This is a genomic window from Paenibacillus sp. sgz302190 (assembly GCF_059820445.1).
In genome coordinates, this window is record NZ_JBZYAO010000031.1 from 1 (window position 1) to 57,671 (window position 57,671).

General features: G+C 53.2%; 54 protein-coding genes (1 of these 54 running past the window's edge). 39 read left to right on the forward strand and 15 right to left on the reverse strand.

Annotation, left to right across the window (positions count from 1 at the left end; all coding sequences use genetic code 11):
• The first annotated feature begins 416 nt into the window (after positions 1–416).
• From sufC to sufB, 5 genes are read left to right on the forward strand one after another with little or no spacing between them, the layout of a single operon-like run.
• On the forward strand, positions 417–1,247 hold the full coding sequence (sufC, locus tag AC6RNO_RS26480) for a Fe-S cluster assembly ATPase SufC (RefSeq protein WP_474679779.1): 831 nt from the start codon (positions 417–419) through the stop codon (positions 1,245–1,247).
• A gap of 15 nt (positions 1,248–1,262) precedes the next feature.
• Positions 1,263–2,558 carry a Fe-S cluster assembly protein SufD gene (gene sufD / locus AC6RNO_RS26485; protein WP_497107325.1) on the forward strand — a complete coding sequence of 432 codons (1,296 nt, stop codon included), beginning with the start codon at positions 1,263–1,265 and terminating at the stop codon, positions 2,556–2,558.
• The gene (locus tag AC6RNO_RS26490) at positions 2,555–3,781 is read left to right on the forward strand and encodes a cysteine desulfurase (protein ID WP_488437656.1); all 1,227 of its coding nucleotides are present in this window, start codon (positions 2,555–2,557) and stop codon (positions 3,779–3,781) included. The genes sufD and AC6RNO_RS26490 overlap by 4 nt, the downstream gene beginning before the upstream one ends.
• Positions 3,768–4,199 carry a Fe-S cluster assembly sulfur transfer protein SufU gene (gene sufU / locus AC6RNO_RS26495; RefSeq protein WP_474679776.1) on the forward strand — a complete coding sequence of 144 codons (432 nt, stop codon included), beginning with the start codon at positions 3,768–3,770 and terminating at the stop codon, positions 4,197–4,199. The genes AC6RNO_RS26490 and sufU overlap by 14 nt, the downstream gene beginning before the upstream one ends.
• A 19-nt stretch (positions 4,200–4,218) precedes the next feature.
• Positions 4,219–5,616 (forward strand): Fe-S cluster assembly protein SufB, encoded by a 1,398-nt coding sequence (gene sufB / locus AC6RNO_RS26500; RefSeq protein WP_474679775.1) that lies wholly within the window; start codon positions 4,219–4,221, stop codon positions 5,614–5,616.
• Between the two features lie 380 nt (positions 5,617–5,996).
• Here the strand turns inward: sufB and AC6RNO_RS26505 are convergent, their stop codons facing one another.
• The 3 genes from AC6RNO_RS26505 to AC6RNO_RS26515 all read right to left on the reverse strand — a co-directional run bounded on the left by AC6RNO_RS26505 (position 5,997) and on the right by AC6RNO_RS26515 (position 8,034).
• Complete coding sequence (locus AC6RNO_RS26505; RefSeq protein ID WP_488437654.1) at positions 5,997–7,193, reverse strand: RCC1 domain-containing protein; 1,197 nt, start codon at positions 7,191–7,193, stop codon at positions 5,997–5,999.
• 120 nt (positions 7,194–7,313) lie between these two features.
• Positions 7,314–7,673: a NucA/NucB deoxyribonuclease domain-containing protein gene (locus AC6RNO_RS26510; RefSeq protein WP_474679856.1), complete on the reverse strand. Its 360-nt coding sequence runs from the start codon at positions 7,671–7,673 to the stop codon at positions 7,314–7,316.
• Between the two features lie 82 nt (positions 7,674–7,755).
• Entirely contained in the window at positions 7,756–8,034 is a 279-nt protein-coding gene (locus tag AC6RNO_RS26515; protein ID WP_474679773.1) for a hypothetical protein, read from the reverse strand.
• A gap of 189 nt (positions 8,035–8,223) precedes the next feature.
• On the opposite strand from AC6RNO_RS26515, the gene AC6RNO_RS26520 reads away from it, so the two are divergent.
• The 6 genes from AC6RNO_RS26520 (at position 8,224) to AC6RNO_RS26545 (ending at position 12,738) form a co-directional block, all read left to right on the forward strand.
• Positions 8,224–9,321, forward strand: coding sequence for an NlpC/P60 family protein (locus AC6RNO_RS26520; RefSeq protein WP_497107326.1), 1,098 nt, complete (start codon positions 8,224–8,226; stop codon positions 9,319–9,321).
• Positions 9,322–9,466: 145 nt separating this feature from the next.
• Entirely contained in the window at positions 9,467–9,697 is a 231-nt protein-coding gene (locus AC6RNO_RS26525; protein ID WP_474679771.1) for a hypothetical protein, read from the forward strand.
• Complete coding sequence (locus AC6RNO_RS26530; protein WP_497107327.1) at positions 9,694–10,524, forward strand: hypothetical protein; 831 nt, start codon at positions 9,694–9,696, stop codon at positions 10,522–10,524. Before AC6RNO_RS26525 ends, AC6RNO_RS26530 begins: the two co-directional genes overlap by 4 nt.
• Positions 10,525–10,529: 5 nt before the next feature.
• Positions 10,530–11,726: a glutathionylspermidine synthase family protein gene (locus AC6RNO_RS26535; protein WP_474679769.1), complete on the forward strand. Its 1,197-nt coding sequence runs from the start codon at positions 10,530–10,532 to the stop codon at positions 11,724–11,726.
• Entirely contained in the window at positions 11,723–12,352 is a 630-nt protein-coding gene (locus AC6RNO_RS26540; protein ID WP_474679768.1) for a signal peptide protein, read from the forward strand. The genes AC6RNO_RS26535 and AC6RNO_RS26540 overlap by 4 nt, the downstream gene beginning before the upstream one ends.
• Complete coding sequence (locus AC6RNO_RS26545) at positions 12,352–12,738, forward strand: DUF350 domain-containing protein (protein WP_474679855.1); 387 nt, start codon at positions 12,352–12,354, stop codon at positions 12,736–12,738. The genes AC6RNO_RS26540 and AC6RNO_RS26545 overlap by 1 nt, the downstream gene beginning before the upstream one ends.
• A gap of 5 nt (positions 12,739–12,743) precedes the next feature.
• On the opposite strand, the gene AC6RNO_RS26550 is transcribed toward AC6RNO_RS26545, so the two are convergent.
• The 3 genes from AC6RNO_RS26550 to AC6RNO_RS26560 form a co-directional block, all read right to left on the reverse strand.
• Positions 12,744–13,790, reverse strand: coding sequence for an HD-GYP domain-containing protein (locus AC6RNO_RS26550; protein ID WP_474679767.1), 1,047 nt, complete (start codon positions 13,788–13,790; stop codon positions 12,744–12,746).
• A gap of 103 nt (positions 13,791–13,893) precedes the next feature.
• Positions 13,894–14,952, reverse strand: coding sequence for a ThiF family adenylyltransferase (locus tag AC6RNO_RS26555; protein WP_474679766.1), 1,059 nt, complete (start codon positions 14,950–14,952; stop codon positions 13,894–13,896).
• A gap of 19 nt (positions 14,953–14,971) precedes the next feature.
• The gene (locus AC6RNO_RS26560) at positions 14,972–15,673 is read right to left on the reverse strand and encodes a molybdenum cofactor biosynthesis protein (protein ID WP_474679765.1); all 702 of its coding nucleotides are present in this window, start codon (positions 15,671–15,673) and stop codon (positions 14,972–14,974) included.
• A 132-nt stretch (positions 15,674–15,805) separates the two neighbouring features.
• Here AC6RNO_RS26560 and AC6RNO_RS26565 point away from each other — a divergent pair, with 132 nt between their 5' ends.
• From AC6RNO_RS26565 to AC6RNO_RS26605, 9 genes are all read left to right on the forward strand, one after another.
• Entirely contained in the window at positions 15,806–16,264 is a 459-nt protein-coding gene (locus tag AC6RNO_RS26565) for a molybdopterin-dependent oxidoreductase (protein WP_497107328.1), read from the forward strand.
• 37 nt (positions 16,265–16,301) lie between these two features.
• Positions 16,302–17,762, forward strand: coding sequence for a bifunctional metallophosphatase/5'-nucleotidase (locus tag AC6RNO_RS26570; RefSeq protein WP_474679763.1), 1,461 nt, complete (start codon positions 16,302–16,304; stop codon positions 17,760–17,762).
• 109 nt (positions 17,763–17,871) lie between these two features.
• Positions 17,872–18,684 (forward strand): undecaprenyl-diphosphate phosphatase, encoded by an 813-nt coding sequence (locus tag AC6RNO_RS26575; RefSeq protein ID WP_497107329.1) that lies wholly within the window; start codon positions 17,872–17,874, stop codon positions 18,682–18,684.
• 140 nt (positions 18,685–18,824) lie between these two features.
• Positions 18,825–19,958: an HD-GYP domain-containing protein gene (locus AC6RNO_RS26580; RefSeq protein WP_474679760.1), complete on the forward strand. Its 1,134-nt coding sequence runs from the start codon at positions 18,825–18,827 to the stop codon at positions 19,956–19,958.
• A gap of 77 nt (positions 19,959–20,035) precedes the next feature.
• Entirely contained in the window at positions 20,036–22,255 is a 2,220-nt protein-coding gene (locus AC6RNO_RS26585; protein ID WP_488437643.1) for an MMPL family transporter, read from the forward strand.
• A 119-nt stretch (positions 22,256–22,374) separates the two neighbouring features.
• The gene (gene yfkAB, locus AC6RNO_RS26590) at positions 22,375–23,508 is read left to right on the forward strand and encodes a radical SAM/CxCxxxxC motif protein YfkAB (RefSeq protein ID WP_497107330.1); all 1,134 of its coding nucleotides are present in this window, start codon (positions 22,375–22,377) and stop codon (positions 23,506–23,508) included.
• Between the two features lie 25 nt (positions 23,509–23,533).
• The gene (locus AC6RNO_RS26595; protein ID WP_497107331.1) at positions 23,534–24,859 is read left to right on the forward strand and encodes a CNNM domain-containing protein; all 1,326 of its coding nucleotides are present in this window, start codon (positions 23,534–23,536) and stop codon (positions 24,857–24,859) included.
• Positions 24,860–24,882: 23 nt separating this feature from the next.
• Positions 24,883–25,929: a sporulation integral membrane protein YtvI gene (ytvI, locus tag AC6RNO_RS26600; protein WP_497107332.1), complete on the forward strand. Its 1,047-nt coding sequence runs from the start codon at positions 24,883–24,885 to the stop codon at positions 25,927–25,929.
• 21 nt (positions 25,930–25,950) lie between these two features.
• The gene (locus AC6RNO_RS26605; RefSeq protein WP_497107333.1) at positions 25,951–26,649 is read left to right on the forward strand and encodes an HAD-IA family hydrolase; all 699 of its coding nucleotides are present in this window, start codon (positions 25,951–25,953) and stop codon (positions 26,647–26,649) included.
• 767 nt (positions 26,650–27,416) lie between these two features.
• On the opposite strand, the gene AC6RNO_RS26610 is transcribed toward AC6RNO_RS26605, so the two are convergent.
• Positions 27,417–28,103 (reverse strand): NlpC/P60 family protein, encoded by a 687-nt coding sequence (locus AC6RNO_RS26610; protein WP_497107334.1) that lies wholly within the window; start codon positions 28,101–28,103, stop codon positions 27,417–27,419.
• A 306-nt stretch (positions 28,104–28,409) separates the two neighbouring features.
• On the opposite strand from AC6RNO_RS26610, the gene AC6RNO_RS26615 reads away from it, so the two are divergent.
• Genes AC6RNO_RS26615 through AC6RNO_RS26625 form a run of 3 tightly spaced genes read left to right on the forward strand, consistent with a single transcriptional unit; the run spans position 28,410 to position 29,484 of the window.
• Entirely contained in the window at positions 28,410–28,634 is a 225-nt protein-coding gene (locus AC6RNO_RS26615) for a spore coat associated protein CotJA (RefSeq protein WP_474679753.1), read from the forward strand.
• Positions 28,631–28,894: a spore coat protein CotJB gene (locus AC6RNO_RS26620; RefSeq protein WP_497107335.1), complete on the forward strand. Its 264-nt coding sequence runs from the start codon at positions 28,631–28,633 to the stop codon at positions 28,892–28,894. The genes AC6RNO_RS26615 and AC6RNO_RS26620 overlap by 4 nt, the downstream gene beginning before the upstream one ends.
• Before the next feature lie 20 nt (positions 28,895–28,914).
• Entirely contained in the window at positions 28,915–29,484 is a 570-nt protein-coding gene (locus AC6RNO_RS26625) for a manganese catalase family protein (RefSeq protein WP_497107336.1), read from the forward strand.
• A gap of 176 nt (positions 29,485–29,660) precedes the next feature.
• Here AC6RNO_RS26625 and AC6RNO_RS26630 read toward each other — a convergent pair whose 3' ends face one another.
• The 3 genes from AC6RNO_RS26630 to nagB form a co-directional block, all read right to left on the reverse strand.
• Complete coding sequence (locus tag AC6RNO_RS26630) at positions 29,661–30,410, reverse strand: ElyC/SanA/YdcF family protein (RefSeq protein ID WP_497107337.1); 750 nt, start codon at positions 30,408–30,410, stop codon at positions 29,661–29,663.
• Between the two features lie 1,201 nt (positions 30,411–31,611).
• The gene (gene nagA / locus AC6RNO_RS26635) at positions 31,612–32,778 is read right to left on the reverse strand and encodes an N-acetylglucosamine-6-phosphate deacetylase (RefSeq protein ID WP_497107338.1); all 1,167 of its coding nucleotides are present in this window, start codon (positions 32,776–32,778) and stop codon (positions 31,612–31,614) included.
• Positions 32,775–33,503, reverse strand: coding sequence for a glucosamine-6-phosphate deaminase (nagB, locus tag AC6RNO_RS26640; RefSeq protein WP_488437691.1), 729 nt, complete (start codon positions 33,501–33,503; stop codon positions 32,775–32,777). The genes nagA and nagB overlap by 4 nt, the downstream gene beginning before the upstream one ends.
• A 236-nt stretch (positions 33,504–33,739) precedes the next feature.
• Between nagB and AC6RNO_RS26645 the strand changes: the two genes are divergently transcribed.
• From AC6RNO_RS26645 to AC6RNO_RS26680, 8 genes are all read left to right on the forward strand, one after another.
• Positions 33,740–34,405 carry an HAD family hydrolase gene (locus AC6RNO_RS26645; protein WP_488437692.1) on the forward strand — a complete coding sequence of 222 codons (666 nt, stop codon included), beginning with the start codon at positions 33,740–33,742 and terminating at the stop codon, positions 34,403–34,405.
• Positions 34,406–34,500: 95 nt separating this feature from the next.
• The gene (locus AC6RNO_RS26650) at positions 34,501–34,725 is read left to right on the forward strand and encodes a spore germination protein (protein ID WP_474679747.1); all 225 of its coding nucleotides are present in this window, start codon (positions 34,501–34,503) and stop codon (positions 34,723–34,725) included.
• 347 nt (positions 34,726–35,072) lie between these two features.
• Entirely contained in the window at positions 35,073–36,410 is a 1,338-nt protein-coding gene (locus tag AC6RNO_RS26655; RefSeq protein WP_488437693.1) for an ABC transporter substrate-binding protein, read from the forward strand.
• A 32-nt stretch (positions 36,411–36,442) separates the two neighbouring features.
• Positions 36,443–37,321: a carbohydrate ABC transporter permease gene (locus AC6RNO_RS26660; RefSeq protein WP_474679745.1), complete on the forward strand. Its 879-nt coding sequence runs from the start codon at positions 36,443–36,445 to the stop codon at positions 37,319–37,321.
• A gap of 3 nt (positions 37,322–37,324) precedes the next feature.
• Positions 37,325–38,137 carry a carbohydrate ABC transporter permease gene (locus tag AC6RNO_RS26665; RefSeq protein WP_488437694.1) on the forward strand — a complete coding sequence of 271 codons (813 nt, stop codon included), beginning with the start codon at positions 37,325–37,327 and terminating at the stop codon, positions 38,135–38,137.
• An 89-nt stretch (positions 38,138–38,226) separates the two neighbouring features.
• The gene (locus tag AC6RNO_RS26670; RefSeq protein WP_474679743.1) at positions 38,227–39,939 is read left to right on the forward strand and encodes a sensor histidine kinase; all 1,713 of its coding nucleotides are present in this window, start codon (positions 38,227–38,229) and stop codon (positions 39,937–39,939) included.
• Positions 39,940–39,957: 18 nt separating this feature from the next.
• Positions 39,958–41,610 carry a response regulator gene (locus tag AC6RNO_RS26675; RefSeq protein ID WP_497107339.1) on the forward strand — a complete coding sequence of 551 codons (1,653 nt, stop codon included), beginning with the start codon at positions 39,958–39,960 and terminating at the stop codon, positions 41,608–41,610.
• A gap of 35 nt (positions 41,611–41,645) precedes the next feature.
• Entirely contained in the window at positions 41,646–42,611 is a 966-nt protein-coding gene (locus tag AC6RNO_RS26680; RefSeq protein ID WP_497107340.1) for an NAD(P)-dependent oxidoreductase, read from the forward strand.
• A 55-nt stretch (positions 42,612–42,666) separates the two neighbouring features.
• Here the strand turns inward: AC6RNO_RS26680 and AC6RNO_RS26685 are convergent, their stop codons facing one another.
• The 5 genes from AC6RNO_RS26685 to AC6RNO_RS26705 are packed head-to-tail and all read right to left on the reverse strand — an operon-like array spanning position 42,667 to position 48,861.
• Positions 42,667–43,764 (reverse strand): YheC/YheD family endospore coat-associated protein, encoded by a 1,098-nt coding sequence (locus AC6RNO_RS26685; protein WP_474679740.1) that lies wholly within the window; start codon positions 43,762–43,764, stop codon positions 42,667–42,669.
• Between the two features lie 6 nt (positions 43,765–43,770).
• Positions 43,771–44,898 (reverse strand): YheC/YheD family endospore coat-associated protein, encoded by a 1,128-nt coding sequence (locus tag AC6RNO_RS26690; RefSeq protein ID WP_474679739.1) that lies wholly within the window; start codon positions 44,896–44,898, stop codon positions 43,771–43,773.
• Entirely contained in the window at positions 44,898–46,262 is a 1,365-nt protein-coding gene (locus AC6RNO_RS26695) for a YheC/YheD family endospore coat-associated protein (RefSeq protein ID WP_474679738.1), read from the reverse strand. Before AC6RNO_RS26695 ends, AC6RNO_RS26690 begins: the two co-directional genes overlap by 1 nt.
• Before the next feature lie 4 nt (positions 46,263–46,266).
• Positions 46,267–47,475, reverse strand: a complete 1,209-nt coding sequence (locus AC6RNO_RS26700; RefSeq protein WP_497107341.1) for a YheC/YheD family protein — start codon at positions 47,473–47,475, stop codon at positions 46,267–46,269.
• A gap of 9 nt (positions 47,476–47,484) precedes the next feature.
• The gene (locus tag AC6RNO_RS26705) at positions 47,485–48,861 is read right to left on the reverse strand and encodes a YheC/YheD family endospore coat-associated protein (protein WP_474679736.1); all 1,377 of its coding nucleotides are present in this window, start codon (positions 48,859–48,861) and stop codon (positions 47,485–47,487) included.
• A 160-nt stretch (positions 48,862–49,021) separates the two neighbouring features.
• On the opposite strand from AC6RNO_RS26705, the gene AC6RNO_RS26710 reads away from it, so the two are divergent.
• The 8 genes from AC6RNO_RS26710 to AC6RNO_RS26745 form a co-directional block, all read left to right on the forward strand.
• Positions 49,022–49,357, forward strand: coding sequence for a YlbF family regulator (locus tag AC6RNO_RS26710; RefSeq protein ID WP_497107342.1), 336 nt, complete (start codon positions 49,022–49,024; stop codon positions 49,355–49,357).
• Between the two features lie 876 nt (positions 49,358–50,233).
• Positions 50,234–50,995 (forward strand): DODA-type extradiol aromatic ring-opening family dioxygenase, encoded by a 762-nt coding sequence (locus AC6RNO_RS26715; RefSeq protein ID WP_474679734.1) that lies wholly within the window; start codon positions 50,234–50,236, stop codon positions 50,993–50,995.
• Between the two features lie 186 nt (positions 50,996–51,181).
• A complete protein-coding gene (locus AC6RNO_RS26720; RefSeq protein ID WP_497107343.1) occupies positions 51,182–51,547 on the forward strand; it encodes a hypothetical protein in 366 nt (121 codons plus the stop codon).
• 32 nt (positions 51,548–51,579) lie between these two features.
• Positions 51,580–52,554 carry an FAD:protein FMN transferase gene (locus tag AC6RNO_RS26725; protein WP_497107344.1) on the forward strand — a complete coding sequence of 325 codons (975 nt, stop codon included), beginning with the start codon at positions 51,580–51,582 and terminating at the stop codon, positions 52,552–52,554.
• Between the two features lie 17 nt (positions 52,555–52,571).
• Entirely contained in the window at positions 52,572–53,141 is a 570-nt protein-coding gene (locus tag AC6RNO_RS26730; RefSeq protein ID WP_488437703.1) for a ferric reductase-like transmembrane domain-containing protein, read from the forward strand.
• A gap of 30 nt (positions 53,142–53,171) precedes the next feature.
• On the forward strand, positions 53,172–54,380 hold the full coding sequence (locus AC6RNO_RS26735) for a chromate transporter (RefSeq protein WP_488437704.1): 1,209 nt from the start codon (positions 53,172–53,174) through the stop codon (positions 54,378–54,380).
• A gap of 111 nt (positions 54,381–54,491) precedes the next feature.
• On the forward strand, positions 54,492–55,550 hold the full coding sequence (locus AC6RNO_RS26740) for an acyltransferase (protein WP_488437705.1): 1,059 nt from the start codon (positions 54,492–54,494) through the stop codon (positions 55,548–55,550).
• Between the two features lie 278 nt (positions 55,551–55,828).
• Positions 55,829–57,671, forward strand: partial view of an S-layer homology domain-containing protein gene (locus AC6RNO_RS26745; RefSeq protein ID WP_497107345.1) — the 5' portion only. 1,151 nt of this gene lie beyond the right edge of the window; only the first 1,843 of its 2,994 coding nucleotides appear in the window; it begins with the start codon at positions 55,829–55,831; the stop codon falls past the right edge of the window.

Genomic DNA, 57,671 nt, shown 5'->3' on the forward strand with positions numbered 1-57,671 from the left:
TAAGAGTGCCCAGTGCGATCCTGATTCGTAAGTAATGCCGTTTCGTCTTGGTTCATGTCATTTTCTCCTGCCATTATGTCGTATAACTGATATTGTACGACATTATAGCTGTTATATGGCACTTTAGCGCAAATTTTGCATGCTGGAATTACAAAAAAATGCGTCCAAATCGGCTTGGAATTGTTGACCGCAAGGGGATCAACGATGCCGGCTTTTTTTGTTGTTTGACGTTTTCAAAGCCGGGTTCATGTGCATACTTGAATGATGAACAACATATTCGTCAGATTTTTAACGTCTTGCCCTTTATTGATTTCGCCGGGTAAGTTATAATAGAATTATTCTAATGAGAATCAGTGAGAATCATTTAATAATGATTTTCTTTTACAAGTTAATTCAAAATTATGGAGGCTCAAGAGATGGCAAACTCACCAACATTCACAATAGACGGCCTGAAGGCGAACGTCGAAGGAAAGGAAATTTTGAAAGGCTTGAACCTGGAGATCAAAGGCGGCGAAGTCCATGCGATTATGGGACCTAACGGAACCGGTAAAAGTACGCTGGCTTCCGCGCTGATGGGCCACCCCAAATACGAAGTGACCGAAGGCTCCGTAACGCTTGAAGGTGAAGACGTGCTGGAAATGGCGGTTGACGAAAGAGCGCGCGCCGGGCTGTTCCTCGCCATGCAGTATCCGAGTGAAATTACCGGGGTAACGAATGCCGACTTTTTGCGCAGTGCGCTCAATGCGCGCCGCGGCGAAGGCAATGAAATTTCCCTGATCAAGTTCATTCGCCAAATGGAAGCGAAAATGAAACAACTGGAAATGAACCCCGAGTTCATGCACCGCTATTTGAACGAAGGCTTTTCCGGCGGCGAGAAAAAGCGCAACGAAATTTTGCAAATGCTGCTGCTCGAGCCTAAAATCGTCATTCTCGACGAAATCGACTCCGGTCTTGACATCGACGCCCTGCGCATCGTTGCGGAAGGCGTTAACGCTATGCGCAGCGAAGACCGCGGCTTCCTGATCATCACTCACTATCAGCGCCTGCTGAACTACATCAATCCTGATTTTGTCCATGTCATGATGCAAGGCCGCATCGTCAAATCAGGCGGTCCTGAGCTCGCTCAGCGTCTGGAAGCGGAAGGCTACGACTGGATCAAAGAAGAGCTGGGCATCGTGGATGAAACCGTAGGCCAAGAGACGGAAGAATTCAAAGTTCCTATGAACACGACTGCGCCGAAGTACTAAATCAGGAGGAATACCATGAGCACACAAACTATTCTTTCCATTGATCCGGGCGCGGTTGCAGAGCTTTCCCGCAGCAAAAAAGAGCCTGAATGGATGACGGCTCTGCGCAGCGAAGCGCTGAAGTCGGCGGAATCTTTGGAATTGCCTAAACTTGAAAAAACGAGAATCGACCGTTGGAGCATCAGCTCACACGGTTCCTATAAAGCACAGGCGGCCCTGGCTTCTCTGGATGAGCTGCCTGAAGCGGCCAAAGGTCTGTCCAACCCGGACAACCTGATTGTGCAAAGAAACTCCGGCATCGTATACAAGCAAGTTGCGGATCAGCTTAAACAGCAAGGAGTTATTTTCACGGATCTTGAGACTGCGCTGCAGGAGCATGCCGATCTTGTGAAGCCTTATTTCATGAAAGCTGTTGAAGCGGGCGAAAATCAGTTGACTGCGCTGCACGCTGCTCTTTGGAATGGAGGCATCTTCCTTTACGTGCCCAAAGACGTGAGAGTGGACATCCCGCTGCAGGCGCTTTTTGTTACTGACGATGCGGAAGCGAGCTTTGCGCCTCACGTTCTGATTGTTGCGGAAGCGAACAGCTCGGTAGCTTATGTCGACAATTTTGTTTCCTCGCACAGCGGCGGCCACCTGGTTCAAAACGGAGCGGTTGAAATTTTCGTGAAACCGGGAGCGAAAGTAAATTACGCGACGATTCACAATATGGGCGAATCGGTAACGGATTTGACTTACCGCCGCGCGATTGTCGAAAATGACGGCGGCGTGCAGTGGGTAGTCGGAGAGCTGAACTACGGCAATTCGATGTCCGATACGACGTCCATTTTGAAAGGCAACGGCTCCGATTCGGACGCCAAAGTCATCTGCGTCGGAACTGACGAGCAAAAGCTGAACCTGACTACGCGCGCCGTACACTTCGGCAAAGCTTCGACTAGCGATATGATTACCCGTGCCGTTATGAGAGACGGAGCTACAGCGATCATCAACGGTATTACGAAAATCGAAAAAGGTGCTACAGGCTGCAACGGCCAGCAGACCGAGAAAGTGCTCATGCTGAGCCCCAAAGCGCGCGGCGACGCCAACCCGATCCTGCTTATCGACGAAGACGACGTTAAAGCGGGCCACGCGGCAAGTGTCGGTCAAGTGAACGCGGAGCAGGTCTACTACCTGATGTCCCGCGGGATTTCCAAAGAAGAGGCGCAGCGCCTGATCATCTACGGATTCCTTGCGCCGGTCGTTTCCGAAATTCCGATCAAGAGTATCGAAGAGCAGCTGCAAAGCTTTGTAGAAAGGAAGCTGGGACAATGAATACCGCGGAGATACGTGAGCTTTTTCCCATTCTCAAGCAGGAAGTGAACGGTCATCCTCTCGTATATCTGGACAGCGCAGCTACGTCCCAGAAGCCGGTGAGCGTGATTGAAGCGCTGAAGCGTTACTATGAGTGGGACAATTCCAACGTTCACCGCGGCGTTCATACGCTCGGCTCACGCGCGACTGACGCGTATGAAGGGGCACGGGAGAAAGTAGCCAAATTCATCAACGCGTCCAGCGAGCAGGAAATTATTTTTACGCGCGGCACGACGACCGCCATTAATGTGGTGGCGAACAGCTACGCGAGAGCGGTGCTGCGGGAGGGCGACGAGATCGTCATTACCCCGATGGAGCATCACAGCAATTTAATCCCATGGCAGCAAGTTGCGAAAGCGACGGGAGCCACTTTAAAGTACATTCCTTTGCAGGCTGACGGTTCCATATCTTTGGCCGATGCCGAGAGCGTCATTACGGAGCGGACGAAATTCGTTTCGATCGTTTATGTATCCAACGTGCTCGGGGTCATCAATCCGGTTAAAGAAATTGCCAAAATCGCGCACAAGCATGGCGCAAAAATCATGGTCGACGGCGCGCAAAGCACACCGCACATGAAAGTCGACGTGCAGGATTTGGATTGCGACTTTTACGGCTTTTCCGGACATAAGATGTGTGGACCTACCGGAATCGGGGCATTGTATGGGAAGAAGGCACTCCTGGAAAGTATGGAGCCCGTTGAATTCGGCGGAGAAATGATCGATCATGTGGATCTCTATGAATCTACCTGGAAAGAGCTCCCCTGGAAATTCGAAGGGGGGACGCCGATCATTGCCGGCGCCGTAGGATTGGGAGCGGCTATCGATTTTCTGCAGCAAGTTGGTATGGACAATATTTATAAGCATGATGTGCAGCTTACGAATTATGCGCTTGAGCGAATGCGGGAGATCGAAGACCTCACCGTTTACGGTCCTCTCCAAAACCGCGCCGGTCTCGTCACGTTTAATCTTGGGGATGTGCATCCTCACGATGTGGCGACGGTACTGGATGCGGAAGGAATAGCCGTTCGTGCCGGCCACCACTGCTGCCAGCCTTTGATGAGATGGCTGCAGGTCACGGCTACGGCTCGCGCCAGCTTTTATATGTACAATACCGAAGAAGATATTGACCGACTTGTGGCGGCCTTACTAAAAACAAAGGAGTACTTCGGTCATGCAATTGGATGATTTATACCGCAGAGTCATTATGGATCACTATAAAAACCCCCGCAACCGCGGCAAGTTCGACTCCAGCGAAGCGGTCACGATCGACCTGAACAACCCGACCTGCGGCGATAAAATATCGCTGCAGATGAAGGTGGAGGACGGGAAAGTCGCGGACGCCAAGTTTATCGGCGAAGGCTGTTCGATCAGCCTTTCTTCCGCTTCGATGATGACGGACGCGGTGAAAGGCAAGACGCTCGACGAAGCGCTCGAAATGGCTGAGAAATTTTCCGGATTGATGAAGGGCGAAGCCGTGGAATTCGAGTATGAAGATATTGAGGCGTTGTCGGGGGTCAACAAATTCCCGGCCAGAATCAAATGCGCGACATTAGCGTGGAACGCGCTGCGCAAAGGCATCGATCAAACGAAACAGAACGGATAACGAATAGGAGGTAACTACGATGGCCAAACAAATGCCCGAACTCGATGAGTACAAATATGGTTTTAGAGATGAGCACAAGGCTGTATTCCAAAGCGGTAAAGGTCTGACGCGCGAAATCGTGGCGGAAATTTCCAAAATGAAGGGCGAGCCGGATTGGATGCTGCAGTTCCGCTTGAAATCGCTGGAGCAATTTTTTGCAATGCCGATGCCTCGTTGGGGCGGCAATTTGGACGATCTGGATTTTAACGATATCCAGTACTACGTAAAACCTTCCGAGAAGCAAGGCAAAACGTGGGAAGAAGTTCCGACGGAAATTAAAGAAACTTTCGACAAGCTGGGGATCCCGGAAGCCGAGCAAAAGTTCCTGGCGGGCGTATCCGCGCAGTACGAATCCGAGGTCGTCTACCACAGCATGCAAAAAGAGCTTGAAGAGCAAGGCGTTATCTTCACCGATACTGATACGGCGCTTCGCGAATATCCGGAGCTGTTCAAGGAATATTTCGGCACGGTCATTCCGCCAAGCGATAACAAATTTGCCGCACTGAACAGTGCCGTATGGTCCGGCGGCTCCTTCATCTATGTGCCAAAAGGCGTGAAATGCGAAGTGCCTTTGCAGGCTTACTTCCGCATCAACTCCGAAAACATGGGACAATTCGAGCGCACGCTGATCATTACGGACGAGGACAGCTTCGTGCACTATGTAGAAGGCTGTACAGCTCCTATCTACAGCACGAACTCCCTGCACAGCGCCGTAGTTGAGATCGTCTGCAAGAAAAACTCTCGCGCCCGCTATACAACGATTCAAAACTGGGCGCCGAACATTTACAACCTCGTTACCAAACGTGCCGTTGCCGAAGAAAATGCGACGATGGAATGGGTCGATGGCAACATCGGTTCCAAACTGACCATGAAATATCCGGCCGTCGTTCTTAAAGGCCGCGGCGCCAAAGGGATGGTACTGTCCATCGCCGTAGCAGGCAAAGGACAGCATCAGGACGCCGGCGCCAAAATGACGCATCTGGCTCCGGAAACGACGTCGACGATCGTCTCGAAGTCGATTTCCAAGCACGGCGGCAAGGTGACGTACCGCGGACTTGCTTCCTTCGGACGCAATTCCCAAGGCTCAAAAGCGAACATCAAATGCGATACGCTCATTTTGGATAACGAATCCACATCGGATACGATTCCTTATAACGAAATTATGAACGACAACATTACGCTGGAGCATGAAGCGACGGTATCCAAAGTATCCGAGGATCAACTCTTCTACCTGATGAGCCGCGGCCTTACCGAAGCGGAAGCTACGCAAATGATCGTTATGGGTTTCATCGAACCGTTCACTAAAGAACTTCCGATGGAGTACGCCGTAGAGATGAATAGATTGATCAAATTCGAGATGGAAGGCTCCATCGGTTAATCAAAAAAACTCCCTGACGCTAACGCTAAAGGGAGTTTTTTGCTTTTGGCGCAGCCGCTTTTTCCTGCATGTGCCTCTCCCGGCACGGTTGGGTTGAGGCGCCTCACGGCGGTTGGTATCCTTGTTAAGGAGAAAACCTGCAAAAGTGCAGGTTTTCTCCATGTAAATGGTTCATTTTGGCGAAAAGCCTGCGATTGTGCAGGAATTTTTGACCCAATAGGTCTGTGTCTTAAGTTTGGGAGGAAAAAACTGTAGTTTTGCAGGAATGTTTTGAAGAAAGGGCATCCAGGGAGTAAAAGCTGCACTTTCGCAGGTTTTTACTCCCTGGATGCCGATGATGTGTCAGCTCTAGCGAGCGAGTTTTTCAATTAGCGTCTTGCTCATTTCCGGGACGTATTAGGATACGGTTTAAGCTGTACTTGTACAGGTTCAAGTTGGAGCGACCATTCTTGTCCGAACAAGCCGTACTCATCATATCCCCACATCCACAAAGTTCCGTCTTTTTTTATGACCGCATCGGTAATCTCGCCTGCAAAAACCGCAGCGACATCGGATAACCCTTCAACCTGGGCCAGGGGGCGATTAATTGAAGGTGATAGGGTGCTTACCGTTTCTACATATTTTTTTGGAATATATCCGAAAGTCCAGACGGTACCGTCCTTTTTCAAAGCGATTACATGGTTGCCTCCGATTGCCAGATCAACTACATCGTTTAAGCCTTTAACCGGGGCCGGCGGTTCATCTTTGCCTCCGTCAAATTTCGGGTCTGAAAGGTAGCCGGCTCCCCAGAGCCAAACCGTTCCATCCTTTTTCAGGACGATATGGTCATAGGAATTGCCCTGTCCGAGCTTTACAATATCCGTTAACCCTTGAACTTGCACGGGATTTTGCGTTTTAATTGATGCGAGCATGTTGTTTTCCCGATGATTATATTCCCAGGTCCAGACGGTTCCATCATCCTTCAGGATCAAGGAAGGAGAGATGTCTTTAATATGGTCGATGCTTTTGACGAGCGTCAGTCCTTCTAGCGGGCGAGATTGGTATTTCTGCAATTCGGTCGTTTTAGCAAAAGCGGGGATGTCTTCCCATACCCACATTTTTCCGTTTTTGTCGACTGCTGCAAAGACATTGTCATGGAAGGAGCAAATTTTTACAATGTGCTCCAGATTGGGGACTTGTGTCCCGAGCTTTGGCGTCGCTTCCCCCCACTTGTCCTTTTGCGAGTCCGATGATTCATCAGAATCGACGGTCCATACGGTACCGTCATCTTTTAATGCGATCCCGAAATTTCTGTTGGAAACGATGCTTACAATATGGTTCATGTTCTCCACCTGAAACAAATTACCCCGGTTAGGCAGCAGATTCATTCTGTAGGCCCGCGACGAGACGGACAATCCCCATCCGTTGCCTTTATCGTCCAATACAAAAGGACGCTTGCCCACATCCGTAATTTGAACCGCTTTTGTACTTTCCGTAACTTTTGCTTGGACGGAAGGCGCTGCTCCGCCTAATACGAACAGACTCATTACGGCGGCTATAGATGTCGTCATTCTTTTTCTTAGCACATTTAAAATCATCCAACAAACCTCCAACTTATAGTAATATTCATTTTACATCCAAACTATAAGTTAGACGCTGGAAGTACAAAAAAAGTTTCTCATCTATACCCTAAAATGGAAAATGAATCATTCCTACCCTTACTTCACTATAAACTCGACTCTCGTGCCGTTGGGATACTGATCCAGCTGGTTTTTGACCCAGCTTCCGGCGCCGCGGTTGTCAGATGGCGTTATGTATTCGATGTTGGCGCCTTTGCCGCCTTCGCGGCACATAGCCATGGGCCATTCATCACGGTCATATCCCTTTTTGACAGGTATGTCCTGGAGCGATGCTTTGCGGTTATCGTCCGCTCCTTCGCGGGCAATGGTGCATACGGCTGATTCGCCGGATTTGATCGCTTCTTTGATGTGTTTTGCCGTTTCCGGGTAACGATCTTTAGGGAACACCAGTTGCACGGTTGCCGGCTTTGTCGGCTCAATGGCTTTGTAAGTGAACAAGCCGCCGCTGAGCAGGACCGAGAGGGATACTAAAATGAAAGCAATTTTCTTACGCAATGATAGGAACTCCTTTACTAGTTAGTTATGAACGGCGAATCGCGAATGACAGTGTAGGGTCCGCCCACAACGGAACGGCGATACTGAACAGCCAATAGGCGAGCACCAAAAAAGAAAGCAGCGCAATAATGAAACCGCCGGAGCGGCCGTTGCGAGTTTTGGCGACGATCCCGCAAATCAAGGCAATGATCCCGAAAACAAGACCGATCGGCGTTGTAATGAGGAGAACGTTCAATGCGATGGCGATCAGGCCAAAGATGACGCTGTAAAGCGAAGAAGCGGAAGCGGGCTTTTCCGGATTCATGTCATTGACACCAGCCTTTCGTTCACGATTTTTATATACTCATTCTCTCCATCTTACCATACGTATTAGCATGAATCTAACGGTAAAAGAGATATGCTGGCCGTTATGGATGCTATTGATGTATATTTGCAAGCGGCTTGTTTCAACCTATGAAGGATCACAACGTTTCCTCAAAGGAGCAGAGATGCCATGTGGAAAAGGCTGAAATTAGCGGCAGCGGGAAGTATGATCGCGGCATTGGCCGTAACAACCGCTTGCAGCGGCTTTAACGCTGCGCCGTTCAGTTCCAAAGCAATTCGCGGAGAGGCCTCATCGCCGCCTGTCATCGGGAGCGTATCCCAGACCGGCCAAGGACAGAAGATGCCGGGCGCCCAGGATGCCGCAATTCCCTTAAAACAAATAGGCAATGTGAATTATGTGTCAGCGGGCGATTTGATAGGCATTCTGAATTTCCAGTCGGATTGGGTGGAAGGCAAAGACACTTTCCTTATCGGAGATCACGACTCCAACTTCGAACTGAGTATGAATTCGACAAAGGCGCGCAAAGACGGCTATGAGCTGAACGTTCATCAGCCTTTCGTCAAGCAGGGTGTTATCGCCTATATTCCGATTTCTGCGCTCGGCGATCTGTTTCAAGAAGATATGTCGTACAAAGTGAGCGAGGGACAGCTCCGCATTCATCCATCGCCAGCCGTTGAAGCCCGGAATGAGGATGATCCGGACCCCGGCGGAACGGAGGATGAGCTTGATTTTGCCGACGATCCGAACGATCCTTTTAAAGACGCCGATGAGGCGGCCAATCCGGTTTCGGGGACAGGCGGTTTCCCGATGGCCGAGATTGAAGCATGGTCGCCGGTCGGGCGCGGAGATATTGTTCCCGTCCTGAAAAATACGGATATCAACGCGCTGATTCGCAAAGGCAAGCAGTACATGGGCGTCAAGTATAAATTCGGAGCGGACTCTTACCCGTCTACGGGTCTTTTCGACTGTTCGGCTTTTACGCAATATATTTATGGCAAATTCGGCGTTAAGCTCCCCCGGTTGGCGAGGCAGCAGGCGGCGGAGGGCAATTTGGTCAGCCGCAAAAGCTTGCGAAAAGGCGACTTGCTGTTTTTTTACGTGCCCGGGCGGTTCAAAAGCAATAAAAATGTAGGGCATGTCGGCATGTATATCGGCAATCATCGGATGCTCCATGCGTCGCCTTTATCCGATAAGGGCGTTCAAATTACAAATATCGATACAGCCTATTGGAAGGAAACTTTTTTGCGGGCGAAACGTGTCATATAATGGATTTTATTGTAAAATTAAGGTCTGTCTCCGGGACAGGCTTTTTATTTTTGCTTTTTTTTGAAACAATTCGGGAGGTCCTGCGTTTTACTTAGTAGGCAGTCTGATGAATACAACACATTTTGTCGAAACGAGGAGGTTTGCAATGAACATCGTGCTTTACGAAAAAATGGCGGACGGCGGACTCAGCAAAATTCACGAACGCGCGTGGGACGAAAAGCTGGTCATGGCGCTGGAAGCGGCTAATTATTTGCTAATCGGGGGCAAGGAATATGAAATGATCGAGGGCAGATTGAATCTGGACCTCAACGTATTTGAATTGCTGCTTGCTGCAGGAGGGGAAGCGGACGACCGCGCAGGGGGAGATCAGCTTTGAAACAGCCGTTGAAAGTATTATCCACTTCTCTAGGCCTTTTGCTTGCGGGACATATCCTTTTGATTCCTGCCGGGTCTGCGGAAACGGCTGCTTCCGGCAGCACCCCTCAGCTTGTCGAATGGTCGACGGATCAGGTCAAGGCTTATTTTGACGCGAGTGCGGACTGGAATTTGCCGATTGCGGCCGTGCAGGGAGAGAAGCTTCCGGAATCAACGGAAGAGCCGCAAGCCGGCGGAGGGACATCGGGCGGCAGCGCGCCGGTCGTCGTCAACAATTACGGAGGCGGCCTCGGTTGGGACGATTTGCTTTTATATCATCTGATTTTGAACAGCGGCCGTTCCTATTCATCCAGCAGTTGGGCAAACAGCCATCCTTCCTATGATTACCGGACGAAACAAAAGTATGTCCCGAAAACATACACCGGCGATACTTTTGCCAACCGTTCCAAAACAAAGACACCTACGACTTCGAGCGGAACAGGATCTTTTACGACCAATAAATCCAAAACCGGCTCCAGCTCCAGTGCCAAAGCCACTCCATCAAGCGGCGGCTCGGGCGGAGGTGCAAGCAGCTCAAAAACGAGCACAGACGCCGGTTCAAAAGCGAATACGGATAGCGGTGCAAAAGCGAGTACGGGCAGCAGTACAAAAACGGGCGCGGACACCAGCTCAAAAGCAAGCACAAGCAGCAGCTCCAGTAAAAGCACAAGCTCAAGCACAAGTTCAATCACAAGCTCAAAATCGAGCTCGACATCGTCCGGCAGCATTGGCGGCAGGTCCAGCGGGTTCAGCTCAAGTTCCAGTTCCAGCTCCAGTTCCGGGGGTTGACGAAAATGGCGTATGAAGTTATGGGCACTCCTTCTCCCGATCGGAGCAGCCGGGTGAAGCAGCTTGCCGAGCTCGGCTTTACTTGGGCGGATCTGGAACAGGAAGCCTACTGGATTGACCAACTCGTCGCGATGGACCGCGGCACGTACGAGGAATTGCTGGCCGCCGCGGGAAAGCTTTGGATCGTTTTTGACAAAGCTGCGCGATTCGTCCTTGGACGGCGGGACCTGTATGCGGCGCTCTCCATCCCGGAAGTGCTGTGGGACGGCTTGGACTCCCTCGAACCGAACGGTCCGGGGCTTTTGAGCCGGTATGCGCGGTTCGATTTCGCCGTTGATCAAGAAGGCGGCATCAAGCTGTTGGAGCTTAATGCCGACACACCGACGGGCTATGTCGAAGCCTCGATGGCGACGCCGTGGATGTGCGCGCAGTATGGAATCGACTCGCCTAACAGCGGGATGAAAGAGCTCGTGCGCCAGGCCTGGGAAGCGGAAGCCCCCGATTATGCGGCATGTGTCGCTTACGGCCGTCATGCGGAGGACTCGGGGACGATAGATGCTCTTGTCGCCCATAGCGGACGGACAATAACGTGCGTCGATTGTCTCGATTTATGGATCGACGAAGGCGTCGTGAAAGTCGGGGAGGAGCACACGATTCAAACCATGTTCGCCCTGTATCCGAAAGAATGGATGGGCATCGACGACGGCGGCGAAGCGCTGGCCTATTCGCTGGAAGAGGGGCACCTCAGCTTGTTTAATTCGCTCCATGCGGTCATTTTGCAATCAAAAGGGCTGCAGGCCGTTATTTGGGGGCTTCATGAGCTTGGCGCCGACCTATTCACGGAAGAGGAACATTCGGTCATTCAAGCTTACATGCTGTCTACATATACGATGCCCGTGCTGGACGGCAGATACGTGTCCAAGTCGATGTTCGGCCGGGAGGGCGGTTCCGTGGAGCTTTACGATGCGGAAGGCGCGCTGGAGACAAAGGACGAGGCGGGATTCGACACGAGTGTGTTTTTTCAAAGAGTTTACCAGCAGCGTGCGGATTTGCCCAAGCTGGCTTTTCATCATGCGGAGCTGCATCTGCTCACCGGATTGTTCGTGCTGAACGGCGAGCCCTGCGGTCTGCTGGGCCGCGCAGGCGGCATCATCACCGGGAATTCGAGCCATTTTGTAGCGATAGGAGTGAAATCAACTTGAAGCAAAATCGATTTTGGCTCATGGCGGGAGTCTTTGCAGCCATCATTTTCATTATAGGGTTTATTGTTGCCGCTAACGGCAGCAAATCGACGGTTCAGGACAAAGCCGCTTCGGGAGCCGGCGGCAGTGAGATTCCGTGGGATTATCGGGTAACGGAAGGCAAAGTCGGCGACTTGCTGGACGGGGATATGCTGCTGCTGCCGAACAATGAACGGATTTCCAATGATCAAAATTTTGCGACCGGCGATCAGGTTTGGGTGCTTAATTATATGAATGCAAGCATGAAAACGAATGCTGAGGGCCGCAACGATGTGACGCTGTCGCAATGGAAGCCGATCAAAACGTTCAAGACCAAGGAAGATGCGGAAAAGGATTTGTCCGAGTTGAAAAAGGAAGTGAAGACCACGGTGGACCTGGTAGGTGTGTACAAAACGGAGTTGGACGGAAAATACCGCTATTTTGCGGTAGCGGATTTGCCGACGGGGCAAAAGGTCAAGCAGCCGATCGGAGAGGACCGCTATGCCAGCCTTAAGGATAAAAAGCAGGTGGACGTTATTTTGGAAGAAGTTCACGATTACGGCGATTACGATCAAGCAATGGCAAAATTCAGGGGGTGGGCAGATTGATGGTATGGAATCTTGTACTTAGCTTTTTCGTCATCGTATTGCTTCAATTCGCCGGGATGTATCTGTTCAGTCTAATGACTCCCTACCGCGATATGGAAGAAATCAATAACGGCAATCTGGCCGTAGGCATTACAATGGGAGGCAAGTTCGTTGCCTCGTCCATTGTGCTTGCGATTGCGGCGTATACGAACTCCTCGATCTGGCATATGAGCCTGTGGTTCGCGGTAGGGTATGTATGTCTGATTGCGGCTTACTGGGTGTTTGACTGGCTGACGCCGGGCGTCAAGCTGTCGGACCAGCTTCGTCAAGGCAATGTTGCCGTAGGGACGATGCTTGCGGCCGTCTATGTCGGGATCGCTTTGACGGTCAGCAGCCTGATCGTCTGATAAGGCTACATGGCGATTTGCGTGATTTCTACATCGCCAAGCTGAGACAAGTCGAGAAACTCGTCTTCGATTTTAACGAGCGGCCGGAAGAAGTCGGAAGGGTTGGTCATGATGATTTTTCCGGTTCTTCCGTCGCTTAGCAACACTTTTTTGCCGATAAAGTTAGGAATCATGTGCCGTATGAAAACTTGCGTAATTTGCGGGTCCAGCTCGCCGAAGCTCATGCGGTGCAGTTCCTTCAGGACGTACAGCAGATCGCGTTTTTCCTGGTACACACGGTTGTTGATCATCGCGCTGTAGACGTCTGCAACCGCGACGATACGGGCGTAGGAATGAATGTCCTTGTTGATTTTGCGCAGCGGATAACCGGTGCCGTTAATGCGTTCGTGATGCTGCAGGGCAGCCAGGGCGATAGCCTGTTCCTGCAAGGAATCGCGAATGATTTCAAAGCCGTAAATCGTATGTTTTTTGATTTCATCGTATTCGTCGTTGGTAAGTTTGCCGGGCTTTTGCAAAATGCTCGGGTCGATTTTGCTTTTTCCGATATCGTGGAGATAGCCGGCCTTACCTATGTATAGAGCTTCTTTTTCCGATTTTTCCATCCATTTGGCGATATAATAGGAAAGCATGCCTACTTGTACGCTGTGCTGATAGGTGTAGTCATCCGGGCTGTTTAAAGAAAGCAGCAGAGAGACGACATCTTTTTCGTCCCGACACGAGTCGATCAGCGGATTGAAAGAGGCCTCGATCGCTTCATTGTCAATGAGCTTACCGGAGCCGGCTTTGCCATACAGATCTTTGAATCCATCGATAGCACTTTGAAAACCAAGGGATTGTGCGGGGCTTGCTTCAATGTCAGCGGTTTCATCAGGTTCTGCTCCATCCGCGCTTCTCGGAAAAATGTCAACATAGTCGACATTGTGCATGTTCAGCAGATGGATATCGCTGCCGCTGAGCGAGGTTCCGGCCGACAGGAGATTCAATCCCGCGGCATTGTAGGTGTCGTTCATCAAAGTATCGCCAACTACTAGCTGTAAGACATGTGTGCGCATAAGTAAGTCCTTTCTACAGCCTATATATCTAAAGTAGGTATATAGTTATAGTATCAGCTACTCCTAGAAGTTGGCAATAAGCAAGGATGAGTTTTTGCGTTTTTTACATTCCAATGTAGCGGCTGTAAAGACTTTTGGCATGCGTCAGGTCGCTCGTACCCTGCACCAGAACGCGTCCGTCCGGGAAAATGACGAGCGTGACTTCGGGACCGGCCTGAAATTTGAGCAAAAAGCGGTTTCGCTCCGTAGGACCCAGCGGCGTAAGTCTTTCTTCCCATTGCTCGAGGGTCAGGGACGAAGGGACTACCGGATGGATTTGCACGGAGTCGCGTCCGCAAAGCGTCTGGATGACGTCGCTGTCGTGCACGGCATCCAAATAGTCGTAATGCCCTTTACCGCAGGCGGGACAATCCGGCTTGCGCGCGCCCGCAACGTTAATGGAGGAATTGTGATTGAACCACAAGTCCCACTGCTGCATGCGGTCATTCAAATGCTCCAGATCCCCTACGAGATATTTGATCGCTTCCGTAGCCTGAAAAGAAGCCACGACATGGATAATGCCGCCGATGACGCCGGCCGTATCGCACGTTTCCGCCGTTCCGGCAGCGGGGGCTTGCGGGAACAGGCATCGCAGGCAAGGGGTATGCCCGGGCCGAATCGTCAAAGCGACGCCTCTCGAAGCGACGGCTCCTCCGTAGATCCAGGGGATGCCGAGCTTGCTGCTGACGTCGTTGATGAGAAAGCGGACGGAGAAATTGTCGGAACCGTCCAGAATAATGTCCACGCCTCCGAGCAGCTGCTCCGCATTCAAAGGATTGAGGTCGACGACGTGCGGCTCGATCGCAACGAGAGAGTTGACGCTCTGCAGCCGCCTTGCCGCTGCAACCGCCTTGGGCATCGAGGAAGCGGCGTCTTCCTCATCGTACAGCATTTGGCGCTGCAAATTGCTGGCCTCGACGAAATCGCGGTCGATCAGCCGCACATACCCGACTCCGGCGCGCACCATATGATTGGCAAGCACCGTTCCGAGCGCGCCCATGCCGACGATGGCGACTCTGCTGACGTTCAATTTTTTTTGACCTGCCGTTCCGATCGGAGCAAACAGCGTCTGCCGGGAATAACGGGGATCCACGGCCTGTTCCAAATCGTTATCTATTTGCATGAATGTTCACCTCTTGCAGTCAGTCCGGTTGTTTCAGCGGATTCCAGGTGCCGGTCTGGCTGCCTTTCCACTCCGAACCGTCCTCCCAAATTTCTTTTTTCCAGATCGGAACCGTCTGTTTTAAACGCTCGATGGCATAGCGGCTCGCTTCGTAGCAGTCCGCCCGGTGGGGCGTTGACACGGCGATCACGACGCTTGCTTCGGCGATCGCGACTTTGCCCAGCCGATGCGTAATAGCGCACAGCGCCCCCGGCCATTTGGCGCCAATTTCCCCGCCGATCGCTTCCATCGTCTTGATGGCCATAGGCACATAAGCTTCGTATTCCAGAAGCACCGTCCGCTGTCCGGCGGTCATTTCCCGGGTTGTCCCGATAAAAACGAGAGAAGCGCCGTGATTCGGGTGGTTAACTTTGGCGGCCACCTCCGCCGCATCGATGGCGTCGTACGTAACCGCATATTTTGAAGGCTCCGGCTGTCCGCCCGACACGGGAGGGATCAGAGCCAGCTCGTCGCTCTCGGAGACGGTCTCCTCTTCGCCGGCGTAGGCCTGGTTCTTGGCGACAAAACAGGCGTGCAGCATGGCTGCAGCGGCCGGATGCCGTTCGGCGATGAGCTGTTTTAATTGTGCTATAGATACAGTTTCCTGTTCCGTTTCCATAGTAAGGACGGAAGTTTCCAGCAGATCCGCGAGACCTGCGAAGAGCTGTATGGTTACTCTCATGGCTGTGTGCACCTCTTGGCTTGATGTCGATTCCCTACAGCATATCATATTTTTGCGGGAAAATGGTATAATGAGGCATGTCAGGCAATCTGCCGTACAGAAAGAAGGGAACTGACGTATATGGGAGAGCGAATGAGCATACAAGTGAAAGACAAGCATATAGCCGCCGAGGTGTTTGCCGTGGAGGAGATGGCGGCCCTGGCTGAGCTGAGCTTGCCGTTGGAGGAGCGGGTTCCGGCCGTGCGTGGAGAAGCTTTCGATCTGAAATCGTGGTATCGGGGATGGAGGCAAAAGCACGGGGCGACGGATGCTCCGCAGCCTACCCATCTGAAAGTCGAGGCCGCCGATGAATTCCAGGCTTTGATTCCGTGGTCCCAGGCCGACCGGGCGTTGTTTTTGTATGCCCAGGACGGCGAGCCGCTGAGCAAAGGGTATCCGATCCGGCTGTACGTTCCGGACGGAAGCAGCGAATGCCTGAATGTCAAGAGCGTCGTCAGCATATGGTTTCTCCATGATGCGGGGCTGGGGAACGAAGCGGCATTCGGCTTCAAAAATTCGGTATCTCCGGATGAGCTGAAATTCAAGAAATGAGCGGAATTCGTCGGATAGATCCCAGGAGGTGAACGTATTGGTTAGTGGGCTGCGCAAACTAGTCATTTTGCATACGAACGACATACACAGCCATTTTGAACAGATGCCGAAAATCAGCGCGTACTTTCAAAGCGTGCGAAGCTCGCTGCCTGCGGATCAAGTGCTGGCGCTCGATATCGGAGACCACATGGACCGGATGCGGCCAGAAACGGAAGGCACCGGCGGGGTTGCGAACGTGGAGATTATGAACGCCACCGGCTACGAAGCGATGGCTGTGGGCAACAACGAAGGGCTTACTTTTACCCCGGACGCGCTTGGCGCCGTATTTCGCGAGCATGCCCGGTTTCCGGTCATCGCCAGCAATGTGCTGGATGCGGCAACGAACCGGACGCCGGACTGGATGCTTCCGTATTTGATCGTTCATAAGTCGGGGCTGCGGATCGCCTTGATCAGCGTCACGGCCGCTTATACCGACTACTACGAGCTGCTTGGCTGGCACGTTGCCGAGCCGCTGCAAGCCGTCGCCGAGATGACGGAGCGGCTGCGGCCGCAGGCGGATCTCGTCGTCGTCATGTCCCATCTGGGACTGCGGATGGATCAGCACATGGCGGAGGAACTGGAAGGCATCGACCTGATCCTCGGTGGCCATACGCACCATCTGCTCGAGGAGCCGCTCTTGATCGGCGGCACCTATATTGCCGCGGCCGGCAAGTTCGGCGCTTACACCGGCCGCATCGATCTTGCCTACGATCCGGCCGGCCGCCGGATCGCCGAGCTCCGCGGCAGCGTCGTGCCGATGGACGGCGCCGCCGAAGACAGCAGCGTCACCGCGCTGCTGGAGAGCTACCGCAAGTCCAGCGCCGCCGCGCTGGACGAGGAAGTCGCGCGGCTGCGGCAGCCGCTGCGCCTTGATTGGTACGGCGAGTCCCCGCTGGGCAACTTGCTTGCCGCGGGGCTTCGCCGATGGACCGGCGCCGAGATCGGGCTGGTCAACAGCGGCCAGCTCCTTCAGGGGCTGAAGGAGGGGCGCATTACCCGCGGGCGGCTGCTGGAAATATGCCCGGGGCCGATCAACCCCTGCCGCCTGCGGCTCAGCGGGGCCAATCTGCTGCAAGCGCTCGAAGAGTCGCTGCTTGGCGAATTTATGGAGAAGCCGATACGGGGCTACGGCTTCCGGGGCGAGGTGCTGGGCGTTCTGTGCGTCGACGGCATGCGCGTCGAAACGGACAGCTCCCGCCCGCCTTACGAACGCGTAATCGCCGCGACAGTCGGCGGCGAGCCGCTGGAGCCGGACCGCGAATATACGATCGGTACGATCGACATGTTCACGTTTGGCTCCGGCTATATGTCGCTGGGCAAGGGCAGCGACATCGAATATATGCTCCCGGAGTTTATCCGGGATGTGCTGGCCGCGCAGCTTCGGGACGAAGAGGCGGTCAAGAGCTGCGGGGACCAGCGGTTCACGGACCGAAGCCGCGCGAATTTTGCGGAAGAATAGTTCCAATTGACGATCTTTGTCGGATGTATTGTCAGATATGCATATAGTTAGGTAGAATATATAATCGGACAGGAGATTACCATAAACGAACTATTCGAAGGGGGAAGCCATGTACCACATTTGGGAAGCATTTATTATCGGCATTGTGGAAGGATTAACCGAATTTTTGCCCGTATCCTCGACAGGACATATGATCCTGACTCAAAACTTGATGAAAATTAACGATAACGACCCGGTCATCCAGACGTTTAACTTTTTTATTCAATTGGGAGCCATTTTGGCCGTCGTGCTGATTTATTGGAAACGGATTTTGTCGCTGTTCGGATTGATCCGCAGAAAAAGCGACAGCCCTACCGGCAGAAAGCTGAACCTGCTGCACATTCTGATCGGCATTTTGCCAGCGGGCGTAATCGGCGTACTCTTCAACGATTATGTCGATAAGTATCTGTTCAATGCAACAACGGTGCTGGTCGGTCTCGTGTTGGGCGGTATTCTTCTGATACTCGGCGAGAAACGAAAAGAACGCCCGTCTACCGAAGTGATGGACGATTTGACGTACAAGCAGGCATTTTTCATCGGTATGTGGCAGCTGCTTTCCATATGGCCGGGATTTTCCCGATCCGGCTCGACGATTGCCGGCGGCATGCTCTCGGGAGTAAGCCGGGCGGCCGCTGCGGATTTTACATTTATTATGGCGATCCCGGTCATGTTCGGGGCTTCCGGCATATATGTGCTCAAAAACCATTCGTCTTTGTCCATTGACTATCTTGGATTTTTCCTTACAGGCTTCTTCGTTTCGTTCATCGTCGCACTGCTGGCGGTCGTAACGTTCATCAGACTGGTGCAGCGCATGAAGCTTACATATTTTGCCTACTATCGCTTTATCGTTGCCATTATTTTTGCTTTATACTTGTATTTGTAAAAAAATTGTACCTTAGAACTAGATCGAACCGTGCCGAATGGTGCGGTTTTTCTATTGCTCTTTTTTATGAAATCTATTACATTTAGAAGAAAGATGAAATAAAATTTGCCAGAGTCTTTCACCTAAGCGAGGGAAGCAAAATGCGCTTAATGCCGATCAACATGTGTAAACCGGGAATGAGGCTGGCCAAAAATATTTACAACGAAGAGGGCCTGGTTCTGCTCGCTGTGAATGTAGAGCTTACGGAGCGACTTATAGAAAGGCTTTTCGTCTACGGCATCGACTATATATACATAGCGGATCCGCGTACGGATGATATCATACAGCCTGATTTGATACAGGAAGAGACGAGAAGAAAAGCGATACACGAAATTCGCAGCACGTTCCGCAGCATGATGGAGAATTCGCATAAGCGCAGCGCTGTCAGCTATTATGATTTGGGGCGCAAATTCCGCGAAGTGATGGCGATGATTATCGACGATGTAAGCAGTCATCAGGAAGCGATGGTCATGCTGAATCATATGAATATTACGGACAATTACTTGTTTCAGCATTCATTGAACGTAAGCATTTATGCAACCATGCTCGGAATCAGCTATGGCTACAACCGCGACAATCTCGTGGCGCTCGGAGTCGGGGCGCTGCTTCACGATATCGGCAAGACCAAAATTCCATTGGACATTTTACGCAAGCCGTCGCAATTAACCCACGAGGAATTCGACGAGATGAAGAACCATACGACCTACGGGTTCAATATCCTGAAAGAAGAACCCAACATTCCGCTCGTTTCCGCCCATTGCGCCTTACAGCATCACGAACGGATCAACGGCAGCGGTTATCCGCGGGGCATTCACGGAAATGACATTCACGAGTTCGCCCGCTGGATCGGCTTGGTGGATTCGTATGACGCGATGACGACCATGCGGGTGTACCGCCGTCCGATGCTGCCTCATCAAGCGATGGAGCAGTTGTTCGCAGGGTCCGGCACGATGTACGATCAGAGCAAAATCGCGCTCTTCCGGGACAAAGTCGCCATCTATCCGCTCGGAATTCCGGTGCGCTTGAATACGGGCGAGTCCGGAATCGTATCCAAACTGCACATTACGGTTCCGCACCGTCCCGTTGTCCGTATTTTGCAGGATGAATCCGGTCAAGATTTGAAAGAGCCGTACGAAATCGATCTGTCCGTAAAGCTGAACATTCTCATAACGGATGTCGGAGATACGCATGTGGGAGAAGTTGCATCCGACAAAGGCATACCTACGATTTTTTGAGATACAATATAAGCTAACGAATCAAGAACCTGGGAAACCGGGTTCTTTCTTATTTTGTCGGATCCGGAGGGGTTGACGTGAGGAATACGGAATCGAAAGGGAGCTTTTGGCGATGGGGCTATGCGATGCACCGATTCAGGTGGCCGGTGTTAATCGCCGGCCTTGTGCTGCTTCTCGGATTTGCGTTCTTTGCTCAAAAGACGCCCGGCCTGCTCAAAGATAACGGCTTTACGCCGAAAGGCAGCGAATCCGACCGCGGGCTCGCCGGGCTACAGCAGGAACTGGGGCTTCCCGTCACTTTGCTGAACCTGGTATATACGGGCAAAGGATACGATTTCACGGAGCAGCGGAATCAGCAGGCGGTTCTGAACTCGCTGAAAGAGCTCGGCAAGCTGCCCTATGTCGGACAAATCAGCTTATCCGGCGTTCCGCGTCTGGAAGGTCGTCGCGACGTTCAGGCCGCAGCCGTGCCGCTCAATCTGGAAACGAACGAGGCGTTGGAAAAATTCCCGGAGATCAAGCAAAGAGTCATCCCGCCTGCGGGAATGAATGTGTATGTCACCGGCGGACCGGCCATTCTGTACGATATGCAGGAAGCCAGCAAACGCGATATCGCCAAATCGGAAGCGATAGGTCTGCCGATTGCGCTGCTTGTTTTACTTGTGGTATTCGGCACTTTGGTGGCGGCGATGCTCCCGCTCGTCGTAGGCATAATGAGTGTTACGCTGACGCTTGGAATTACTTATTTTATTGCCCAGCATCAATCGTTGTCCAACTTTTTACCGAACATGGTGACGATGCTGGGGCTGGCGGTTGGCCTCGATTATGCGCTGTTTCTCGTGAGCCGCTACCGGGAGGAGCTGGGCAAGCAGCCCGGGGTGGCCGAAGCCGTGGCCATGACCTGCCATATGGCCGGCAAATCGATATTTTTTTCCGGCATCGCGGTATTGATCGGTCTGCTCGGCATGCTGTTCGTGGACCTCACTTTTTTTCGCTCGCTGTGCCTTGGCGGCGTGATCGTCGTTTCCATTTCCGTCATCGCCGCCAATACGGTGCTGCTCGCCCTGCTTGCCGTCCTGGGGCACAAAATAAACGCCCTGCAGATCATCCCCCGGCGGTTCCGCAAGGAAAGGACTTCCCTCTTCTGGGAGAAGGTGGCGTACGGCGTCATGAAACGCCCGCTGCTGCTGATCGTTGTTGTCGGCGGCGCGCTCATATACACGATGACGCCGATCGGCTCGATGAAGCTCAGCGTGCCGAACGCCGAGGTGCTTCCTCCGGCCTACGAATCCCGGTACGGATCGGATCTGATGAAGACGGCGTACGATTCACGGAAGCTGAATCCGATCCAGATTCTCATCCGCACGCGAGCGGAGGTTTGGGAGGAGGAGGCGATTCGGCAGGTGCGCGGACTGGAGAGCAAAGTGGCGGCAATCTCCGGCGTCCGGGAGGTGAGCAGCTATATCAGCCCGTTTGGCCGGCTTTCCGACGCAGAGCTGGCGGCGGTGCTGGCCTCACCGTCTGCAAGGGCGCCGATCGAACAGGGCAAGCTGGCAAAAGCGCATACCGCGCTCATGGTCGTAACCCCCCGGCAGGACCCGGACGACCCTGCAACCGATGGGCTTGTCAGGGATTTGCGCAAACTGGACCCGGACGGCCTGGATATCGAGATAACCGGGGGTCCCGCGTATCGTCTGGACATTATCGACCGGATTCAGAGCCGCATCCCCGAAGTGCTGGCTTTTGTAATGGGCATTACGTATATCGTACTGCTGCTGGCTTTTCGTTCGGTGCTCCTTCCGCTTAAAGCCGTGCTCATGAATATGCTGAGCCTGGGGGCGAGCTTGGGCATCGTCGTGCTTATTTTTCAATACGGCTATTTGTCGGACATGCTGCGGATCACTTCCATCGGGTATGTCAGCGCAACGCTGCCCGTCATTATTTTTTGCATCGTGTTCGGGATTTCGATGGATTACGAGGTGTTTCTTATTTCGCGGATTATGGAGGAGTACGAAAGCACCGGAGACAACGAAGCGAGCACGGCCGCCGGCCTGACAAAAACCGGAAGCTTGATTACGAGCGCGGCGTTTATTTTGGTCGTCGTGGTCGGCTCCTTTATTTTCACGGACATCGAAATTATGAAGGCATTGGGGCTCGGTCTCGGGCTGGCCGTCCTGATCGATGCGACCGTCATCCGCGTCATGCTCGTGCCCGCGCTTATGAAGCTGCTGGGCAAAGCGAACTGGTGGGCGCCCCGCTGGGTAAAAAAGCGCCGGATTTCGGAACGCGGGGGCTAGTGCGAGCGAGGGAGGCATGTTTCACTTTTTACTTTGCATAAGTTACAATATAGGTCATAGAATTAGGCACAATAAGATGCCGGCTAAATCAAGGAAACGATAGGTCAGGTGTAAACAGCATGAATATAAATGCACAAGCGGCCAGCCCGCTGCTGCCGGAGCTGTCCCCGGCGTACGATCCGTGGGATCCGCTGCGGTCGTATCGAAAGTACGGCAAACATGTATTGACGAGCGTGGAGTTAACGATCACGAACCTTTGCAATATGCGCTGCGAGCACTGCGCGGTCGGGGATTCCCTGACGATGACGGAAGGACCGCGAATTCCGGTTGCCGAGATGCTCAGGCTGCTCGACAGGGTCGAACATTTGGAGACGATCAGTCTAACCGGCGGAGAGCCGTCATACCATGAGAAAACGGTCAAAGAGTACATGCTGCCGATTCTGAAATACGCCCGCGAACGGGGAATTCGCACGCAGATTAACTCGAACCTGACGCTGAATTTGGCCAGATACGAGCTGATCGCTCCTTATCTCGACGTGATGCATATCTCGTTCAATTATTTGAATGCGGAAGATTTTCACCGGGTCGGGTTCGTGAACAGCAGCCATCCGGTCAGTCTAGAGACGGCTTCGCGGATGTATGAGCGGATGGTCGAAAATACGGTCGCGCTGAGCAAAGGCGGGCTGTACGTCTCCGCCGAATCGATGATCAATATCCGGACGCATGAAAAATTGCCCGATATCCACAAACTGATCGTAGAGATGGGCTGCAGGCGCCACGAGGTTCATCCGATGTACCCGAGCTCCTTTGCCGCGCATCTGCCGATGCTGTCGCTTGATCAGCTCCGCGGCGCCATACACCGGCTGCTGGACAGCCGGGATCAGGAGCTCTGGATGCTGTTCGGCACTTTGCCGTTCTTTGCCTGCAACGAGGAAGAACAGGACCGCAAGCTGATTCAAAGGCTAAGAAGCGAGCCGAACGTAACGATGCGCAACGATCCGGACGGCCGCAACCGGCTGAACGTGAATTTGTTTACCGGAGACGTGTACGTCACCGATTTTGCCAATGAGCCGCCGCTGGGCAGCGTGTACCGGGACGATCTCGATACGATATTCGCCAGATGGGAAAGCCATCCGCTCAACCTGCGCGTCAACTGCTACTGCAGTGCTGCCGCCTGCTGCGGGCCGAATTTGCTGGTGGCGGAATCGTATTACCGGAACGTGGATTTCAAAAGCCGAAAAGCTATCATTTAATCTTTTTTAAAGGAGATCCTTTTCGTTGGAACATACTTCGTTCGAACCCGACCGTATATTTTTAAATTTGGCTCTCGTGCTCGTGCTGGTGCTGCTGAACGGCTTTTTCGTAGCGGCCGAGTTTGCGCTGGTCAAGGTGCGGCAGTCCAGGCTGCAGCAGCTTGTCAATGAGGGGAGCAACAGGGCTCAATACGCGATGGCGGTCACGAACCAGCTGGACACTTATTTGTCGGCCACCCAGCTCGGCATTACGCTCGCTTCGCTGGGACTCGGCTGGGTCGGGGAGCCGGCCGTCTCGGAGCTGATTATCCAGCCGCTGCTGTACGCTCTGCATATCGAGCCGTCCGTGTACACCCAAACGCTGTCGTTCGTCGTGTCGTTCGCGATTATTACTTTTTTGCACATCGTGCTCGGAGAACTTGCGCCCAAATCGCTCGCCATCCAAAAAGCGGAGACGACCTCGCTCTGGCTGTCCGCGCCGCTGCTGTTTTTTTATAAAATATTCCGGCCGATTATTTGGCTGCTCAACGGGGCGGCGAACGCTTTTCTGAGATGGCTGGGCGTAGAGCCGGCGAGCGAGCACGAAGCCGCGCATACGGAGGAAGAAATCCGGATATTAATGGATGAGAGCGTGAAAAGCGGACATATCGACCAGGACGAAATGGCGCTGTTTGACAACATCTTCGAATTCTCGGAACGGATGGCGCGGGAAGTTATGCTGCCCCGCACGGATATGGACTGCCTGTTTCTCGATTTGAGCTTTTATGAAAACCTGCAAATCGTGCATGAAACGAAGCATACCCGGTACCCTGTCGGGGTGGAGGATAAGGACCAGATCGTCGGCTTCGTCCATATTGCCGATTTGCTGACAGCCGACCCCGACGAGGAGCAGGATTTGCAAACTTTCATCCGTCCGATCCTGAACGTGCCGGAGTCCATGGAAGTGAGCCGGGTGCTCAAGCTTATGCAAAAAAAGCATTCCCAGCTTGCGGTTGTCATTGACGAATACGGCGGCACGGCGGGGCTTTTGACGCTTGAAGATATTTTGGAGGAAATCGTCGGCGAGCTGCACGACGAATTCGACACCGACGAGCGGCCCGGCATCGAAGTGAAGGATACGTACACCTCGGTCGACGGCCGGGTGCTGATCGAGGATTTGAACGATATGCTGGATCTGGATATCGAGGACGATGAAGTCGACTCCATCGGCGGCTGGCTGTTCAAGAAGCTCGAAGGGGCTCCCGTCAAAGGGAAAAAAATTGAGTTCGGCAAACATATTTTCGAAGTTTCCGAAGTCGACCGCTTGCGGATCATACGGATACATATATACACTCAGCTGAACGAAGCATAGAACGGAATAGGCGGAGGGTTCACATGTCTTTAAAAACCGTAGTAATCATGGCGCTCGGAATGCTGCTTTTGTACGGATTGTTTACGGTCGGGCTGCCTTTTTTGCTGGCGCTGGTTGCGGCCATATTTTTGGACCCGGTCACCGTGCTTTTGATGCGCGTCGTGCGGCTGAACCGGGTCGCGGTGGCGACGGTCGTCAGCACGCTGTTCACGCTGCTGACGCTTGCGTTGTTTTATTTTATCGGGCTGAACGTCGTGACCGAGCTTATCGATCTGGCCCGCAATGCGCCGAGCTATATGAACGAAGTGAACCGTTACGTCGATCAGGCGGTCAAGCAGACGCAGATTTTTTACGAATCCTTGCCGTCGGATATCGCCGATCAACTGCAGAGCTGGCTGGAAAGCAGTACGACCTCTTTGACGCAGGCGTTTACGAAGCTTTTGACGGGCATTTCCGGCTTTTTCCTTAGTCTGGCGGGAAAAATACCGAACATGTTCGTTTGGCTGATCGTATTCGTCATCGCCTTGTATTTGTTCATGTTCAGTCTGCCCAAGCTGAAAGCCGCATTCCTGTCGATGTTCGAGGAACAGTCCAAAACGAAAATGGAGAACGTGCTGATCAACCTGCGGCAGGCGATTTTCGGATTTATCCGCGCCCAGCTTATTATGGCGGTTTTGACGTACATGGTCACATTCATAGGGCTTTTGATTTTGCGTGCCGACTATCCGCTCGCCATTTCGCTCGTCGTGATGGTGATGGAATTCGTGCCCGTAATCGGTACGGGAATGGTGTTTATCCCCTGGTTCGGCTATCAGCTGCTGGTCGGGCATACGGCGATGGGGATCAGCCTGCTTGTGCTGTTCCTGGTCTTGACGATTTTCCGCCGGATCGTCGAGCCCAAAGTGTTGAGCGACGCCGTGGGCATCAATGCGTTGGCCGCTTTGATCAGTTTGTATGTCGGTTTTGAGCTTATGGGCATCAAGGGTTTGTTTCTCGGCCCGCTTGTCGTCATCATTTATCAGGCTATGCGCCGCGCCGGCCTTTTGAAGCTAAACATCAAATTGGAATAGAGGAGGGGGAAAGTCTTCGGTATGAAGCTGATTTTATTCGATTTGGACGATACATTGTTCGATTTCTCGGAAACGTGGAACGTCGTGCTGAAACGGATGTTTGCGGAGCACGATGTTACCGGCCGCTACGAGACGGAAGCTTTCTTCGCCGCGTTTCAAAAGAAAAGCGACGAGCTCTTTCACTTGTATGAGCAGCGAATTTGCTCGATTGACGAGTACCGCAGCCGCAGGCTGATCGAGACTTTGCACGATCACGGATACGTGATGCGGACAGAGGAGGCGGACGCGTTCAACCGCGAATTCGTCGACCGGTATTTGCTCAGCCTGAAGCCGGACCCGGGGGTAAGGGAGCTGCTGCTGCGGCTCGGGGAACGGTACAGGCTCGGCATCGTCACGAACGGCCCGCACGATATGCAGGAAAGGAAGCTCGACAAGCTCGGCTTGCGGGATTTGTTTCCGGCGGACAGCGTGTGGATCTCCAATGCGGTCGGAGTGGCCAAGCCGGACCCGCGCATTTACAGGCTGGCGCTTGACCGCTTTCAAGTGCAGCCCGAAGAATCCGTATTCGTCGGAGATTCGTGGGAGGCGGACGTCGCCGGTCCGATCCGGATCGGCATGAAAGCGATATGGCTGAACAAGTATGGCAAACAGCAGGGGCAGGACGCCGTCCCTTTGGCCAGCATTGCTCATTTGAATGAACTTATCGATCTTTTATTGTAAAAAGATCGCCCTTCACCCTTTGCGGGGAGGGCGGTCTTTTTCTTTGCCGGGCGCAGCCGCGGCCGGAATGGCGGGAAAGCCTGCGAAACACCCATGGCGTTGGGGACGCCACTCCACAGGCACTGCCTGCGGTGCGTGGAAAGGCTGCAAAAGTACGCGGTAGTGCCTGCGGTGCGTGGAAAGGCTGCAAAGTACGCGGTAGTGCCTGCGCAGTGCGTGGAAAGGCTGCAAAAGCACGCAGCAGTGCCTGCGGTGCGTGGGAAGGCCGCAAAGTACGCGGTAGTGCCTGCGGTGCGTGGAAAGGCTGCAAGAGCACGCGGCAGTGCCTGCGGTGCGTGGAAAGGCTGCAAAAGTACGCGGTAGTGCCTGCGGTGCGTGGAAAGGCTGCAAAGTACGCGGCAGTGCCGGCATTGCGTAGAAAACCTGCAAAAGTGCAGGTTTTTGCTCGTTTAGACGCTTGCTGCGAGAAATTCCTGCAATTGTGCAGGCTTTTCCGCGCTAAGAAGGGTCCAGAGCCATTTTGACTCGGAATTCCTGCATTTTCGCAGGCTTTTTGCCAAAATGAGCTGCTTTCACGAAAAAAGCCTGCACTTTCGCAGGCTTTTCGGGCTGCTAAGCGCTAAACGAAACGAACGGCACTGCAGTTTGCGGAGAAGCTCAGCGCAGCAAGATGACAACGGCAGTCGGAGCGAAAAAAATCTGCAAACGCGCTCGGCAGCGACTCGGATTTTTTTTGCCGGCCGAAAGGGCTTATTTAGCTTTTGTGCTTAGTAGATGCGCTTCGCTCCGGCATACTTGGGTGCCCAGTAGGTGCTGTCCATGCTTTGAGCGTAAACTCCTGCGGAGCGGGTGACGGACAGGAACCGGTTGTCTCCCATGTAAAAGCCGACGTGATCGACGGCGCCGGGGGCGGCAACGGAAAAGAAGACAAGGTCGCCCGGCTGCAGGTTGGCTTTTGTAATCGGAGCTCCCATTTGGTAGAGCGCGCTGGAAGTCGTACGGTCCATGCTAACCCCATGGGTTTTGAACATGTAGTATACAAAACCGGAGCAGTCGAAGCCCTGCGGAGCCGCGCCTCCCCACACATACGGCGTGTGCAAAAAATTCATCGCATCGCCAAGCAGCGTGTTTTTGACAAGCGCATGATCGATGCCCGTCCGGGTGGCGGCGTCAACAGCGCCGGTTGCGGGAAATCCGTACGCTTTTTGAAAATTTTTGACCGAATCGGCGGTAATCGCGCCATAATAGCCGGTCACCGTTGGATAAGTGAAGTAGCCGAGCGTTTTCAGGTTTTGCTGGAGCGTCGATACGGAATCGCCCCTCACCCCTTGCGTCAGCGCGGAAACGGATGCCGACGCGGGCGCGGCGAAGGCGGGAACTGCGGGTGTAACATTTGCGACGGATGCTGTCATAAGGATTGCGGCTGTAGCGAGAATCAGCTTGCGTGTGATCATCGTTGCGGTCTCCTCCTTGTGCTGGAAGTCTGACGGGTAGAGTTGCTTTTGTGCACGACTGTATACTATGCCGCTCACGCTGCAAAAACACCTCAGGTTCATCGGGCGGACTCCCAGTACCTCGTCATAAACATTTTCCAAGTATGGAATGGTTTTATTGTAGCGGCCAATCTATGGATCGAACAATATGGAAATGTTGGAAAAACGTGAATTTTGGTCAAGTTATTCCGCATATATCCTCTACATAGGCCTCTCTGCCGATGCGGGCAGAGCGATGCGAATTTGCTTGCAAAGAGGAGGATACACATGCATTCGCAATTCAAAGCGTACTATCCGTTTGTCGGCCCATTTGATCCTTGTCCGCCGATTCGCACCAAATTTTACAATACGCCGCCTCAGCTATATATGACGTTTCAGCCCCCGGGATTGCCGCAGTTCAGTCCTTACGAAGCTCTCAGGATCGGAACGCTGTGGCCGGCTCTGTACGGACCTTATGAAGCGAAAATGGTCGAAGGGAGGGAGCCAACGTGAGCCAAGTGCGCTCGGACGAATACTACAGGCAGCTTCATGACCTGCAAGCGGTGGATTTTGTGCTGATCGAACTGACGCTGTATTTGGACACTCATCCGGACGATTATGACGCACTTCATCAATACAATCAGTTTGCGGAAAAAAGAATGCATCTCGTCCAACATTTTGAAATGGAATTCGGCCCATTGAAGGCGTACGGCCAAAGTTTCTCCAAATACCCGTGGCAGTGGGTGGAAGCGCCTTGGCCATGGCAGGTCTGAAGGGTGAGGAGGTATAGCGGATGTGGATTTATGAAAAAAAACTGCAATATCCGGTCCGCGTCAGCAAATGCGATCCGTATATGGCAAAACTGCTGCTTGAACAGTACGGCGGAGCGGATGGGGAGCTGGCGGCGGCGCTCAGGTACTTGAATCAGCGGTATTCCATACCCGACAAAGTGATCGGGCTGCTGACGGACATCGGCACAGAGGAATTTGCGCATTTGGAAATGATTGCCACAATGGTATACAAACTTACAAAAGACGCCACGATCGAGGAGCTAAAAGCAGCGGGATTGGGCGATCATTACGTTTCCCACGACAGGGGGCTGTTCTATCAAAATGCCGGAGGTGTGCCCTGGACTGCCGCTTACATACAAGCAAAAGGCGACCCTATCGCCGATTTGTACGAGGATATTGCCGCAGAGGAGAAAGCGCGGGCAACTTACCAGTGGCTTATCGACATGACCGACGATGTGGATTTGCAGGATGGGCTGAAATTTTTGCGCGAACGGGAAATCGTGCATTCGCTGCGGTTCCGGGAAGCGGTGGAAATATTGAAGGAGGACAGGGAGCAGAAGAAATTTTACTGAAGAGCGTAAAGAAAGGCTGCCTGCGGTCGAACTGCTGCCGCGGACAGCCTTTGTTCAGCTAGGAGTCTGTCCAGAAGGTATATATACAAAATGACAGTAATTATGCAGCGTAAGCGGCAATATATGCAGTTATTATTCAGGGGGTATGCACAAAAGTAACTCCCTCAGACAGACTCCTAGGAAGCGAGGATGCCGAGGTACTCTTTCAGAGCTAAAGCCGTAGCCGACAATCCCGAGTAGGAGGGAATAAAGGCATAGGCATACGCCTGGAGGTCGGCGCTGCTTTGATAGTCGGTCGGGTAGGGCAGAACATCGATTTTCTGCTTTTGAAACTGTTTGACCGATCGGGCCATATGAAAAGCGGAAGTGACCAAAATCGGCTTTTTCCAGTGGTTTTGCTCCAAAATCGCCTTCGTATTGGCGGCGTTTTCTTCCGTATTGCGGCTCGTATCGTCGAGCTTGATAGCCGACTCAGGCACGCCCAAGGCGATCAAATGACGCTTGGCGATTTGCGATTCGTTGCCCGTATCGGCAAAAACCTGCCCGCCGGACAGCACAATCGGCAGCTTCGTCTGCCGGTACAGCTCGGCGACGGTAAGCACGCGTGCGGCTGTACTCGGGCTAGGATGGCCGGTGCCGCCGGTCAAAGGATCAGGAGTGCCCGCAACCGCACCGCCGGTCAGCATGACGAGCGAATCGCCGGCCACCTCGGCCGGAGGCGAATATCTTTTTTCAATCGTATGCAAAAAAGAATTGCCGAGATAAGGCGTCGAGCATGCATAGAGCAGCAAAGCCGCGAAGCCGACCAAAAAAGAGCTCATAAGCTCTTTTTTTTGCTGGAGCCAAAGGGCGGTGAAGACAAGCAGCACAATAATAATGCCGGGAGGAAACAGCAGCGTATATGCGGTTTTGATCACGTAAAGCATGGGCAAAATTCCTTTCTTTGCGATTAAAAAAACAGCATCGGTCGACTACTTAACTTCGACGGCATTCGCACCAATCCTGCAAGAACGTTGAAATGTTCGCCCGGGGAGGTGAAGTGCTTTTGAAACGCCTGAGCGGTTGAACGCTTGAAACCCGAACCCCGAACCCCGAACCCCGAACCCCGAACCCCGAACCCCGAACCCCGAACCCCGAACCCCGAACCCCGAACCCCGAACCCCGAACCCCGAACCCCGAACCCCCACTGAACGCCGAACCCCGAACACCAAACTTTCGCGAGATGTACTATTGCAGCTTTTTAGCGTGGGAAGTTGGTCAGAGAGGTGTTAACGGGGGAGTTTTCTGTGTTTTGAGAAGACGTAATGGCGTATGCAGTATGTAGCTGACTTAGCTGAAACGGTGGTTTCCGCTTGTCTGAAAAGTAGATAATCGGCCTGGCAGCTTGAATTCCTGCAAAAGTGCAGGTTTTTTCTGGGGAAATGGCTTGTTTTTAGGAAAATCCTGCGATAATGCAGGAATTTTCGACCGTTAAGGGGCTGAGCTGGGGTTTGGGCGGAAAAGCCTGCAGATTTGCAGGAATTTATCGAGGCGGGTGCATCAAGGCGCAAAAAAGATGTATTTTTGCAGGTTTTTTGCATGGGAGGTTGGTCGGTGGGGCGTTAGCGGGAGAGTTTTCTGTGTTTTGAGAGACGTAAAGGCGTATGCAGTATGTAGTTGACTTAGTAGCTGAAACGGTGGATTCCGCTGTCTGAAAAGTAGATAATTGGCCTGCAGCTTGAATTCCTGCAAAAGTGCAGGTTTTTTCAGTGAAAGTGGCTTGTTTTTGGGAAAAGCCTGCGATAATGCAGGAATTTTCGACCGCTACCCTGAGCTGGGGTTTGGACGGAAAAAGCCTGCAGATTTGCAGGAATTTATCGAGGCAGGTGCGTTAAGGCGCAAAAAAATGTATTTTCGCAGGTTTTTTGCGTGGGAGGTTAGTCGGCGGGGTGTTAGCGGGGGCGGGGAGGTAAGTAGGGACGACGCCATATCCAAGTAACGACAAAGACGCCCTCCTCCGACAACTTCATTAAGCTGCCGAAGAGTGGGCGTGCTGTGTCGAAGAGGGCGGACTGAACTGGAGGCGGCGTGCTAAGCCCTAAGGGCGCGCCGAGCCGGGGAGTGGCGCGCTACGCCGAAGAGGGCGTGCTAAGCTTCCCGGCCCTGTACCCAGACGCGCTGCAGCTCGAGCTCGGGGCTGACCAGGAGCAGGTCAGCCTGCTTGCCCGGCGCGATCGAGCCGAGCCGGTCGTCCTGGCGCAGCAGCCGCGCCGGGTTGCCGCTCGCGTAGCGGCTCGCTTCCGGGACGCTGACGCCGACCTCGCGCACCATGTAGCGCAGCGCGTCGATCATCGTCAGCGTGCTGCCGGCGAGGCTGCCGCCTTCCGTCAGCCGGGCCACGCCCGCCTGCACGGTCACGGCTTGCCCGCCGAGCTCGTACTGGCCGTCGCCGAGCCCGGCGGCGGACATCGCGTCCGTGATCAGCAGCAGGCCGTGCGGCTGCTTGACCATCGTCAGCAGGCGAATCGCTGCCGGATGCACATGGTGCCCATCGGCGATCACTTCGCCGCTGATGCGCGCGTCGGTGAGCACCGCACCGACGGTGCCGGGTTCGCGATGATGGAGTCCCGTCATCGCGTTGAAGGTGTGGACCGCATGCGAGAGCCCCTCGCGAACGGCCGACTGGACGTCGGCATAGCTCGCGTCGGTGTGTCCGCATGCGGCCACGATGCCGTGATCGCGCAGCCACGCGATCATCACGAGCGCCCCCTCGCGTTCGGGGGCGAGGGTCAACTGCCGCACGAGCCCCGGGTAGCGCTCGTGCCAGTCTTCGAGCCACTCGCGCTGCGGCAGCGCGATGTGGCTCGGGTTTTGCGCGCCCGGCCATTTGGGCGAGATGAACGGCCCTTCCAGATGCACGCCGAGCAGTTGGGCGTAAGGCATCGGAGCGCTCATGTAGCTGCTGACTTCGCTCAGCACGCGTTCGATGGCCGCATGCGGCGCCGTCATCGTCGTAGCTAGCATGGAAGTCGTGCCGTGGGCCGCGTGAAAACGGGTGATCGTATCCAGCGTCTCGGGATCCGAATCCATAAAATCCGCACCATAACCGCCGTGTACGTGAACGTCGATAAATCCGGGAAGCAGCCAGCTTCCCGCCGCATCGATCCGCTCCCCGCCGGGAGCCGGCGCTGCCGCAGAACCGCCGTTATGTTCATGGACGGCAGCGATAAGTCCGTCGCTTACACAAACGGTGCCGCGCACGATTACGCCTTCTTCAGTCACGATGTTCGCATTCGTAATGACCAGTTCGCTCATTGCATATACCTCCCGGCTTCCGCATCGAGCAGGACGACCAGGTGCGGATGCGTCTGCAGCAGAGTGGCCGGTATTTCCGTCGTAATCGGACCGGTCAGGGCACGGCGGACGATGTCCGCTTTATCCGCGCCGCGCACGATGAGCAGCACGGTTTTGGCTTTCAAAATGGTGCCGACCCCCATCGTCAACGCGTGGGTAGGCACTTCTTCCAAAGAATGAAAAAAGCGGGCGTTCGCTTCGCGCGTCTCGGGCTTCAGCTCAACCAGGTGCGTGCCGCTGATCAGCGAATGATCCGGCTCGTTAAAGCCGATATGGCCGTTGTGGCCAAGCCCGAGAATTTGCAGATCGATCTGCTTCGCTTTCTCCAGCTCTTCGTTATACCGGACGCATTCCGCCTCCGGGTCCGGCGCATTACCGTTCGGGATGTGGGCTTGCTCCGGAGGAAGGTCGATATGATCGTACAAATGCCGATTCATGTAAGTGCGGTAGCTTTCCGGGTGGTCCGCCGGCAGCCCGACATATTCATCGAGATTAAAAGCGGTCACGCCCTTAAAGCTGACCCGTCCTTTTTGATAAGCTTTGACCAGTTCTTCATAGATGCCGACAGGGGTCCCGCCGGTCGCCAGACCGAGGACGGCTCTGGGCTGCATTTGTACGAGACTGGCGATGATGCCGGCTCCGGCTTCATTCAGCTCCTGCTGGTTTTGAAAAATATGAATGTTCATGACCCGATGCCTCGTTTCCTAAAAATTTTATGATTTTGACTTCATTTTGATTGAAAAATTCATTTTGTATTCAAATAATTTTCAATTCAATCATAACTGAATTGCGAATGATCGGCAATATGCATTTTTCCAATTATGCTCATTGACTTGTTTGGATATCTTTGACATCCTTATTGAAGAGGATAGCCTGTACTTATGAAGATTTTTTGCCGATCGCAGGAGAGGGAGTTGAAACGATGAATAAAGAGAAACAACCCGAAGCTATGCTGTTTGACCTTGACGGAACGCTGTTTCAAACGGAAACGCTGCTGCTTCCGGCTTATCACGCCACTTTTGACGAACTGAGAAAGCAAGGGCTTTATGAAGGCGAAACGCCGCCGGAGGAGCTGATCCTTGGAGCGCTCGGCATGCTGCTGGAGCATATTTGGCAGCGCGTCATGCCGGAAGCGTCCGCAGAAGCGCGGCGGCAAGCCGACGAACTGCTGCTTCATTACCAGATGGAGGGCCTGAAGCGGGGGGAAGGGCTCTTGTATGAAGGCGTCGCCGAAACGCTGCAGCAGCTTCGCGACCGCGGCATTCGCTTGTTCGTTGCCAGCAACGGACTGGAAGGGTATGTAAAAGGCGTCGTGCACGCCAAAGGCATCGGGGATTTGTTCGAAGGCCTTTACAGCGCGGGGCAGTACAAGACGAAGTCGAAAGTCGATTTGGTCAAGCTGCTGCTGCAGACGCATGGCGTCAAGTCGGCCTGGATGGTAGGCGACCGTTCCTCGGATGTGGAAGCGGGACTGGGCAACGGGCTGACCGTAGCGGCGTGCGATTATGCCGGATTCCGCGAAAAAGGCGAGCTGGACGGGGCGCATATCCGGATTCAAAGCTTTGCGGATCTGCTGAGCTATTTGTAGAGCGGGGATAAACCGCGAAATAAAATTTACGACCGCACGAATTAGGCACGGCGGCATACACTATTATCATATTGAGAATAAGGTGCTGATAGGGAATGCCTTCTTTTTTAGGAGTGCTGAACATTAACCGGAACGAAGGAACCTTGATTAACGGGGACACCGCTATTGTTTCTCCGACGACCGCGAGCAAATCGTTTGCCGGCGGCGGGGGCGGGATAACCGGGGATTTCGTCATATCCAATACCACTTTTAGCGCAACGATTACCTTTGATCCCCATGTCGCGGAAGCCGGCGTGAACAGGGTAGGGACAGCAGGCTAAGCCAGCATGAAGACCGATTCGAACCGCGGAGGTTCGGGTCGGCAATTTTTTTATCCGAAAAGGTCATCCCCAGGAATGAATTTCCATTTCGAGGGATTGGCCTGTTTTTGCGTGGAAACCTGTTAATTTTGTAGTAGTGATGTTAAATAATTTTCATAGTCTGGACACAGGACGGGTATTAAAATTTAACTTGTAGGCAGGTTAATAAGACAAATATTTTTCGAGGGCTTTCGACTGTATGCGACCGTGATGTAGAGTGAGGCCGAGCCTACCGGAATGCGGTTTCGTGTTTCGCGCTTTTTGGAACCAGAATGTTTGCGACAAGAACAAGGGAGGCTACCAGGTACATGGAACGTAAATTGAAAAGCTTGACGGCATTGACTGTAAGCGCAATCATCACAGGAGGCTTGCTGGCGGGCTGCGGCGGCACGAATGCGGGCGATAAAGGAGGAGCGGCGGTAAGCCCTTCCGACACGAACGCGAAACCGTTCGCAGGCAAAAGAATTACGGCCTATATGGGAAACACCGGCACGACGGATATCATCAAAGCGCAGCTGCCCGAGTTTGAAGCGAAGACCGGCATGAAGGTCGAAATCCAGAGCTTTGCCAATGAACAGCTCAGCCAAAAGCTGACCGTTCAAATGACGGCCGGAAGCGCGGAGCCGGATGTGGCGATGGTTCGCCCCGCCGAGGAAGTGAAGCTGTTCAACCGCAACGGTTGGATGAAGCCGCTCGATGAATACGTGAAGAAGGACCCGAGCTATCAGTTCGAAGATTTCACGAAAGCGGCTCTGGACGCCACGACGGCGGACGGCAAATTGGTAGCGCTGCCGATGGTTACCGAACAGCAGGTTTTGTATTATCGCAAAGATCTGCTGCAAAAAGCCGGTCTGTCGGTGCCCAAAACGCTCGACGAGCTGGAAGTGGCGGTCAAAAAGCTGCACGACCCGAATAACGGCGTGTACGGTTTCGTAGCAAGGGGACAGAAGGGGCCGTTAGTAACGCAGCTTTCGTCGTTCCTGTATTCCGAAGGCGCCGATTTCCAAAGCGGAGACAAGGCGACGGTCAATACGCCCGAAGCGCTCAAAGGCATTACCCGCTATGTCAACCTGCTCAAAAACTACGGTCCTCCGGGAGTGCTCAACATGGGTTGGCCGCAGGCGCAGGGCGTTTTCTCTCAAGGAAAAGCGGCGTTCTTTACGGATACCAGCTCGATTTTGCCGAGCGTCATCGATAAGGAAAAATCGACGATAGTCGATCAAATCGGATTTGCTCAGTTCCCGGCGGGAGCTGCAGGCTCCAAACCGTACAATAATACGGCGTGGGCGATGATGATGAATGCGTCGACCGCGAACAAAGATGCGGCATGGGCTTTCATGCAATGGGCGACGAGCAAGGACATTATGCTCAAAGCGCAGCAAAAAGGGGTACCGGGCGCGCGCGATTCCATCTGGAACGATCCGAACGGCAATACCGGATTCCCGAAAGAATTCATTAGCGTCATCCAGGATTCGCTTAAAGTAGCCGTCGGTCACGACCGTCCTACGATCATCAATGTCGGTCAGGCGCGGGATATTATCGGAGATATCGTGGTCAAAGGCTTGATGAACGAGGATATCAAAGCTTCCGCCGATAAAGCGAACAAAGATTTTCAGGATCTGATCGACAAAGAAAAGACGAAGTAGACAGATAAACCGTTAAGGAGAGAGTGGAGAGTATGCGTACAGGTTGGCTGGATAAAAATATCAAATGGGCATTCACTTTGCCTGCGGTATTGTTCGTGCTGATCATGATGGCGTTTCCGATTTTTTACACGTTTCGGATCAGCTTCTACGACTGGAGTATGTCGGCCGCCAATCCTTCTACGTGGGTGGGCTTGGACAATTATAAGCATTTGTTGTCGGAGCAGAGGTTTTGGAGCGCTGTCGGGTCGACCTTTTATTTCACAGGCTTGTCGCTGGCGGTTGAAACTGTGCTGGGCACGGCCATCGCGCTCGTCTTGTACAAAGAGTTCAGAGGCAAAAATTTGGCGAAAACGTTGTTCCTGCTGCCGATGGTAGCGACTCCCGTAGCAATGGGACTCGTATGGCTGCTCATTTACGAGCCGTCCATCGGCGGCGCCAACGCCGTCCTGCGGCTTTTTGGCTTACCTGCCGTGGACTGGCTGGGCAGCGCGAGGCAGGTTATTCCGTCCTTGTCGATCATCGACATTTGGCAGTGGACGCCGATGATCAGCTTGATCGTCATGGCGGGACTGTCGACGCTGCCGCACGAGCCTTACGAAGCAGCGGATGTCGACGGCGCTTCGTCCCTGCAGAAGCTGCTTTTCATTACTTTGCCCTTGCTGCGCCCAACCATCATGGTGGCTGTCATGCTCAGGCTGATCGATGTGCTCAAGACGTTCGACATTATTTATGCAACGACGCAGGGGGGGCCCGGGAACGCCTCGGAAACGCTGAACATTTATTCGTACGTCCAGGGCTTCCAGTACTTCAAGCTCGGCATGGCGTCCTCGCTGCTCGTCATATTTTTCTCGATCGTCCTCGGCCTGACCTTAATTTTCATCTGGATGCGCAAACGATTGGGGGTGCAGTAAGCGGTGGAGCAAACAAAGCCGAAACTTGGCGTTACGATAGCGGCATGGCTGATCGTGCTGGTGTTTTTGACGCCGTTTATTTGGATGATTCTGGCGTCGTTCAAGACGCAGGCGCAAATTATGTCGCCCGCGCAAACGTTCATTTTCAAGCCGACCGTGAAAAATTACTCGGCCGTGTTCGAGCAGTACAATTTTATCAAATATATCGTCAATAGCCTGATCGTCGCTGTCGGCTCGACGCTCGGCTCGCTGCTGCTGGGCCTTCCGGCGGCATACGCGATAGCGCGCTACCGGCTGCAGGGACTCGGATTACTGCTGCTGGTGGCGAGAATTATTCCGGCCATCACCTTTTTGATTCCGTGGTTCATTTTGTTCACGCAGGTGAAGTTGATCGATACGTATTTGGCGCTTATTTTGAGCCACATGCTCGTCGGTATGCCGTTTATCGCCTGGATCATGATTTCTTTCTTCGAGGCGCTTCCCCTTGAGATCGAAGAGGCGGCGATGATCGACGGCTGCAGCAAAGTCAAAGTGTTTCTAAACATCGTGCTTCCGGTTTCCGGAGCGGGCATTATTACTTCTTCCTTGATGTCGATCATTTTCTCATGGAACAATTTTATGTTTTCGCTTATTCTTGCCGGAGAAAAGACGAAGACGCTGCCTGTCGCCGTATTCAACTTTATTTCCTATTCCGATGTGAACTGGGGAGGGCTGATGGCCGCAGCTTGCATCATCACGCTTCCGGTGCTCATCATTGCGCTGGTCGCCCAACGCTATATCGTCAGCGGTTTGGCCGCGGGCGCGGTCAAAGGATAAGACGGCAAACGATATCGGTATACTTCCGGGCTCCGCAAGCGGTATGATGAACCATATACAACATTGTGCAGCAGAGGAGATCCGGAGTTATGGCGATCATTCGTAAAGTTAATACGTTCGGCAAAGTGCTTTTGCTTGTGTGCTTGCTGCTCGCGCCCATTATTATTTTGTACGCCTACTCGCACCAGGTGAGCGTGAATGTAGTCAGGGAAAATATCGAGAACGAGAACCGCAACCGGCTCTCTTTCTTTATTTCCCAGATGGAATCGGCCGTCGAGCAGCTGACCAAGTTCTCGGTCGTCGTCAGCAGAGATTCGGGCGTCAAGGAATTTCTCGCCAACCGGCAAACGATGCAGCCGCTCGAACGGCTCCAGAAGCAAACCCGGATTCTGGAAATGCTGAATCTGCAAATTTTGACAAGCGGCTGGAACAACCAGATCGTGCTGCATTTGCGGGATACGAAGGAAGTCATTTCTACGGATTATTCCGTCGCATACGACGAGAATTACTTGCAAAACGCCCAACTTCGCAAATGGTCGCATCACGATGCGGTCCTTATGGGGACGAATCAGTCCTATTTTTCGGTAATCCGCAATGCCGACATTCCGGATCTGCTCATCGAAGTGCGTTTTACGGACGACAATATAAAAAATATGCTCAAGCAGCTGAAGCAGGGCGGAGCCGGAGAACCGTTTTTGTACAGCCGGGGCAGCGAGCCGATCATCAATTATAGCGCAGACCACAACGTCGTAAGCGGACTGGTCGCTTATTTGAACGGACAATCCCTCCCTAACGCCGGGCACGAAACCGTAACGCTCGATAAGAAAAAGTTTATCGTCAACTATGTCCGCTCGGACAGTTTGGACTGGTATTTGGTCGATTACGTGCCGCTCGAACATATTTTAACGCCCATTACAACGAGCCGGAACTTGTTCTACGTATCGATCGCCCTGCTGCTGGGCCTGAGCATTCTGGCGACTTTGCTGCTGTACCGCAACGTGCAGAGGCCGATCCAACTGCTGCTGCGCGGCGTGAAGCGGATCAAAAGCGGCCAATATTCCACCCGGCTGCAGCAGCAGCCGAACAATGAATTCGATTTTTTGTTCGCCAGTTTCAACGAAATGGCCGAGCAGATTCAGGAATTGATCGAAACCGTGTATGCGGAGAAGCTGCGGTCCCGGGAAGCTACGCTCAAGCAGCTGCAATCCCAGATCAATCCCCATTTTTTGTATAATTGTTTGTTTTACATCAAGAATATGGCGAATTTGGGACAAAAAGAAGCCGTCGTTGCGATGGCGCTGAGCCTGGGCGAATATTACCGCTATACGATCAGGCTGGAGAACAATATGACGACCATTCGGGAAGAAATCCAGCTTGTGACCAATTATTTGACGATTCAAAATTTGCGCATTCAGCGCTTCGATTACGCAATCGACATTCCGGAAGCGATGCTTGAGCTGGAAATTCCGCGGCTGCTCATTCAGCCCGTCGTGGAAAATGCGGTTATCCACGGCATTGAAAACAGCCTGGAATACGGGCTTATCGAGATTAGCGGAGACTGCTCGGACGGCAAATACCGCATCGTCGTGGACGATAACGGAGGGGGCTTGTCGCAGCAGGCGATAGATGCGCTGCACAGAAAGCTGTCGCTGCAAATGGACGACGAGATGGGATGCGGCATATGGAACGTTCATCAGCGGCTGGTCCATCTGTACAAAGGCAAGTCCGGCCTGCGCTTGTCCCGGTCGCCGCGCGGCGGACTGCGGGTCGAGCTGATCTGGGAGGACAACGATAAGCAGTAGCGGCAGGAGGCGGTAAGCATGTTTCATTTGTTGGTTGTGGACGACGAGGCGAGCGTGGTGGACAGCTTGGCGGATACGCTGCCTTGGCAGGAGATCGGCATAACGGCCGTGTTCAAGGCGTATTCCGGCTATGAGGCGCTGGAAATTTTGAAAACGAATTCCGTCGATATTTTGATCTCCGACATTCGGATGCCGGGTATGAGCGGCCTGGAGCTGCTTGAACAGGTTCAGCGCAGCTGGAAAAAAACGAAATGCATCCTGCTTTCGGGCTACGCCGAATTTCATTACGCCCAGCAGGCGATACAGCACAAAACGGTCGATTATTTGCTCAAACCGATCAGCGATGAAGATATTTTGAGCAAAGTACAGGGCGTCGTCAGCCTGCTCCGTACCGAGAGGGAGGAGAACCTGACTTACCAGCGCGCCGCGAAAGCTTTTCGCGAGCACCTGCCCCGGATCCGGGGGGAATTGCTGGGCGACTTGCTGCAAGGAAGACGGTTTTCTCCGGAACGTTTGCAAGAAGAGCTGGAGATGCTGGACATTCCCGTAAACCCGGAGGACCCCTTCGCTTTTATGCTGGTGCGCCTTGAAGATAATTTTGCCGAGATGGACGCGTTCAGCCTGTCGCTCATTGAATATGCGGTCGGCAATATGGCGGAGGAAATTTTCGAAGGCGCGTTTCAAATATGGCAGTGCAAAGATGTGCACGGCTACCTCGTGTTTCTCGTCAACTGCGCCCGCGGGAAGGCCGGAGAGCCGGCAAGCGCGGAATGCGGCCTGGAGGATGCGGCCGCGCAGTTTCAACTGCTGGCGTCGCAGCTGCAAATCAGCATCAAGCACTACTTGAAAGGCGTTGCGTCCGTTCTGGTGAGCGGCTGGGGGACATTTCCCGGCGACATTCATGCCAGGTATCAGGGCATGCTGTCGGCTTTGCGCAAACAGCTGGGCGGAAGCAGCGGGCTGTTTATTACGGTGACCGAAGAAACATGGCCTTCATCGGTTCACTCGCTGCAAACGCTGCACGAGCCCCCGCTGCTCGTTCATTTGCTCGAATCGGGCGACTGGAGGCAGGTCCGGGAAAAGCTGGACAACGTGTTCGGCGAGCTGAACGCCAAAAACGCCGATTCGCCCGAATATTTGACTGAAGTTTTTTTCGGCGTGTATGCGGCTTTCAGTTCTTTCGCCCACAAGAGCGGCCGCAAGCTGGAAGAGATGATCGGAAGCGCGCTTTCCGATATTTCCGGTCTCGGGACTAGCCGTTCGATGGCCGCCCTGCGGAAATGGGCGTACCAGGCTCTTGAGCTGCTGCAAAGCTTTATGGACAACGAAACGAAAAGCAACCGCGAAACGGTGGTCAAAAAAATTCAGAGCTTCGTGCAGAAGCATCTGGTCGAGGACGTGTCGCTGCAGGCGATCGCGGACACGATGTTCATGCATCCGGTGCACGTATCGCGGATTTACAAGCTGGAAACCGGCGAAAATCTCAGCGACTACGTGTTTCGCCTGAAGATGGAGAAAGCCGCCGTCATGCTGACGAACAGCTCGCTCAAAAACTACGAGATCGCCCTGCAGCTCGGCTATCAGAATCCGAACTATTTTATAAAAGTGTTTAAAAAATATTACTCGCTTACGCCGCAGGAATTTCGCTTGAAGCTTGCGGAAAGCAAGTAGAATCGTTCAAGTCGATGAGGGAGGTTTTGGCTGAAATGGAACAAAAATATAAAATATTGGTAACCGCTACGAACTATTCGGTTTTGTGCGCGGAAGCGAAACAGCTGCTGCTGGACAACGGGTGCGAAGTGATCGAGAACCGGCTGGGCTGGCCGCATACGTTCGAGGAGCTGAAGCCGCTTGTCGGGGACATCGATGGCGTGGTGGCGGGTGTCGATACGTGGAATGAAGATGTGTTTCGGATCGCGCCGAAGCTGAAGGTCATTTCCCGCTTTGGCGTAGGGGTCGACAATATCGATCTGGCGAAGGCGCGGGAGTATGGCGTTCAAGTAACCAACGTGCCCGGGGGCAACGCCAACGCGGTCGCCGAATTGACGGTCGGACTCATCCTCGCTCTAATCCGCAATGTACCGGCGCTTCATCAATCGGCAAGACAAGGCTATTGGGACCGCTTTGTAGGCAGTGAAATTGCCGGAAAAACGGTCGGTCTGCTCGGATTCGGCAACATCGCCCAGATGGTCGCCCGCAAATTGCAAGGTTTTGACGTTCGTCTTATCGCTTATGATAAATATCCGAATACAGCGAAGGCGGAGGAGCTGCACGTAACTTTTGCCGGCTGCGAGGAAGTGCTCCGACAAAGCGACGTCGTCAGCATGCACATGCCGAGCCTGAAAGAGACGTTCAAGATGATGAGCCGCGACCAATTCGCCATGATGAAGCGCAGCGCGGTCTTCGTCAATACGGCGAGAGGAGCTTTGGTCGACGAAGAAGCGCTTCACGAAGCGCTGCGCACATCCGTCATTGCCGGAGCGGCCATCGATGTTTATCAGCAGGAGCCGGCGGCCAAGGACAATCCGCTGTTTCAACTGGACAATATGATTACAACGCCGCACACGGCAGCCGAAACTTATGAAACGTATCGCAAAGTAAGCCTCGTTACGGCACAAGCAATCCTTGACGCATTGTCCGGCAAAACGCCGCAAAACCTCCTGGAAGCATGATCCCGGAGGTTATGGCAAGCCGGAATGCCGTCACGGCGCCGGCTTCCTTGTCGTTTTAGGCCTTGCTCTTCTTCTGCCGCAGCACCCACAACGCGTACTCCAGAGGGCGCACTAAGGATGCATGATAGGTGGAGGTTTGGCCGGTGCGGAGAAATATTTCGCGCGAAGGCTTCGGGTTGACTTCGATCAGCCAAATATTCCCTTTAGCATCGATGGCCATGTCCAGCCCCAACTCGCACAGTTTGCCGAATCTGTTCTCCAGGTAGGCGGCCAGCTTGTGAGCGAAGCCGTAAAGCTCGCTTTTGATCTCGGCGATTTTGCCGTCGGCTGCAAAACGCTGCACGAGCAAGCTGTCCAGCGTTACTGCGCTGCCGCCTCCGTGGAGATTGGACGTTATGCTGCGGTGGGGCCCTATGCGTCCGGCGCAGCCGGTTACTTCCCACTCGCCATTGCGGTTCTTTTGGATCAGGAGCCGGTAGTCATGCACGCGGCCGTTTTTCAGCGTCAGCGGAATGCCCTGCTGTACGACGTAATCCGGGCCTAAATTCATCGTCTGAAGCTTGATCAAAAGCTGTTTTTCCGGGGACCGGAACGGGGACAAAATGGCGCGCTGCTGATTGCGTCCCTGCATCAGATAAAGGTCTTTGGCGACCTGCTCGATCCGCAGTATGCCTCTCCCGCCCGTGCCGTTCTTCGGTTTGACGTAAATCTGCTTATGCTTTTTCAAAAAGCCCATAAGATCCTTGGGGCTGCTGAATCGAACGGTAGCGGGCAAATATTTGCGAATGGTTTCATCCTCGCTGAGCGTTTTATGCATTGACCATTTATTGACCAGCGGCCTGCTTAAATAAATGACATTCGCATGTTTTTTGCGAAATGCCTGCAGCATATTATAAAATTCCGCCCCTTGAGAACGGCATCTGTCGTATACGATCGGAGGAAACGAAGTTCTCCGGCGAACCCATTTCCCCTGGGCGTCATCATAAACCAACACGCGAACCTGGTTTCCGTTTTCCACGTCATCCGGCCTGAACACTTCGATTTGCAGCCCCAGCTTCTTTCCTTCCCGGCTCAGCTTTCGGAAATAAGCAAACTCCTCAAACCCGGTATTGTGATCATAAACAGCGAGTACGCCCAGTCGTTTCGGAGCCAAGGCGCTTCACCTTCTTCCTCCTCGATTCGTCAGGTACTGACTGTAGCGGATAATGCGCTCAAGCGATTTGCGGCGAATTTCCGGTTCATCGAATTTCATCGGTTTGGAGTTGGCTTCGAAAAACCAGATCCGGCCGGTCGTATCGATTCCGAGATCCATCGACATTTCCCCCAGCTGATTGCCGGAGGCTCTTTCTATTTGTCTGGAAAGCGTGACGGCGGCCCGCTTGGTCCGCTTGAGAATCTGATCCGCTTCTTTCGATCCGAAGGTTTGGGTAAGCAGCTTCCGTGGGTCGTCGATCGAGCCTCCGCGCGGCACGTGGGTCGTGATGCTCGCTTTGCCGGCTACGCGGGCGCCGATTCCGGTAACGCTCCACGAGCCTTTGGCGGTTTTCTGAATCAGCGTGCGCAGATCGAAAGCCCGCTGTTTATATCGGCTCAGAGGAATGCCCTGCTGCGCGATATATTCTTTGGAACCGCGAATCCGGTTCACCATTTGCCAGAGCTCGTCGATGGAGCTGTGCATCGAGTACTGCATTTCTTTGTTTTCCTGCCTGCTGAGCCGGTATTCGGTCTCCTTGTTTTTGCCGGTGATTCTATCCAGCCGCATAATTCCTCTGCCGGCTTTGCCTTTGGCCGGTTTCAAGTATACGACGGGATGTTGTTTCAGCAGTCGTTCCAGGTCGTCTGCGCCGGTCAACTGATGTGTTTCGGGAATGTAGGGCCGGCTTGCCTTCGATTTTTTCAACCATTCGAACAGAGTCAGCTTGTTGAAGAACGACGGATTGAACAAGGAGGTCTGGTTGCTGCGCATGCACGTTTGAATGATTTGCTGTACTTCCGGCTGCAGCTCCATTTTACGGTAAGGAATCCGGTTGTAAATAACGCGCGGAGAGGGGACGGGTCCTCTGCTCCATTTTTTTTTGGCGAAATCGTAGCGGTATCCTTTCATTTGGCCGCCCGAGAGTGTAAAGTCGCCGGTCGTTACGACGTACACATCCATGCCGAGCTCACTGCCGGTGCGGATAATGTCCACAAAGTTGCCCAGATTCCCCCGAAATATGCGTCCGCTATCTTTCACTGTCAAAATGGCCAGCGTAGGCTTCTGGCCTCGCTCCTGAAGGATGTATCCCATTAAATATCCCTCCTTGAGCGAAACCGGCTCAGATACAGACAGTGATCGAAAATATAGGACAGCGACGCTTTATCTCCATCCTTTAACGAAGGGTGTTTGAAAATCGATCTGCCCGGCTTGGCGTTCGCTTCGAACATCCAAATTTTTTCGTTTTGATCGATGCCGATATCGAATCCGAGTTCGCCGAGCAGGTGATTGTAGTTTTTCTCGATAGCTTCGGCGAGCTTGACGGCCGTTTCCTTGGCGTTTGTGAGCACATGATCGGCGCGGTGTCCGTATATTTGCCGAAGCACTTGCTCGATCGTCATCAGTTGTCCGCCGTTGCGGATGTGCGTAGTGACGCTGCCTTTGCCCGCTTTCTTGGCGCCGATAGCCGCTACGACCCAATTGTTGCTGCCGTTCTTCGTCATATGAAAGCGGAAGTCGATCGGGCAGCCGTCGATTTCGATCAGGCGGATGCCCTGCTGCGCCACGTAATTCGTCAATCGTCCGCGGCCGGTGCCGAGCATCCGCATCAAGCCTTCGAATTTGGAGTAGCGGATCAGCACGTTTTTGCCGTTTTTTCTGTAGCGCACGAAATAGCCCCGGTTCGAGTTATACGTGACGCGGTAAATTCCGATGCCGAGACTGCCGCCGGTCGGCTTCAAATAAATGAATTTATGTTTATCCAACATTTCTTTAATTTGCTCGGGGGAAGGATTGATGTGCGATTCCGGAACGAACTTGAAGGCGTCGTCGCCGTCCAGCATTTTGTATACATCCCATTTGTCAAAGAAGCTCCAGTTAAACAGCGGAATGCCCCTGCGCACGAAACGCTCTTTGAATCCCTGAATTCCCGCGGTTTTTTCGGCTTTGCGGCTGGATAAGCGGTTGTAGATGACATCGGGAAGCGGGAACGTTTTGCGGGCCCAGCCTCCGCTGTCATTGGGAACGATGCCCGATACTGTCTCCTGAGTCCAGTTGACGTCGGACGGGCTGAACGCGAAATGAAACGATCTGTTGACGCCGGTATTGATGATTTGCTTGATAAACCCGGTCTTGGTGCCGAAAGGGGCGGATTTGCTGCCGGTAATATTCGTTAATATACCGATTACGGGGCCGAGCCGGATTTCGTTGTTGCTGCTGGCCGCCATGACGCTGCCTATTCTCGGAATGCGCAGGCTGCCCATCAAGGACAGCGGAATATATAAATGCTGACCGGGCTTCTTGATCAGACGAACCGGCAGCACCGCCGATTTGCTGCCCGACTTTACGGTAATCGTCTTGACGCCGGTTAACCGCAAAGCTTTGACGAGTTCGCTTGATAAGTAGAGCGATCGGTCCGGTCTTCGTATGGCGTGGAGCGTGCACGTAGTCAAACTCATTAGGTTACCCTCCTAAACTAGTTGCAAAGCCCGGCACAGCCCGACTTCTTGTGCTTGTATGAAGCAATGCCGGACTGCTGATTTCTTTGGCTCGCGGATGCGTGTTCAGCAAATAGCGCGCATAGCGGATCGGATTGGCCAGGGACTTGAAACGGGCTTTCTCGTTTGCCAAAAGGGTGAAAATCGTCCGCCCTGGTTTGGAATTTACTTCCAGAATCCAAATGCGGCCTTGCGTATCGATGCCAAAATCGATGCCCAGCTCGGCAAGGCGGCCGTGAGCCGCTTCCAGAGCGGGCGGAATCAGGCGGGATAGCCTGGTTAGCATGCCGGTCAGTTCGACGGCTTTCGCCTCCCCGAACTCGCGGGCGAGAAAGGAGTGGACGTCTTCGGCCGTTCCGCCGCCATGCAGGTTCGACGTCACGCTCCCCGGCTTGCCGACGCGCGCCGCCATCCCGACCGTTTCCCACAAGCCTTTGCCGTTTTTTTGCACGAACGAGCGAACGTCGTAGGCGGAGCCTTCCGCATTGCGCAGCGATAAATACTGCTGCATCAGATAAGGCCTTCCGCCGATCTGATTGTGCAGCCACGCTGCGCAATCCTCCCACCGCTCGAAGCGCCCATGAACCGGCGCGTTGCGGGCGTCGCGGCCATTTACCGAATAAGCGTCGCTGCCGCCCCGGCCAGGCGTTTTGCGTACGTGCAGCGCGCCTTTTCCTTGACTGCCTCCTTGAGGTTTCAGGAACACCTCGTCGCCCTCCAAAAGCCATTGCCGCAGCTTCTTTTCGCCGGCGAGCCTGAAGGTGCGGGGCAGGAAGGGCCGCAGCTCCGCGTGATGCTGCATCATGCGCTGAACTTCCCACTTGCTTCCCAGTCCATAGCCGAGAAAGCGGATGCCGGGCAGCCCGCGCAGCTTGCTCACATGCATCCGGTACTGACGATAGCTCTCCTTGCTGCCGAAAAAGCAGCGGTCATAAATCAGGAAGGACAGCGGAAACGAGTCCGCGACCCATTCTTTGCTCTCGCAAACGTACTTATACCCTGCAGCGGTTCTCCGATACCAGTCGATCCGGTTCGGCGAGAATACGAAAACTTGAATGCCTTCATGCTTCCCGATCGCGGTCAACTTTTCATAAAGCGCTGCATTGGCAAAAGGAAGCGGGCGCATTTGCTCCGCTACCATAATCCCCAGCAGGGGATGTGCGGCTGTTTGCATGACTTCACCTCAGAACTTCGCCAAATAAAGGGCATACTGCACGACCTGTTTCACGGACGGTCTTATTTTGCGCTCTGCGGACAGCTGCGTGTTATCGTCCTTGGACGGCTTCGAGTTTACCTCCAGCAGCCATACTTTCCCGGTTTTATCGACGGCCAGATCAACCCCCAGCTCGCCAAAATGATTCGGAATCTGCGCCTCGATGCCTTTGGCGATATCCAGCGAAGCTTTGCGCAGCCGGCCGAAAGCGGAAGTTTTCGCCTGCGGGTTCAGGGAAGATTTGGCGAGCGCTCCTTTGACGGTGCTCAAAGTTCCGCCCCGCGCCAGATTGGAGACGAAATGCTGGTTGCCCGCGATGCGGCCGACAATGGAGGTAATGGACCATACCCCTTTCGGCCCTTTTTGCACAAGCGCGCGAAAATCGACCGGCCTGTTATCGGCGGTGATAAGTTCAAGCCCTTGCTGAATCTGGTAGCGCTGGGTTTTCAGCTTGCCCGACAGCGCCCGAAAAACGCTGGAGATCGAAGGGAAAGATTGCTTGCGAACCCCGTTCAAGTTTGTAAAATGGCACGTATACGCATCGCCGAGTTCCCGGCTGATCCGGATAATGCCTTTGCCGAGACTCCCGGTGATCGGCTTTAAAAACAGCACGGGATGACGGCCTGACATCGTCCTCAGCATTTGGTAATTTTTGAGCGAATGTGATTCGGGCAAATACGTGTGCAAGGAATTGTCTTTGTGCAGAGCCTGGAAAACTTCGGTTTTGTTCAAATATTTCTCATTAAAAATGTGCGCGCCGTAGCGGGACCTGGCATCGTTCATAAACTGCTGGACATTGGCCAGGTTTTCATATCTGCGAGAAGTCAGCCGATTATAAATGACATTCGGTATCGGAAACGTCTTTTTGCTCCACTTACCGTTGGCATACGAATAGCCGGCTACCGAACCGGTGCCTCCGTGCATCTCCTTGGGCGGGAAAAAGCATACCAGCGCGCCGAATTTTTCGCAGGCCTCGGTCATTTCCTTGCAAAAGGCGGTGATCGTTCCAAAGGGGCGGTCCGTCGAACCGGCGTGGACACGGCTGATCATAACGCCGATCAAAGGACCAATCGACAATGTGCCGCTGCCCTGTTTATAATGGAGACAGAGCTGAGCTCCGCTATGCAGCCCCAGCTTGGAAGCAAGAGCGGTGCCGACCCGCAAGCCGTTCGAAATCGCCGCCGAGACGACTTTCACCTCTTGTTTGGCAGAGCCGAATCGCAGCGTTATCGGCTGTTGGGTTGGAATTTTCCATCTTTTAACAATATTTTCACTTAGAACAACGGTCCGATCATCCAAGTAGATGCTGGTGCTTTGAATAGATATCCCGATTTTCGTCCTGGTCAACAGCGAACACTCCTTCCAGCATCAAAAATGGCATTGCTCAAGCAAAGTAAACTACTCCATCATATGAGGACATATACCCCTTGGTGCTTAGGGTTAAGCCCTGAAAGCGGCCGGGATAAGCCCAACTGGAGTACATTTTAAAGCGAGGAGGAATTATCAGATGAATGTGCATGACAAGGCTTACGAACTGGCCAAAGCGATCAGGGAATGCAGCGAGTTTAAGGAAATGATAGAAATACGGGGCAAAATCGACGCCGATCCGTCCAGCAAAACGATGCTCGACAATTTCCGCAGCCGGCAAAACGAGTTTCAACAAAAAATGATGGCTGGCGAAATGCCGGCCCAAGAGGAAATGGACCAAATGCAGAAGCTTTACGAGGTATTGGCGCTCAACCCGGCCATCGGCCGCCTGTTCGATGCGGAGCGCCGGTTGTCGGTCGTGCTGGAGGACGTGCAGCGGATCATTGCCGAGCCGTTGGAAGCGATGATGCGGTAGAACCGCTATCATCGTATTGATCGGCGAACGATTCTCCAAAGAAGCCGTCCATGCTGCGATAGCCAAAATCTAGCGCCGATCGGTATTGACGCGAGGCCGTGCTCCTTCATGAGGAGTACGGCCTTTTCGTTGGGGGATGGGTCCAAAAGCCACCTGCGGCCGTTGACGAAACGGCCTTGTAGCCGAAAAACCTGCGAAAGTGCAGGCTTTTTCGATAAGAACGGCCCGTTTCGGAGAAAAGCCTGCAATAGTGCAGGAATTCCCGGCCCAAACAGGCCCGAACCCGGGTTCAGGGGACAAAAAACTGCACTATTGCAGGAATAATTCGCGGACAAGCAAAAGGGGGAGCAAAAGGCTGTGCTTTTGCAGTTTTTTTGCGGGAGAGCCGCTTGAAAGTACGCCTCCGGCTACCTCGTAAGCTCCCACGCTTTCCTGACCGCTCCTCAGCAGACCCCAAACGTTGTGAAACGACGTTAGGAGTATGGAAGCAGCACCAGAGAACCGCCTCCATCACTACGAATCGAAGAACCGCCAAAGTCACTCCCCGATAAGTAGATAAGTCATGCGAAAGTACCCTGATGCCCACCCCGATCGCTCCCCCCGCCTACCTTCAGCACTACAAAACATCGCTAGCAGTGAGTTTACCCCGCAAAAGATGTTCCTCTGCAGCAGCTAGGAGGCGAGGCCGCGGCGGGCTTAACGATAAGCCGCCGAGTAAGCAAGCTGTCGGATTTGCTCTGCTACAGAGGCGCAGCAGCGGTTGCCTGCGGGCCAACTGGAGAGGGAGGCTTCTTTTTCGCTTGACACTCAACGAAGATTAATATATAGTAACTTACATAATATAAGTTGACTTCGAAATCACAAGGAGTGATTCTTATGATGCCAGCTTTATTTTTGGCGCACGGTTCACCGATGCTTGCTATCGAGCAAACGCCTTATACCGATTTTCTCGTCGATCTAGGCAAAAAGTACAAGCCTAAAGCGATCGTTATTTTTACGGCTCACTGGGAAAAAGAAACAGTAACGATCTCCTCACACGATAACGTGTACGAAACGATTTACGACTTCGGCGGATTCCCCGACGAGCTGTACGAGCAAACGTATCCGGCCAAAGGATCGTCGGCCGTCGCCGCCCTGCTCGAAGAAAGATTGACCAAACAGGGCATCGCGGTGCGCAAGGATACGGTCAGAGGGCTGGATCACGGTTCCTGGACGCTTTTGCTGCGGATGTATCCGGAGGCCGATGTTCCGGTCGTGCAAGTTTCGGTCAACCCTTACCTTTCCCCGGAACATCAATTCCAAATCGGAGAAGCGCTGCGCGGTTTTGGCGAAGAGGATATACTGGTCATCGGCAGCGGCGTAACGGTTCACAATTTGCGGATCATTAAATGGGGGCAAAAAACGCCTGAGCCTTGGGCGGTGGAGTTCGACGATTGGTTGATTCGAACCATCGAGGCGGGCGATTTGAAATCTCTGTTTCAATACGAAGCATTGGCGCCGCATGCGCGCACCGCTGTGCCGCGGGCGGAGCATTTTGTTCCATTGTTTATCGCGATGGGCAGTGGCAGCGGCCAGCCCCAAGTCATACATCGCAGCTACGATCTCGGAACGCTCAGCTACTTATGCATGCAGTTTTAACTAAAAACCGCTGTCAGGGTGAACAACCTTGGCAGCGGTTTTTTGGCTTCAGCAAACATTCAGTGGGCACTAAGGATTGCCTAAGATTTGTCATGCATAATTAGTCTCGTAAAACAAAAACACTACCTAGACAAAGGAATGAATGGCTATGAAAAATAAGGCACATGCATTTGCGGGTCTTTTGTTATGAGAAGAGCATCCAAATGGCTGAAATGGCAAATAGGCGCGGTCGTCGTGCTTCTCTGTTTTTTCCTGTTTCAGGAAGTGAAAGCAAGCCCCGAATTCAAATCCGCCCAGCAGCAAGCGGCGGCCGCATCCGCCCCGGCTTCAACGAAGACACCCTTGCTGTCGGACAACGGCAGCTCATTGAACGGCGGGGACAATCAACAATTCCGCCAGAAGGACAGACGGCGCGGCGGCGGCCGCTCGTTCGGCGGCAATTCAAACTTTGGCCGCAGCGGCGACAACAGCGGTACAGGGTCCGGGTCAACCGGGTCGGCAGGATCCGAGTCCGGGCAAATTCAGCCGCACACAAGGACGCAGGCTTCTTGAGCGGCATCGCGCAAGGAAGGGGGAGGAGCCGTATGCTCCAGCCTATCAATTTTCGCTCCATGAATACGGATATCCAGGTGCTGCTGGGGATCAATGCCGAAGACGACAGCCATGTGCTCGCCGATTATGTAAAAGCCTGGTTCAACAGCTCGGAAAAGCGCTTCAGCCGTTTTTTGCCGAAGAGCGAGCTGTCCCGCATCAACGCGTTGGCCGGCAGCCGCTGCATGGCGTCACCCCATATGATGGAAGTGCTGCAGCTTGCGGAGCATTACCGGGAACAGACCGAGGGCATTTTCAGCATATTCGTCAAAGATGCCATTCACCAAGCCGGGTATGCGAACTCTTTTGAAACGATGGGGTCGAGTACACGTTGTCTTGAACCCGGAGTCCCTGGCAGTACTACGCAGCCGGCAATCGATTTGAATGCGGTCATGCAGTCGGTCCAAATCGGACCCGGCTGGCGCATCGATCTGGGCGGAATCGTCAAAGGTTGGTCCGTCAAGCAGTTGGTAGCCTGGCTTCGCCAAGAGTGGAATGTAAAGAGAGGGCTGATTAACGCAGGCGGCGATTTGGAAGTATGGGGGCAAGCTTCGGAGCGCGATCCGTGGGTCGTCGCCGTCGCCCATCCGTACGGAGGTACGCAGGAAGTGCTGCTGCAGCTGGACTCTGGAGCCGTCGCGACATCCAGCACCTTGCGCAGAAGCTGGTCGACGAACCGGGGGCGAATGCATCATTTGATCGATCCCCGCACCATGCTTCCCGGCACAAGCTCCGTTGTTCAATCTACGGTAGTGGGAAAAGATTTGGTGGAGTGCGAGATTTGGGCCAAGGTGCTGTGCATTGCGGGAGTGGAAGCCGGCCTTCCCCTGTTCCGGCGCAAAACGAACGGACTGGAAGCGCTGCTTTATACCAAAGAAGGGCAGCTTCATCATATGAAACCGGCCTCCCCTGGCGTACACGGGCGCTGGTTTCATTTACAAACTGATTTTATCCATCATGTACCCTAAGAAAGGGGAGGAAAGCATTGATTCATTTCCTTGTTCAATTGCCGATCTGGACGTTGATCCGCGTATTCGGCCTATTGTCTTACTTTACTTTGTTCATCGGCATGGCGCTTGGAATCGCCTGCGGGTTTCCCAAATGGAAAGAGCGCAAAGCCCGGCTTCTGAAGTGGCATACCGCCGCCAATCAAACAGGCACCGTACTGGCGCTGCTCCACGGCCTGCTGTTGATCATCGATACGTATATGCCTTTTGATTGGCATGAAATTCTCATTCCGTTCGCCTCGGCCCATTCGACCGTTTTGAATGCATTGGGCACGCTGGCGATGTACGGGCTGCTGGTGGTCATGTTCACGACGGATTTGCGGAATAAGCTGAAAAGAAAAATATGGCTTGCATTTCATTTGCTGTCGTACCCGATTTTTGTTCTCGCGCTGATTCACGGCCTTTTCCTCGGCACCGACAGCTCGCAGCCGCTCGTTAAAGTCATGTACATCGCTACTGCCGCAGCGCTTGTCATTCTGACGATCGTGCGCATTGCTATTAAGCCCCGCAAGGGCCGCATTCAAGTCGTCTATGTGAAGAATATGTAAAAGACAGCCTTTCGTCCCGGGTGATACAATATGGATATTTCAAAATATGGATTAGCAGGGACGGTGCCGAAATTGCGGCTGCATGATGTTTGGGAAATAGGGCTGACTGCCCTCAAGTTGGGTTTGACTTCATTCGGCGGGCCCATTGCGCATTTGGGCTACTTTCGCGAAGAATACGTCCGCAAGCGCAAGTGGCTCGACGAGCATGAATACGCCGATCTCGTTGCGCTGTGCCAGTTTCTCCCCGGGCCTGCAAGCAGTCAGGTCGGCATCGGCGTCGGCTGGCTGCGCGGTGGTCTCGCAGGCGCAGTCGCCGCCTGGATCGGCTTCACTTTGCCGTCGGCGCTGTTTATGGCGCTTTTTGCCTATGCATACGGCAAATTCAATCTTGAAGGAGCGGCGTGGATACACGGCCTCAAGCTTGCGGCCGTCGCGATCGTCGCCCAAGCCGTGTGGGGGATGGGCAAATCGCTCGCGCCGGACAAAAGCCGGGCGACGATGGCCATCGGAGCGGCGGTTATAGCTCTGCTCTGGAGCTCGCCGTGGAGCCAGATCGCGATCATTGCGGCCGGCGGCGTGAGCGGGCTCCTTTTGTTTAAGTCAGGCCCCGCTGCCGAAACAGCAGCTGCGGTTAACCCGCGGCCAAGCGCCAAAACGGCCGGGTTTCTGATTCTTTTTGCCGGTATATTCCTCCTCCTCCCGCTGGCCCGCATGCTTTACGCTTCGGACTGGCTCGCGCTTGCGGAAAGCATGTACCGCTCGGGCTCGCTCGTGTTCGGCGGCGGGCACGTAGTGCTGCCTCTGCTTGAGCGGGAAGCGGTGCCGGCCGGATGGCTGGATCATGAGCGGTTCATCGCCGGATATGCAGCTGCGCAAGCGGTGCCGGGCCCGCTGTTTACTTTTGCGGCTTACATCGGCTTCGCCGCCAAAGGCTGGCTCGGTGCAGCCGTTGCAACCGCCGCTATTTTTCTCCCGGCATTTCTTCTTGTCACAGGAGCGCTGCCGTTCTGGAACCGGATTCGCGATTATGCCTCCGTCAAGCAGGCGCTGCTCGGCGTGAATGCGGCGGTCGTAGGCATTTTGCTCGCGGCCTTGTACGATCCGGTCTGGACCAGTGCCGTGCATTCGACCGGTGATTTTTGCATGACGGTTTTGCTGTTCGGAGCGCTCGTTTATTGGAAAACGCCTCCATGGATCGTCGTGCTTGCCGCGGCGGCGGGCGGTTTTTTGTTGGTCTGATTTGAGCTCGGTCCTCCCTGAAAGAAGGGGCATTCCGGGGGAAGTTGCCAAGTTTTCCGAAACTCTCTATAGTAGAAAGGGAATCAGAAGGAAACGAGGCTTAAACGACACATGGCAAAAGCAAAAATTACCGAGCTTGATATCGTAAGGGCACTGGCGATTATCGCTGTCGTCCTGATCCATGTCACTTCAGACAGTACGGTGGATCCGGCTCTAATGGGAAGCAGCACCCAACTGTTGGGCTTATTTTTGAACAAAATCAGCTATTTTGCCGTTCCGGTTTTTATTTTCATCAGCGGCATCGTGCTGTTTTACATTTATATCGACAATTGGAGCGGAAAGCAGGCGGCTCTTTTTTATTGGAAAAGGGTGCGCCAGGTTCTTCTCCCGTATATTTTATGGTCGTTTTTTTATTACATATATAATCCGTGGCTGTGGACGCCCGGGCATCCGGTCAAGGTGGATTTGAAAGTATTTTTGGAGCAGCTGAAGTGGGCGGATTCGGGCTACCATCTTTACTTCATGATAATTATCGTGCAGTTTTACGTCCTGTTCCCGCTGCTCGTGTGGGCAGCCCGAAAGTTCGCCTGGTTCCGAAAAACGCTGGCGCTGTGGGGACTGCTGATCCAGGCCGGAGTATATGTGTACAATCACTGGTTCGGAACGATCAGCCATAAGCCTGAGCTTTGTATCACCTATTTCGGCTTTTTCCTGGTAGGCGGAGCCATCGGGATTCATTACGGGGCTTTCCGGGCGTGGCTGGACCGGAATATCGGCTGGGTGCTTCCTCTTTCACTGCTTAGCGGCGTCGGTTACGCGATGCTGTTTGTCGCGGCGCAAAAAGGAGCAGCCATCGAAAATACGTGGTTTGAAGCGTCCTGGGTGCTGTACAGCATAGGAATCGGCGTCAGCTTCATCTGGATCGCGCAGCGCATGCAAAAGGCGGCGGCGCGTCTGGCGGCCTTCCTGACTTCGCTCGGAGCCGTATCGTTCGGCGTCTACCTGATGCATCCCGCGCTTTTGTCGGCCTGGAAATACAAGGTTCACACGCCGGGGTCCATCGTCCTGTACAATTTGTATAATTTGATTGTGTTCGTGCTTATTATCGCCATCCCCTGGGTGATCACTGTCCTATACCGCAAGGGAAGAAAAGCGCTGAACATAAAATGAATAAAAAGGGAGTGTACACTGCATCGGCAGAGGCACTCCTTTTTTTACATGGATAAGGTCCTGCTTGTAAAGATTCTGTATAGTTCCTTATGCTACGATCGAATCTGTCGAAATAATATGGTTTTTATCGAAATAGGAGGAGCGAGGTGACTTTGGCTCCCTATTCGGACAGGTGGTGAACGGATATAAGAGCGGAATAGACTAAGAACGATCGTTTTACTGCATGCTGAGTACAACATTCATACCGGATTGCCGACGTAAGAAGCAAGATAACTCAAATGAGAGCAGAGGCGCTTGAGTTAGAAGTGGTTGACAAATTTGTTAAGTGGAAGGGAGGAAACCTGCTTAACAGAAAGAAATCTGCAAATATGGAATTTCTATATGCTTTCGTAAGCAGGTATGAACGGAAGATGAAATTAAAAAATCGAAGAATGTTATCTTTTCTAATGGCAATCGTTATGGTATTGACGATGATCCCTTTTCATCCGTTAGAAGCAAATGCAAAGGCAACACCAACACTTGATCTTGGTAATCCTGTTAGCGTAACCGAAACAACCTATCAGCTGCCAAGTGCTACAATTACAGACACAGGTGTCGTTGATACACACGGCGGATACTTTACTGTGGCGGTAAATAATGGCTCAATTGCTGTTGGGACTGTGCCAGGCAGTATTACCGAGATGACTAATGGTATAAAAATTATCAACGTTAGTACTGACATATCTACACCTACAAATAGAGTGTTCAATTTTTCAGGCGCTGCTACTTATGAAGACATTCAATCTGTGATTCGAAATATGACATTTACTCAAGTTTCAGGGCAAACCCAAAGTGTCACAGTCAATGTAACGCCAGGGGCACCATTGGCCGATGGAAAAACATCTGTGCGCACCTACAACGGACGTTATTTTGTATATGTGGCAAGACAGAGTACCATGACTTTTTACGATGCTGTGAATATTGCAACGAACAATAACGGACATCTTGTAGAGCCATCAGCAAATAATCCTGGAGAAATGTTAGCGATTGCCAGTATGTTTAAAGAATTTAAGAGTTTCTGGCAAGGAAGCTGGTACTTTATAAGCTTTATAGGCGCTACTAAAACTACAGCACCTAATTGGAACACTTCCAGTTATAGCGAGACAAGGTATGTATCAAACGGTCAGCCAACAGGTCTTGACTCATCGAGTAATATTGTGCCTAATGGATCCTATGACCATATTACACTTGTGCTAAACAGCAGTAATACTACATTAGGTTATTTACCCGTACTTAATATACACGGTAGTAGCACATATAAAGATCCAGGAGTTATTGTCGAGTATAATTCCGGTGTCATTAGTGTCATCACTGCTACAAAAGATATGGTAATTTCGGCTCCGACAGCGCCGGTAGAAGTAAGCAAAACTGCAACAAGCATTACTTTGCAGGCAGTCAACGGCCAAGAATACAGTAAAGACGGCGGCGTGACCTGGCAAGATAGCCCGACGTTCAGCGGACTGACGCCGAATACCGACTATACGTTCGTAACCCGGGTGAAAGCGACAGCGACTCAGAATGCGTCCCCTATCAGTGCGGGAATAAAGATTCGTACAATGTCCAGTAACGCGGACTTGAAAAACTTGACGCTGTCGAGCGGCACGTTAAGCCCAGCGTTTGCAGCAGGCACGACAAACTATACGTCGTCGAGCGTAGCGTACAGCGTGTACGAAACAACAGTGACGGCGACGGTATATGATTCTGTTTATGCAACGGTGACGGCGAGCGTATACAACAGCGCAAACGTTTTGGTAAAAGGTCCGATTACGTTGACAAGCGGCGCAGCATCCGATTCGCTGCCGCTGAGCGTGGGCAGCAATACAATCAAGGTGGTTGTGACGGCACAGGACGGCACGACGCAAACGTATACCGTGACGGTAATACGTAATGATAGTTCTGGTTCTGGTTCCGACTCAGGCTCCGGTTCCGGCAGTGGCACTGGCTCTGGCTCTGGCTCTGGCGGAACGACCGTAGATCCGACTCCGGCATCGGGTGTGAAAACAACCGTGAACGGTACGGACAGCAGCTTCGCTACAAGCACTACGGCAGACAACGTTACGACCGTTGCGATTGATAAAGATA

Excerpts from the sequence above, each read along its gene's own strand:
- sufC (WP_474679779.1), top strand. The coding sequence starts at position 417 with ATGGCAAACTCACCAACATTCACAATAGACGGCCTGAAGGCGAACGTC.
- sufD (WP_497107325.1), top strand. The coding sequence starts at position 1,263 with ATGAGCACACAAACTATTCTTTCCATTGATCCGGGCGCGGTTGCAGAG.
- AC6RNO_RS26490 (WP_488437656.1), top strand. The coding sequence starts at position 2,555 with ATGAATACCGCGGAGATACGTGAGCTTTTTCCCATTCTCAAGCAGGAA.
- sufU (WP_474679776.1), top strand. The coding sequence starts at position 3,768 with ATGCAATTGGATGATTTATACCGCAGAGTCATTATGGATCACTATAAA.
- sufB (WP_474679775.1), top strand. The coding sequence starts at position 4,219 with ATGGCCAAACAAATGCCCGAACTCGATGAGTACAAATATGGTTTTAGA.
- AC6RNO_RS26505 (WP_488437654.1), bottom strand. The coding sequence starts at position 7,193 with ATGATTTTAAATGTGCTAAGAAAAAGAATGACGACATCTATAGCCGCC.
- AC6RNO_RS26515 (WP_474679773.1), bottom strand. The coding sequence starts at position 8,034 with ATGAATCCGGAAAAGCCCGCTTCCGCTTCTTCGCTTTACAGCGTCATC.
- AC6RNO_RS26520 (WP_497107326.1), top strand. The coding sequence starts at position 8,224 with ATGTGGAAAAGGCTGAAATTAGCGGCAGCGGGAAGTATGATCGCGGCA.
- AC6RNO_RS26525 (WP_474679771.1), top strand. The coding sequence starts at position 9,467 with ATGAACATCGTGCTTTACGAAAAAATGGCGGACGGCGGACTCAGCAAA.
- AC6RNO_RS26535 (WP_474679769.1), top strand. The coding sequence starts at position 10,530 with ATGGCGTATGAAGTTATGGGCACTCCTTCTCCCGATCGGAGCAGCCGG.
- AC6RNO_RS26545 (WP_474679855.1), top strand. The coding sequence starts at position 12,352 with ATGGTATGGAATCTTGTACTTAGCTTTTTCGTCATCGTATTGCTTCAA.
- AC6RNO_RS26550 (WP_474679767.1), bottom strand. The coding sequence starts at position 13,790 with ATGCGCACACATGTCTTACAGCTAGTAGTTGGCGATACTTTGATGAAC.
- AC6RNO_RS26555 (WP_474679766.1), bottom strand. The coding sequence starts at position 14,952 with ATGCAAATAGATAACGATTTGGAACAGGCCGTGGATCCCCGTTATTCC.
- AC6RNO_RS26560 (WP_474679765.1), bottom strand. The coding sequence starts at position 15,673 with ATGAGAGTAACCATACAGCTCTTCGCAGGTCTCGCGGATCTGCTGGAA.
- AC6RNO_RS26565 (WP_497107328.1), top strand. The coding sequence starts at position 15,806 with ATGAGCATACAAGTGAAAGACAAGCATATAGCCGCCGAGGTGTTTGCC.
- AC6RNO_RS26575 (WP_497107329.1), top strand. The coding sequence starts at position 17,872 with ATGTACCACATTTGGGAAGCATTTATTATCGGCATTGTGGAAGGATTA.
- AC6RNO_RS26580 (WP_474679760.1), top strand. The coding sequence starts at position 18,825 with ATGCGCTTAATGCCGATCAACATGTGTAAACCGGGAATGAGGCTGGCC.
- yfkAB (WP_497107330.1), top strand. The coding sequence starts at position 22,375 with ATGAATATAAATGCACAAGCGGCCAGCCCGCTGCTGCCGGAGCTGTCC.
- ytvI (WP_497107332.1), top strand. The coding sequence starts at position 24,883 with ATGTCTTTAAAAACCGTAGTAATCATGGCGCTCGGAATGCTGCTTTTG.
- AC6RNO_RS26605 (WP_497107333.1), top strand. The coding sequence starts at position 25,951 with ATGAAGCTGATTTTATTCGATTTGGACGATACATTGTTCGATTTCTCG.
- AC6RNO_RS26610 (WP_497107334.1), bottom strand. The coding sequence starts at position 28,103 with ATGATCACACGCAAGCTGATTCTCGCTACAGCCGCAATCCTTATGACA.
- AC6RNO_RS26615 (WP_474679753.1), top strand. The coding sequence starts at position 28,410 with ATGCATTCGCAATTCAAAGCGTACTATCCGTTTGTCGGCCCATTTGAT.
- AC6RNO_RS26625 (WP_497107336.1), top strand. The coding sequence starts at position 28,915 with ATGTGGATTTATGAAAAAAAACTGCAATATCCGGTCCGCGTCAGCAAA.
- AC6RNO_RS26630 (WP_497107337.1), bottom strand. The coding sequence starts at position 30,410 with ATGCTTTACGTGATCAAAACCGCATATACGCTGCTGTTTCCTCCCGGC.
- nagA (WP_497107338.1), bottom strand. The coding sequence starts at position 32,778 with ATGAGCGAACTGGTCATTACGAATGCGAACATCGTGACTGAAGAAGGC.
- nagB (WP_488437691.1), bottom strand. The coding sequence starts at position 33,503 with ATGAACATTCATATTTTTCAAAACCAGCAGGAGCTGAATGAAGCCGGA.
- AC6RNO_RS26645 (WP_488437692.1), top strand. The coding sequence starts at position 33,740 with ATGAATAAAGAGAAACAACCCGAAGCTATGCTGTTTGACCTTGACGGA.
- AC6RNO_RS26650 (WP_474679747.1), top strand. The coding sequence starts at position 34,501 with ATGCCTTCTTTTTTAGGAGTGCTGAACATTAACCGGAACGAAGGAACC.
- AC6RNO_RS26655 (WP_488437693.1), top strand. The coding sequence starts at position 35,073 with ATGGAACGTAAATTGAAAAGCTTGACGGCATTGACTGTAAGCGCAATC.
- AC6RNO_RS26660 (WP_474679745.1), top strand. The coding sequence starts at position 36,443 with ATGCGTACAGGTTGGCTGGATAAAAATATCAAATGGGCATTCACTTTG.
- AC6RNO_RS26670 (WP_474679743.1), top strand. The coding sequence starts at position 38,227 with ATGGCGATCATTCGTAAAGTTAATACGTTCGGCAAAGTGCTTTTGCTT.
- AC6RNO_RS26675 (WP_497107339.1), top strand. The coding sequence starts at position 39,958 with ATGTTTCATTTGTTGGTTGTGGACGACGAGGCGAGCGTGGTGGACAGC.
- AC6RNO_RS26680 (WP_497107340.1), top strand. The coding sequence starts at position 41,646 with ATGGAACAAAAATATAAAATATTGGTAACCGCTACGAACTATTCGGTT.
- AC6RNO_RS26690 (WP_474679739.1), bottom strand. The coding sequence starts at position 44,898 with ATGGGATACATCCTTCAGGAGCGAGGCCAGAAGCCTACGCTGGCCATT.
- AC6RNO_RS26695 (WP_474679738.1), bottom strand. The coding sequence starts at position 46,262 with ATGAGTTTGACTACGTGCACGCTCCACGCCATACGAAGACCGGACCGA.
- AC6RNO_RS26700 (WP_497107341.1), bottom strand. The coding sequence starts at position 47,475 with ATGCAAACAGCCGCACATCCCCTGCTGGGGATTATGGTAGCGGAGCAA.
- AC6RNO_RS26710 (WP_497107342.1), top strand. The coding sequence starts at position 49,022 with ATGAATGTGCATGACAAGGCTTACGAACTGGCCAAAGCGATCAGGGAA.
- AC6RNO_RS26715 (WP_474679734.1), top strand. The coding sequence starts at position 50,234 with ATGATGCCAGCTTTATTTTTGGCGCACGGTTCACCGATGCTTGCTATC.
- AC6RNO_RS26720 (WP_497107343.1), top strand. The coding sequence starts at position 51,182 with ATGAGAAGAGCATCCAAATGGCTGAAATGGCAAATAGGCGCGGTCGTC.
- AC6RNO_RS26725 (WP_497107344.1), top strand. The coding sequence starts at position 51,580 with ATGCTCCAGCCTATCAATTTTCGCTCCATGAATACGGATATCCAGGTG.
- AC6RNO_RS26735 (WP_488437704.1), top strand. The coding sequence starts at position 53,172 with ATGGATATTTCAAAATATGGATTAGCAGGGACGGTGCCGAAATTGCGG.
- AC6RNO_RS26740 (WP_488437705.1), top strand. The coding sequence starts at position 54,492 with ATGGCAAAAGCAAAAATTACCGAGCTTGATATCGTAAGGGCACTGGCG.